The sequence below is a fragment of the Acetobacterium bakii genome, from assembly GCF_001263355.1.
Classification (GTDB): domain Bacteria; phylum Bacillota; class Clostridia; order Eubacteriales; family Eubacteriaceae; genus Acetobacterium; species Acetobacterium bakii.
In genome coordinates this window covers 17,423-75,093 of the sequence record NZ_LGYO01000034.1, presented here as the reverse complement: position 1 = coordinate 75,093, position 57,671 = coordinate 17,423, and the positions used below count along the sequence as shown (strand labels likewise).

The 57,671-nt window shown below is 42.2% G+C and carries 46 protein-coding genes and 4 riboswitches (1 of these 50 cut by a window edge); all 46 genes read left to right on the top strand.

What is annotated here, in order from left to right:
- Window positions 1-842 carry the 3' portion of a magnesium chelatase ATPase subunit I gene (locus tag AKG39_RS13740; RefSeq protein ID WP_242852622.1) on the top strand. Its footprint begins 205 nt before the window's first position, so only the last 842 of its 1,047 coding nucleotides appear in the window; its start codon lies beyond the left edge, outside the window; its stop codon occupies window positions 840-842.
- A 30-nt stretch (window positions 843-872) separates the two neighbouring features.
- Window positions 873-4,709: a cobaltochelatase subunit CobN gene (gene cobN / locus AKG39_RS13735; RefSeq protein WP_050740974.1), complete on the top strand. Its 3,837-nt coding sequence runs from the start codon at window positions 873-875 to the stop codon at window positions 4,707-4,709.
- A gap of 20 nt (window positions 4,710-4,729) precedes the next feature.
- Complete coding sequence (locus AKG39_RS13730; RefSeq protein ID WP_050740973.1) at window positions 4,730-5,803, top strand: ABC transporter substrate-binding protein; 1,074 nt, start codon at window positions 4,730-4,732, stop codon at window positions 5,801-5,803.
- Window positions 5,804-5,903: 100 nt separating this feature from the next.
- Window positions 5,904-6,989 (top strand): FecCD family ABC transporter permease, encoded by a 1,086-nt coding sequence (locus AKG39_RS13725; protein ID WP_050740972.1) that lies wholly within the window; start codon window positions 5,904-5,906, stop codon window positions 6,987-6,989.
- 1 nt (window position 6,990) lies between these two features.
- Window positions 6,991-7,761, top strand: coding sequence for an ABC transporter ATP-binding protein (locus AKG39_RS13720; protein ID WP_050740971.1), 771 nt, complete (start codon window positions 6,991-6,993; stop codon window positions 7,759-7,761).
- A 170-nt stretch (window positions 7,762-7,931) separates the two neighbouring features.
- Entirely contained in the window at window positions 7,932-8,960 is a 1,029-nt protein-coding gene (locus AKG39_RS13715) for an ABC transporter permease (protein ID WP_050740970.1), read from the top strand.
- Window positions 8,866-9,678, top strand: a complete 813-nt coding sequence (locus AKG39_RS13710; RefSeq protein ID WP_050740969.1) for an ABC transporter permease — start codon at window positions 8,866-8,868, stop codon at window positions 9,676-9,678. The genes AKG39_RS13715 and AKG39_RS13710 overlap by 95 nt, the downstream gene beginning before the upstream one ends.
- A 1-nt stretch (window position 9,679) precedes the next feature.
- Window positions 9,680-10,450 carry an ABC transporter ATP-binding protein gene (locus tag AKG39_RS13705; RefSeq protein WP_050740968.1) on the top strand — a complete coding sequence of 257 codons (771 nt, stop codon included), beginning with the start codon at window positions 9,680-9,682 and terminating at the stop codon, window positions 10,448-10,450.
- A gap of 18 nt (window positions 10,451-10,468) precedes the next feature.
- A complete protein-coding gene (locus tag AKG39_RS13700) occupies window positions 10,469-11,242 on the top strand; it encodes an ABC transporter ATP-binding protein (RefSeq protein WP_050740967.1) in 774 nt (257 codons plus the stop codon).
- 69 nt (window positions 11,243-11,311) lie between these two features.
- Window positions 11,312-12,877 (top strand): ABC transporter substrate-binding protein, encoded by a 1,566-nt coding sequence (locus tag AKG39_RS13695; RefSeq protein WP_050740966.1) that lies wholly within the window; start codon window positions 11,312-11,314, stop codon window positions 12,875-12,877.
- 305 nt (window positions 12,878-13,182) lie between these two features.
- On the top strand, window positions 13,183-13,719 hold the full coding sequence (locus AKG39_RS13690; protein WP_050740965.1) for an ECF transporter S component: 537 nt from the start codon (window positions 13,183-13,185) through the stop codon (window positions 13,717-13,719).
- A 9-nt stretch (window positions 13,720-13,728) separates the two neighbouring features.
- Window positions 13,729-14,316, top strand: a complete 588-nt coding sequence (locus AKG39_RS13685; protein ID WP_050740964.1) for a class I SAM-dependent DNA methyltransferase — start codon at window positions 13,729-13,731, stop codon at window positions 14,314-14,316.
- Between the two features lie 111 nt (window positions 14,317-14,427).
- Window positions 14,428-15,753: a 5-methylcytosine-specific restriction endonuclease subunit McrB gene (locus AKG39_RS13680; protein ID WP_050740963.1), complete on the top strand. Its 1,326-nt coding sequence runs from the start codon at window positions 14,428-14,430 to the stop codon at window positions 15,751-15,753.
- Between the two features lie 592 nt (window positions 15,754-16,345).
- Window positions 16,346-17,044 carry a CpXC domain-containing protein gene (locus tag AKG39_RS13675; protein ID WP_050740962.1) on the top strand — a complete coding sequence of 233 codons (699 nt, stop codon included), beginning with the start codon at window positions 16,346-16,348 and terminating at the stop codon, window positions 17,042-17,044.
- A gap of 97 nt (window positions 17,045-17,141) precedes the next feature.
- Window positions 17,142-18,014, top strand: a complete 873-nt coding sequence (locus AKG39_RS13670; RefSeq protein ID WP_050740961.1) for a leucine-rich repeat domain-containing protein — start codon at window positions 17,142-17,144, stop codon at window positions 18,012-18,014.
- Between the two features lie 60 nt (window positions 18,015-18,074).
- The gene (locus AKG39_RS13665) at window positions 18,075-18,926 is read left to right on the top strand and encodes a leucine-rich repeat domain-containing protein (RefSeq protein WP_050740960.1); all 852 of its coding nucleotides are present in this window, start codon (window positions 18,075-18,077) and stop codon (window positions 18,924-18,926) included.
- Between the two features lie 259 nt (window positions 18,927-19,185).
- The gene (locus AKG39_RS13660; RefSeq protein WP_050740959.1) at window positions 19,186-19,710 is read left to right on the top strand and encodes an FmdE family protein; all 525 of its coding nucleotides are present in this window, start codon (window positions 19,186-19,188) and stop codon (window positions 19,708-19,710) included.
- An 89-nt stretch (window positions 19,711-19,799) separates the two neighbouring features.
- On the top strand, window positions 19,800-20,612 hold the full coding sequence (locus AKG39_RS13655) for a class I SAM-dependent methyltransferase (RefSeq protein ID WP_050740958.1): 813 nt from the start codon (window positions 19,800-19,802) through the stop codon (window positions 20,610-20,612).
- 67 nt (window positions 20,613-20,679) lie between these two features.
- On the top strand, window positions 20,680-21,768 hold the full coding sequence (locus AKG39_RS13650) for an ABC transporter substrate-binding protein (RefSeq protein WP_050740957.1): 1,089 nt from the start codon (window positions 20,680-20,682) through the stop codon (window positions 21,766-21,768).
- A gap of 6 nt (window positions 21,769-21,774) precedes the next feature.
- Window positions 21,775-22,854 (top strand): FecCD family ABC transporter permease, encoded by a 1,080-nt coding sequence (locus AKG39_RS13645; protein WP_050740956.1) that lies wholly within the window; start codon window positions 21,775-21,777, stop codon window positions 22,852-22,854.
- Entirely contained in the window at window positions 22,841-23,596 is a 756-nt protein-coding gene (locus AKG39_RS13640; protein WP_050740955.1) for an ABC transporter ATP-binding protein, read from the top strand. Before AKG39_RS13645 ends, AKG39_RS13640 begins: the two co-directional genes overlap by 14 nt.
- 147 nt (window positions 23,597-23,743) lie before the next feature.
- Window positions 23,744-23,924: riboswitch (cobalamin riboswitch) on the top strand.
- 457 nt (window positions 23,925-24,381) lie between these two features.
- Window positions 24,382-24,576: riboswitch (cobalamin riboswitch) on the top strand.
- A gap of 125 nt (window positions 24,577-24,701) precedes the next feature.
- Window positions 24,702-25,463 (top strand): precorrin-6A reductase, encoded by a 762-nt coding sequence (gene cobK / locus AKG39_RS13635; RefSeq protein WP_050740954.1) that lies wholly within the window; start codon window positions 24,702-24,704, stop codon window positions 25,461-25,463.
- A 323-nt stretch (window positions 25,464-25,786) separates the two neighbouring features.
- Window positions 25,787-26,545: a cobalt ECF transporter T component CbiQ gene (gene cbiQ / locus AKG39_RS13630; RefSeq protein WP_479714963.1), complete on the top strand. Its 759-nt coding sequence runs from the start codon at window positions 25,787-25,789 to the stop codon at window positions 26,543-26,545.
- Between the two features lie 11 nt (window positions 26,546-26,556).
- Window positions 26,557-27,378, top strand: a complete 822-nt coding sequence (locus AKG39_RS13625) for an energy-coupling factor ABC transporter ATP-binding protein (RefSeq protein ID WP_050741017.1) — start codon at window positions 26,557-26,559, stop codon at window positions 27,376-27,378.
- A gap of 99 nt (window positions 27,379-27,477) precedes the next feature.
- Window positions 27,478-28,230, top strand: a complete 753-nt coding sequence (locus AKG39_RS13620; protein WP_050740953.1) for an energy-coupling factor ABC transporter permease — start codon at window positions 27,478-27,480, stop codon at window positions 28,228-28,230.
- On the top strand, window positions 28,230-28,544 hold the full coding sequence (locus tag AKG39_RS13615; protein WP_050740952.1) for an energy-coupling factor ABC transporter substrate-binding protein: 315 nt from the start codon (window positions 28,230-28,232) through the stop codon (window positions 28,542-28,544). The genes AKG39_RS13620 and AKG39_RS13615 overlap by 1 nt, the downstream gene beginning before the upstream one ends.
- 29 nt (window positions 28,545-28,573) lie before the next feature.
- Window positions 28,574-28,771: riboswitch (cobalamin riboswitch) on the top strand.
- 217 nt (window positions 28,772-28,988) lie between these two features.
- Window positions 28,989-30,011, top strand: coding sequence for a FecCD family ABC transporter permease (locus tag AKG39_RS13610; RefSeq protein WP_242852621.1), 1,023 nt, complete (start codon window positions 28,989-28,991; stop codon window positions 30,009-30,011).
- Between the two features lie 71 nt (window positions 30,012-30,082).
- Window positions 30,083-31,300, top strand: a complete 1,218-nt coding sequence (locus AKG39_RS13605) for an ABC transporter ATP-binding protein (RefSeq protein WP_083439566.1) — start codon at window positions 30,083-30,085, stop codon at window positions 31,298-31,300.
- Between the two features lie 33 nt (window positions 31,301-31,333).
- Complete coding sequence (locus tag AKG39_RS13600; RefSeq protein WP_050740950.1) at window positions 31,334-32,443, top strand: ABC transporter substrate-binding protein; 1,110 nt, start codon at window positions 31,334-31,336, stop codon at window positions 32,441-32,443.
- Window positions 32,443-33,513, top strand: a complete 1,071-nt coding sequence (locus AKG39_RS13595; RefSeq protein WP_242852620.1) for a FecCD family ABC transporter permease — start codon at window positions 32,443-32,445, stop codon at window positions 33,511-33,513. The genes AKG39_RS13600 and AKG39_RS13595 overlap by 1 nt, the downstream gene beginning before the upstream one ends.
- Window positions 33,510-34,730, top strand: a complete 1,221-nt coding sequence (locus AKG39_RS13590; protein ID WP_050740949.1) for an ABC transporter ATP-binding protein — start codon at window positions 33,510-33,512, stop codon at window positions 34,728-34,730. Before AKG39_RS13595 ends, AKG39_RS13590 begins: the two co-directional genes overlap by 4 nt.
- A gap of 20 nt (window positions 34,731-34,750) precedes the next feature.
- A complete protein-coding gene (locus tag AKG39_RS13585; RefSeq protein WP_050740948.1) occupies window positions 34,751-35,854 on the top strand; it encodes an adenosylcobinamide amidohydrolase in 1,104 nt (367 codons plus the stop codon).
- Entirely contained in the window at window positions 35,842-39,585 is a 3,744-nt protein-coding gene (cobN, locus tag AKG39_RS13580; protein WP_050740947.1) for a cobaltochelatase subunit CobN, read from the top strand. The genes AKG39_RS13585 and cobN (AKG39_RS13580) overlap by 13 nt, the downstream gene beginning before the upstream one ends.
- 68 nt (window positions 39,586-39,653) lie before the next feature.
- The gene (locus AKG39_RS13575) at window positions 39,654-40,493 is read left to right on the top strand and encodes an ABC transporter ATP-binding protein (RefSeq protein ID WP_050740946.1); all 840 of its coding nucleotides are present in this window, start codon (window positions 39,654-39,656) and stop codon (window positions 40,491-40,493) included.
- Window positions 40,493-41,227 (top strand): ABC transporter permease, encoded by a 735-nt coding sequence (locus tag AKG39_RS13570; RefSeq protein ID WP_050740945.1) that lies wholly within the window; start codon window positions 40,493-40,495, stop codon window positions 41,225-41,227. Before AKG39_RS13575 ends, AKG39_RS13570 begins: the two co-directional genes overlap by 1 nt.
- A gap of 15 nt (window positions 41,228-41,242) precedes the next feature.
- Window positions 41,243-42,298, top strand: coding sequence for a magnesium chelatase ATPase subunit I (locus AKG39_RS13565; protein ID WP_050740944.1), 1,056 nt, complete (start codon window positions 41,243-41,245; stop codon window positions 42,296-42,298).
- Window positions 42,285-44,354, top strand: coding sequence for a magnesium chelatase subunit D family protein (locus tag AKG39_RS13560; protein WP_083439565.1), 2,070 nt, complete (start codon window positions 42,285-42,287; stop codon window positions 44,352-44,354). Before AKG39_RS13565 ends, AKG39_RS13560 begins: the two co-directional genes overlap by 14 nt.
- A gap of 9 nt (window positions 44,355-44,363) precedes the next feature.
- A complete protein-coding gene (locus AKG39_RS13555; RefSeq protein ID WP_050740943.1) occupies window positions 44,364-47,804 on the top strand; it encodes a cobaltochelatase subunit CobN in 3,441 nt (1,146 codons plus the stop codon).
- A 107-nt stretch (window positions 47,805-47,911) separates the two neighbouring features.
- Window positions 47,912-48,541, top strand: coding sequence for a precorrin-8X methylmutase (locus tag AKG39_RS13550; protein ID WP_050740942.1), 630 nt, complete (start codon window positions 47,912-47,914; stop codon window positions 48,539-48,541).
- A 44-nt stretch (window positions 48,542-48,585) separates the two neighbouring features.
- Window positions 48,586-49,713, top strand: coding sequence for an ABC transporter substrate-binding protein (locus AKG39_RS13545; protein ID WP_050740941.1), 1,128 nt, complete (start codon window positions 48,586-48,588; stop codon window positions 49,711-49,713).
- A 116-nt stretch (window positions 49,714-49,829) separates the two neighbouring features.
- A complete protein-coding gene (cobN, locus tag AKG39_RS13540; protein ID WP_083439564.1) occupies window positions 49,830-53,645 on the top strand; it encodes a cobaltochelatase subunit CobN in 3,816 nt (1,271 codons plus the stop codon).
- 8 nt (window positions 53,646-53,653) lie between these two features.
- Window positions 53,654-54,652: a radical SAM/SPASM domain-containing protein gene (locus AKG39_RS13535; protein ID WP_050740940.1), complete on the top strand. Its 999-nt coding sequence runs from the start codon at window positions 53,654-53,656 to the stop codon at window positions 54,650-54,652.
- A 333-nt stretch (window positions 54,653-54,985) separates the two neighbouring features.
- Window positions 54,986-55,672 (top strand): DnaJ domain-containing protein, encoded by a 687-nt coding sequence (locus AKG39_RS13530; protein ID WP_050740939.1) that lies wholly within the window; start codon window positions 54,986-54,988, stop codon window positions 55,670-55,672.
- A gap of 34 nt (window positions 55,673-55,706) precedes the next feature.
- The gene (locus AKG39_RS13525; protein ID WP_050740938.1) at window positions 55,707-56,117 is read left to right on the top strand and encodes a hypothetical protein; all 411 of its coding nucleotides are present in this window, start codon (window positions 55,707-55,709) and stop codon (window positions 56,115-56,117) included.
- Window positions 56,118-56,196: 79 nt separating this feature from the next.
- Window positions 56,197-56,376, top strand: a riboswitch (cobalamin riboswitch).
- 243 nt (window positions 56,377-56,619) lie between these two features.
- Window positions 56,620-57,366, top strand: coding sequence for an energy-coupling factor ABC transporter permease (locus AKG39_RS13520; RefSeq protein WP_050740937.1), 747 nt, complete (start codon window positions 56,620-56,622; stop codon window positions 57,364-57,366).
- Complete coding sequence (locus tag AKG39_RS13515; protein ID WP_050740936.1) at window positions 57,344-57,649, top strand: energy-coupling factor ABC transporter substrate-binding protein; 306 nt, start codon at window positions 57,344-57,346, stop codon at window positions 57,647-57,649. Before AKG39_RS13520 ends, AKG39_RS13515 begins: the two co-directional genes overlap by 23 nt.
- Window positions 57,650-57,671: the final 22 nt, after the last annotated feature.

The following is a 57,671-nucleotide window of genomic DNA, read 5'->3' as shown; positions in this document are numbered from 1 at the left end:
CCTTTCACTGTAACCCCCGGGATCAGGGTTCTTTGTGCGAAAACTGTCGGACCAAAATCAATGATGGCGAAACATTATTGATTGGCAAAGATAAAATGCGAGTGGTTGACCTGCCCGTTTCGGCCACTGAAGACCGGGTGGTTGGGTCCCTGGACATCGAAGAAGCCATTCAACATGGCAAGAAGAAATTCGATTTAGGGGTACTGGCCCAGGCTAACCGGGGAATTTTATATGTGGATGAGATTAACTTACTGGATGACCACATTGTCGATTTATTATTGGATTCTGCAGCCATGGGCGTGAATACCGTGGAGCGCGAAGGCATATCCTTTTCCCATCCGGCGCAGTTTATTCTTGTCGGTACCATGAACCCCGAAGAAGGCGAATTGCGGCCCCAGCTGCTGGATCGCTTTGGCTTCAGTGTCGACATTAAAGGTATTAAAGATCCGGAAAAACGAATTGCTATTGTGAAGCGAAGAGGAGCCTTTGAAGCCGATCCCCATGGCTTTTTACATGAATATCATGATGCGGAAATGGAATTGAGTGATCGCATCGTCACGGCCCGGAACATGCTTCCCAGGGTGACCATTGATGATGAACTGCTGCTGATCAATGCCAAGATTGCCATTGCCCTGGAGGTCGACGGCCATCGCGGGGATTTGACGCTGATGAAAGGCGCACGGGCCATGGCTGCCTTTGAAGGTCATGAGCAGGTTGAAAAAGAAGATATCAGAAAAGTGGTTGAAATGGTGTTTCTCCACCGCCTGAAGTCATTGCCTTTTGAAACAACTAAAAAATTCAATATGGATAAGGTCAATGCCATTATTGATGAAACCGAATAGACTCCCAGGAAGGGAAGGAAAGGCAAGCAAATGAAAACCATTATTGCTATATTATGGCATAAATCAGCCAATCGCTTAGAAATGATCACGCCCTATATTAAAGACCGGGTAAATTTAAAAATATATTCAGCTGCACAATTAAGTGACGGCCGAGAAGATGTTGATGGCTTATACAAAGCCATGGACCAGGCCGATTTATTTCTTTTTAATGTGACCTCATCGGATTCAATCTGGAGCGAGGTTGAAGCGTATGCGGCAAAGAAAACAACACCCATCGTTTATGTGGGAGGGGAAGCCGCCAGTCATATCAAAAGCAAAGAATCGATGCGCCATTCGGCTGTCTGTAATCAGTATTACACCTATAGCGGCAAGGAAAACCTGGTTAATATGATTGATTATCTCAGCACTGAGGTTTTAGGAGAAAGCTATTCCTATAAAGAGCCCTTGTTTATTCCCTGGGAAGGTATTTTTCATCCCGATACCGAGGAAGTATTTACGAATCCCCAGGATTATTTCAAGTATCGAAAAAGATCGCCAAAGGGCGTCATCGGTGTTATTGCCTCACGGACCACCTGGTTAAACGAGGATATTGAGGTTGAAACAGAACTGATTAAGAAAATCGAAGCCCGGGGCTTCAGTGCTTTGCCCATTTACACCTATTCTTGGCCGGACGCTGAAATTGGGGCAAAAGGCGTCGAATATGCGGTGGAAAAATTCTGTTTTGATGATCAGGGCGAATCAGTGATTGATGCCATGATTCGCATGAGTGGTTTTTTTCTCCAAGCAGGAAATAGCTCTGCCAAATGCAAGCCAAGCAGTATTATGGAGCGCCTGAACTGCCCTATTGTCAAGCCTATCTGCTCCTCGCACATGACCATTGAAGAATGGCAAGAGAGTAAGGATGGCACGGTGGCAGACTTGCCCTGGAGCATTGCCCTTCCTGAGCTTGAAGGCGTCATTGAACCGATTTTTATCGGAGCCGAAGATAGAAGCACTGGGGTTGAACTGCGAAAACCGGTGAGCTCCCGGTGTGATAAACTGGTCAGCCGCTTGATTAAATGGATTGCTCTGGAGAAAAAACAGAACCAGGACAAAAAAGTTGTCTTTATTTTAAACAACAACCCTTGTACAGCAACAGAAGCTTCGGTGGGGGGCGGGGCAAACTTGGATACGCTGGAAAGTGTTGCCCGTATTTTAAAGACCATGAAAATCCAGGGGTATGACCTGGAAGACATTCCCGAGGATGGAGACGTTCTGATTAAAACCATTATGGCCCGGAAGGCCATTTCAGAATTTCGCTGGACCACGGTGAAAGAAATGGTTCACAAAGGCGGGGTTCTGGATTTTATCACCAGGGATCAATATGATGTGTGGTTTCAGGCATTAACCGACGATGCCCGGGAGAATATGGTAAAAGCCTGGGGCGAACCCTTTGGCGAAACCGAAGAAGGCCTTCCCCCGGCTATGGTTTATGAGGATAAAATGATCGTGACCGGGGTCAGTTATAAAAATGCCATTGTCTGTGTCCAACCCAAACGAGGTTGCAGCGGATCGAAGTGTGATGGAAAAGTCTGTAAGATTCTCCACGATCCCCATATTGCCCCAACCCATCAATACCTGGCAAGTTACCGGTATTTTGAGCATATCTATGAGGCAGATGTGATTATTCATGTCGGCACCCACGGCAATCTGGAATTTTTGCCCGGAAAAGCCACCGGGCTTTCAGACAGCTGCTTCCCGGATATTTGCATTGGCAACTTGCCGAATTTGTATATTTACAATGCCGATAATCCGCCGGAAGGAACGATTGCCAAAAGACGGGCGCTGGCAACCATCATCGATCATATGCAAACGGTTATGACCCAGGGAGATCTTTATGATGACCTGGAAGAATTGGACACGTTTTTGAAGCAGTACGACAAGGTTCGCGTATCAGATAAAACCCAGGCCCATTTGCTGGAACATCTGATTATTGAAGAGATTCAAAAGGCCAATCTGGAGAAAGAGATTGACCTAGCGGATTACCATAATCAATTTGATCTGGTTATCGATAAGGCCCATAAGATACTGACAACTGTTAAAACCACCCAGGTTCAGGATGGCATGCACATATTCGGCCAGCTTCCCATCGGGGATCGGCGAATTGACATGCTCAATGCCATTGTGCGGTTTGAAGGCATTGATCAGGCCTCGCTCCGGGGAACCGTATGTGAATTAATCGGGCTGGAGCTTAAAACCCTACTGACCCAGACCGAGGCTTTTTCTGAAAGGATTGGCAAAAATAACGGCGAAATTCTCTTTGATATGGATGGCATCAGCAAAAGTATCATTATCAAATTCCTAAATGATCATAGCATCACTGAAGAATTCTCATTGCCAAGACCTTATCAGATCAAAAATCCAGCGGTACTCATGGAAATCAATGCATTCAAAGAACGGATCATTGATATCAATAACAGGATTGACGAATCAAAAGAGATTGATGCCTTGCTGGCAGCCATGAACGGGAACTATGTCAAGCCCGGACCGGCAGGTATTATTACCCGAGGACGGGATGATATTCTGCCCACCGGACGAAATTTTTATACTTTGGATCCGGAAACCGTACCCACAAAAGCCGCCTGGGAAATCGGCAAGCGATTGGCCAACGCCGTTATTCAAAAGTTCTTTGATGAAGAGGGCCGTTATCCGGAAACCATGGCCATTTATTGGATGGCAGCTGATGTGATGTGGGCCGATGGTGAAGGCATGGCCCAGTTATTTTATATGCTGGGAGTAAAACCGAAATGGCTGGCAAATGGCAAGGTAAAAGGGATTGAAGTGATCCCTTTAAAAGAATTGGGACGACCGAGAATTGACATCACCGCAAAAATATCCGGTATTCTCAGGGATAATTTTCAGAACTGCGTTTTACTCCTGGATGAAGCCATTCAGACCGTTGCAAATTTAGCTGAAGAAGGTGATGAAAATTTCATTCGCAAGCACGTCCTGGAAACAACCGCCGAAAACCCGGACATCTCATGGGAATCTGCTACAACAAGAATTTTCGGGGTACAACCGGGCACCTATACTTCCGGGGTTAACCTGATGGTTTACGCCTCCGCCTGGGAAGACACAACCGATATTGCCGATTTGTTCACCTATTATAATGGTTATTCCTACAGCAAAGACAATTATGGGAAAAAGGCTTACATAGAACTTCAAAGCAGCTTAAAAACCGTTGATATTACCTATGACAAGGTGATGTCCGATGAGCATGACTTGTTGGGTTGCTGCTGTTATTTTGGCAATTACGGTGGGATGACCGCCGCCGCCAGGGAATTATCCAACAAAGACATTAAAACTTACTACGGGGATACAAGAGAAGTGACGAACGTCGAAATACGGACCTTATCCGAAGAGATTAACCGGGTGGTCCGAGGCAAACTGCTTAACCCGAAATGGATTGAAGGTCAGAAGCGCCATGGCTATAAAGGAGCAGGCGACATCAGCAAACGGGTTGGCCGGGTTTATGGCTGGGAAGCCACTACTGAAGAGGTGGACGACTGGATCTTTGATGACATCACCAAAACCTTTATTATCGATGCCGAAAACAGAGCATTTTTCAGGGAAAACAATCCTTGGGCTTTGGAAGAAATGTCACGGCGTTTACTTGAAGCATATCAAAGAGGTTTATGGAAACCAGCGGATGGAATGATTGAAGAAATCCAGGACTCTTATCTGGAACTGGAAGGATTTCTCGAAGAAAACATGGGCTCCGATGTGGGCGAATTTCAGGGTTCGGCCATTGAAATAATTAAAGCCGATGAATTTGAAGAGTATCGCAAAACGATGTCGCAGATTCATGAGAACAAAAGAAAAAAATAGAAAAGAGGAGAAAAGAAGCTATGGAAATGAATGGAAAGAAAATGTTGAAACGGTTATTGTGTTTAATTATGTTAGGGGCAATGGTCATAACCCTGGGAGCCTGTTCCACCACTGAGGCAGAAACAAAAAGTGACAGTGCCAAGGGAATCACCGTTACCGATACCATGGGCAGGGAAATAACCATTGAAAAACCACTGGAAAAAATTGTGACGTACAATTCCGGACTGAGTGAGGTATTAACATCTTTTGGTTCCGAAGCGACGATTATCGGCCGCGGCGATTCGGTGCCAAACCCAGTTCTCAACGTGGAAGTTCCCACAGTGGGAAAATGGAATGAACCTAATATTGAAGCAATTATGGAATTAAAACCGGATGCTGTTTTCACCTATGCCGCCAATATGACTGCGGACAATGAAACAATCCTAGAAAATGCCGGCATAAAATGCATTTATCTGGAATTAACCGATGTTTCAAAATCAACTGAGGAAGTCACGGCTCTGGGAAAATTATTTGGCAAAGAGGATAAGGCTGAAGCCTTTGTAAAATTCCATGATAAATACGAAGCAATCATTGAAAAGAAACTAAAGAATATTAAAGAAGAAGATCGCGCTACCATTTATTACGAAGGTTACACTGACTATAAATCTGTTAATAAAGAAGCCGGGGGACAAGCCTTAATTACTGCTGCCGGTGGAATTAATATTGCTGCGGACGAAACCGCCAAATATCCTGAGATCAGTGATGAATGGGTATTGGAAAGAAATCCTGATGCCATTGTGAAACTGGTTAGCAGCACTAAAAAAATTCTGGGGACCGATTTAACAGATCAAGGTGCTGTTACTAGTTTTTACAACACCTTGATTGCAAGACCGAGTTGGGGAAATTTACAGGCTGTAAAAGACGATAAAGTCATTCTCTTAAGTAGTGAAGTGGCCACAACGGCATTCGGCAGCATTGTTGGAGAACTATATATCGCAAAAACACTGTATCCCGAACAATTCAAAGATATTGATGTTCAGAAAGTTCATGAAGAATTGCAGAAAACCCTTTTTGGCACAGATTTAGTCGGAATTTTCGCTTATCCTTCAAAATAAGAGAGGGTTGGTTTATTATTTAAAAACTGAAATCCGGGAATGATCATTTAAAGGTGCTCAGCAAAATCAGTAAAGGTAATAGGTTCATGAAAAAATGAAGATGAGCAAAACAGAAAAAATAAAAATGGAAAAAAATATCGATCAGGCAAAACTGAACTACATGAACAAACGATCAAGAAAAATTTTGTTCATCTTACTTTTAGCCCTTGCTTTGGTTGTCACCGCAGTAATTTCCATTGCCATCGGTGCATCTTCAGTTAATTTAAAAACAGTGATCCAAGTTTTTGGCGATGTTTTTGTACATAATGAAAGCATTACCGATATGCAGCGGGATATTGTATTCAGCATTCGCGTGCCCAGGATTATCACTGCCATTCTGGTTGGCATGGCCTTGTCCAATGCGGGGTTATTAATGCAGGGGATTTTTCAAAATCCCCTGGTAAGTCCCTATACCCTGGGGGTATCAAATGGCGCCTCTTTTGGGGCATCGTTGGCGATTATCTTTGGTTCGAGCTTTGCGTTCCTGAATTTCGGAGAGTTTCTGCTGCCGGTTTTTGCATTCGCATTTTCCGTACTGACAATGATGATGGTGTACGGTGTTGCCAAAATGTCCAATAACACTTCGAGTACCCTGATACTGGCAGGGGTGGCCATCGGTTATTTGTTTTCGGCGTTGGTTTCGCTGATTAAATATGTCAGTGATGTTAAAGATCTGCCGGAACTTGTTTTCTGGACTATGGGAAGCCTTTCCGGAGTGCCCTGGGAAGGCATTGCGATTATTGCCGTTGCATTGGCAGGAAGTATTATCCTCATGATGGGCTTTGCCTGGGATCTTAATATTATGTCTGCAGGGGAAGAAACAGCAATCAGTATCGGCGTCAATTACAAAAGAATAAAAATGCTGTCTTTTGGAATTTCGACCCTATTAACGGCGGTTGCGGTTTCTTTTACCGGGGTTATTGGTTTTATTGGTTTGGTATCGCCCCATATAACGAAGATGCTCATTGGTAATGACTATCGCTATTCGGTGCCGGCATCATCACTAATCGGAGCGCTGTTACTATTAATAGCCGATACAATCGGGAGAAATATCATTGCCCCAACTCAGCTGCCGGTGGGGATTGTCACTTCAATGATCGGGGTTCCATTCTTCCTATATCTCATTGTAAGAAAGCGAGGAAAATAAAGTGGAACTGCATGTTGAAGATATGAAATTCGGATATACAAAGAAATCTTTAGTGGTGAAAGGTGTGAGCTTTTCAGCGCGATCAGGACAGTTGATTTCTTTGATTGGACCCAATGGGTCAGGAAAAACAACCATTGTTAAATGCATTAATAAAATTTTAAAACCCCAAAGCGGGACAGTATCGCTGGATGGAAAAAATGTTCAGAAAATGCAGCCATTTGAAATGGCCCAATGCATAAGCTATGTACCGCAATTTACCAACAGCTATATTAGCGGGTCAGTCATGGATATTGTGATGATGGGAAGAAGACCCTATATCAAATGGAAAATTTCCGAGGAAGACATTGAAATTGTGCTATCGATTTTACAGGAACTTGAACTTGATCATTTGGCACACGAACAATTCCAGGAATTGTCCGGTGGTCAGAAGCAGAAGATACTAATTGCAAGGGCGTTGGCGCAAAAGCCGGAGCTGTATTTATTTGATGAACCGATTAGTTTTTTGGATATTAAGAATCAGATCGATATTATGGAACTTGCCAGAAATATGGTTGTCAAAGAGAAAAAAGCGGTCATTATGGTGGTCCATGATTTAAACATGGCGATGCGTTATTCGGATCAGGTTATTCTTTTGAAATCAGGAGAGGTTGAAGCTTCGGGTTTGCCAAAGTCGGTTTTGAATAAAAAGCATATACGAACTGTTTATGGTGTTGACATAAAAATAATAGAAGATGAATTTATAACACCGATTTATGAACCATGTGTTAATTAAAACAAACCATATTTGAAATTGTGCTATTTTAAATCGACCGATTCACTTGAAGTTTTGTCTAATTAAATAAAAACAATATTGCCATGAAGGTATGAATACGAATATATGAAAAATTCATGGCATTTTTTGTCAGTAAAATCATTCAAAGTTGAAATGATAAGGGAAAACATATGATTAAGTACATAAGCAAGAAAATTTTATATGCATTTTTAGTGTTATTAGGTGTATCAATATTGACTTTTATGATGGGGCGGATTGCACCGGGAGATCCGGTGGATACGCTGCTTTCAAACTCACAAAATCCTACCTTGGAAGAACGACAAGAAGCAGAAGAATATCTGGGATTAAACCAGCCCTGGACGGTGCAGTATTTTAATTGGACGGCAGATATTATAAAGGGCGATTTTGGAAATTCATATAAAACAAATCAACCGGTTCTGCATGAATTTATGGTTCGCCTGCCGTCGACCTTGCTGTTAACATGCGGAGCAACAATTGTTATGCTGTTAATCGGTTTTCCACTTGGAATCGCGTCAGCCCTTAAAAAGGGAAAAATATTGGATGTCGGCATTTCTTTGTGCAATACAATTGCCATATCGATCCCTTCGTTTTGCCTGGGAATTTTGCTGATTCTGGTATTTGGAGTAAATCTGAAGATATTGCCTGTTATGGGAATGGGCGGTTTCAAACATCTTGTTTTGCCCTCGCTATCAATTGGCATCATAGCAGGGGCGGGATTAGCCCGACTCATACGGATTCAAATGCTGTCAGTAATTAAAATGAATCATGTCACCGCGGCAAAAGTTTTCGGCGTCAGTAACTATCGTATTGTCAAGAATCATATGCTAAAGAATGCCCTGCCGCCGATTATAACATCAATAGGATTAATGATCGGGGGATTATTGGGCGGTTCAGCGATTATTGAGACACTTTTTGCATGGCCGGGTGCGGGCGGGTTTCTGGTTGATGCAATTTATGGGCGAGATTATCCTGTGATACAAGCTTATGCACTGATAATGGCCGGTATTTACATGCTGATTAATATTCTGGTGGATTTTATCTATGGCATTTTAATACCAACGAAATGGTTAAGTGGAGATAAAAATGAAAACAAAAAAGATACAGTTGATAGTCGGGATTCTGTTGGCCTCAATCATGATCGTTCTGGCGATATTTGCACCGATTCTGGCACCGAATGACCCAAACAAAATCGATGTAATGAATAGCTTGAACCAGTCATCAAGCGAATTCCCTTTAGGCACGGATCAGCTGGGACGGTGTATTTTCTCGCGATTATTATACGGGGCAAGAACATCATTAACGGTTACAGCTATGGTTCTGGTTGTCACCATAACCATAGGCACCCTAGTCGGGACCCTATCTGGAATTTTTTCTGACCGGCTTATTGATAAACTGTTTACAGCATTGTGTGAGGTATTGCTTGCATTCCCCGGAATTCTCTTCGCGCTTGTCATTGCGGGAATGCTCGGACCGGGAGTGCTGAATATTATGATTGCCATTGCCATTGTTTCATGGGCAAAGTATGCTCGGGTGATACGTGGGCTGGTCATCGGGACAAAAAATGCAGATTATGTTAAAGCTGCCAGAGTAGCTGGAACCAATCATTTACATATGATAACCTGGCATATCCTGCCGAATATAAAAAACACCATTGGTACGTTAATCGTAACGGATATTGGATCAACGATTCTGACAATTTCAGGTTTATCTTTTATTGGATTGGGAGCTCAGGCCTCCGAGGCAGAGTGGGGAATGATGATTAATGAGGCGCGAATGTATATTATAAAATCACCGCAAATGATTTTATATCCCATTGTCACCATTATTATTGTTGTACTGGCGTTTAATCTGATTGGAGATGCACTGGCTTCAAATGAGGAACTGGAGGGTTTATAAAATGAGTTTACTGGAAGTGAAGAATCTTTCCATATCCTATAAAATTGATGATGTATCCTATGTTGCTGTTTCGGAGGTGAACTTTGTTTTGGAAGAAGGCCAGGTGCTGGGAATTGCCGGGGCGAGCGGCTCCGGTAAAAGCACAATCGCAAAGGGGATTCTTGGTATCCTGCCGGATAATGCCTTGATTGAAGGCGAAATTATTTTTCAGGGGAAAAATTTATTGGCATTTAATCGGAAAGAAATGGAAAAAATAAGAGGAAGGGAAATTTCCATGGTCTTTCAGGATCCCTCAACCGCATTAAACCCGGTGAGAATTATTAAACGCCAATTTTACGATATTCTGGCAAGGGTCGCAAAGGATAAGGCTGTTTTAGATAAAATGATAGTAAGTAAACTGGAATCTGTACACCTTGAAGATGCTTTGGAAGTGATGAACAAATACCCCCATGAACTAAGCGGCGGGATGAAACAACGGATTGTTATCGCAGCAGCCCTTTGTCTTTCGCCACGAATATTAATAGCAGACGAGCCAACATCGGCAATTGATGCGTCAATAAAGAAGCAAATCATTTTGGAATTAAAAGGATTAAAAATCAGTGAAAATCTCTCAATGATTTATATCTCTCATAATCTTGCGGAGTTAAAAAGCATTTGTGATGAAATCATTGTTATGAAAGACAGTAAAATTATCGAACAAAATGCAACAGCAGCGCTTTTTAATTGCCCTAAAGAGCCATATACCATTGAATTGATTGACGCGGTTGTTTAAGAATGGAGGGTAGTAACAATGGAAGCATTGGTTAAAATGAATAAAGTAACCAAGATATATAAAAAAACGAATCCGGGATTACGTAAAAACAGCGTGAATAATATCGCGGTGGATGACATCAGCTTTGCCATAGCTAGAGGAGAAATTTTTGGTTTGATTGGCGAAAGTGGTTGCGGAAAAACAACACTGGTAAATCTTATGCTCGGTTTAATCAAACCGGATAGAGGTGAAATTGTTATTGATACGGTTGACATCACCAAACTGAAATCAAACCGAGAGTTTTTACCGATAAGAAAACGTATGCAGGCGGTATTTCAGAATAGCAGTTCTTCACTTAATCCCCAAATGACGTTGAAGAAAATAATTACAGAACCGCTAAAAAACTTTCATCTTCCGGAACAGGGTGTCGCTGAAGAATTATTGGAAGACGTCGGTCTGTCCGCATCCTGGATCTTACGCAAACCGGCTCAATTAAGTGGCGGACAGCGTCAACGGGTTTCCATCGCCCGGGCTCTGGCATTAAAACCGGATTTTATTATATTGGATGAGGCCACATCGAATCTCGATGTTATTACATCGAAGCAGATTATTGATTTATTAAAAAAACTGAATGATAAATACAAGATGATGATGCTGTTTATTTCTCATGATATTGGAGTTGTGGATGATTTTTGCCATCGAAAGGCAATCATGAAAAACGGGGAAATTCTGGAAATTGTAAAACAATTCGGGCCGCCGGAAAACCATCATCCATACACCCAAAAGTTGCTGCAGGCAAGATTACATATCTAAGAAAGTAGTTCTTAAATTGGGCCGGGAATGGGTCTTAATTTCAGATAGATCATTTTGAAGGAGGAAGAAATGAAGAGAAAAGTATTAAGTGTGGTTATTGTGGTGTTGTCGGTTTTGCTGCTGTTTACAGGGTGCTCCGCATCTGCCAAAACAGGATCCGATGAGCCCAAGGATTTAATTATCGGCGCGGGGCGAACATTCTGGTTGGGTGAGGGTTCAAACGTCTATGTACATGGGAGCAGTAATGTCTGGGAGTCTTTAGTCCGTTTTGATAACGAAATGAATCCGATAATGTGTCTGGCTGAATCCATGTCACCATCAGATGACGGATTGACATGGACAATCAAGTTGAAGAAGGATATTAAATTTCATGATGGCAGCACATTAAATTCAGAGGTGGCAATTTTAAATCTGGACCGATTGTATCATTTCAACACGGTTAAGAAAGCTTATGATCCAGCTTATGAGTCGGTGGGAGAGTTTGGGAAAATTACGAATATGAGTGTCGTGGATGATCATACATTTACGGTTACCCATGCAGAACCAATACCGGATTTTATTGAACGTCTGGTTTATGAAAATGGAGCAATGTTTGCACCGAGTTCATTTAATGAAAATAAAGCAATTGTATTTCCTTATGGGACAGGTCCGTATAAATACAAAGAATACAACGAACAAACTCAAGTTCTTTATTTAGAAAAATTTGCGGACTATCATTTGGGCGAACCAAAATTGGATACCGTGGAATTTAAAAATATAGCGGATCCCACAACTCGACTTGCCGCCTTGCAAAGCGGAGAAATTGATGTCATATCCGATGTTGGCGGAATTTTGCCTCAACAGGCAGCACAAATCGAAAGCGATTCAAATTTAGTGTTAGAAGAGCAATTGGTGAGTACCGTACATTATTACTTTATGAATACAAGCGAAGGCAAGGTATTTAGTAATGAGAAGCTGCGGGATGCATTAAGCTTAAGCATCGATCGAAATACCATTGTCAATAAAATTCTGCTTGGCTATGGTAAACCTTCAATGAGCGTATTAAGCTCAGCAACAAAAGACTGGACCGTTGACTGTAAATATGAATTTAATATTGAAGAAGCAAAAAAATTAAAAACAGAGGCAGTTGGTGGTGAAATTCCAACCCCAATCATTCTGTTGAATTCATCCCTACTTGGCAGGTGGCCTTATCAGGACATCGCCATTGCGATTCAGGCGCAGCTAAAAGAGGTTGGGATTGATGCTACGATCGAAACAGTGGATTCGGCAACCTGGTCTCAGCGGTTAAAAGAAGGGACTTATGATATTGCACCGCAACCATTCACGGTGTCTTCCGGAGAACCGAATTTCTTCTTTGTCCGAAATGCCCTCAGCACCGGCTCCAATAATGTTTCCAGAAATTATGGGATCAATGATGCTGACCTTGATGGATTAATTCAAAAAGTTGCAATAGAGCCAAACGAGAAAAAAAGGAAGGACTATTACAGCCAAATTCAAAAACTGGTCAGTGATAAAAATTACATTATTCCAATTTGGGATGATATAACCTTGTATGCCACAAATAAAAAGGTGAAGAATTATGCATTAGATGTAACGTTCAGACCTGACTTATATGTTGTCGATATTCAGGAATAATTTGGAGAAAATACTATTTAGTATAAGTACTGATTTTTTATAATTAAAAAACCAACCAATTAAAAAAGTCGCTGACCTGCTTTATAAATCTGGTCAGTGACTTTTTCAGTGGGACACGGGGACATTATTATAAATGGCTCATAAGAAGGATGAGACCTTATTTTCTTTCTTGACAAAGGCTTTAAATGCAGATATAATGTGTTCAGTTAAATATGATTAAATAATAAGCCAGTGAGGCATTTACTCGTTGAAATGAGTTGTGTTTGCTGACTTTTTTTGTTTAAAAATTTGTTGGAGGTATTGTTATGAATCATTCTCACATTAAAAATCTTGTTGGTACAGGTCTCTGTATGGCCCTGGGGTTATTGCTGCCACAGTTCTTTCATGCAATCGGAGCAGGATCTGTGTTTTTACCGATGCATATTCCGGTTATTCTATGCGGCCTTTGTTTTGGCTGGCAATATGGTTTGGTCTGTGGTGTTGTGACACCGCTGATGTCCTCAGTTTTAACCGGGATGCCGCCGATCTTTCCGGTGGGTTTAACCATGATGTTTGAACTGGCGGCCTATGGAGCTTTAGCGGGTCTGCTGTACCGAAAAATCAATTTGAATGTTTATGTTGCATTAATCGTTTCAATGCTTGGAGGCCGCATTGTTTCAGGTATTGCATCAACTATTTTTTATGGTGTGGCGGGAAAAGAATACGGTTTTCAAATCTTTCTAGCAGGTGCTTTTGTGACAGCATTGCCTGGTATTATTTTGCAAATTATCATTATTCCACTGATGGTCATTGCTTTGGAAAAAAGCCGAGTTATCGCGCAACCGGTAAGATTAAGTGCATAGGAGAACAAAATGAAGCATTCACATTCCACCAAAGAATATTTTGACAGTATTGCGAGCAAATGGGATACCATGTGTCATCACAATCCAGAAAAAATAACGGCGATTCTGACCCTGGCGAATATAAAAAGCAACAGTCGTATTCTGGACATTGCCACCGGAACAGGTATACTGGTCCCTCATTTGCTGAAGCACGAGCCAGATGAAATTGTTGCCATCGACTTATCAGAACTGATGATTGCCCAAGCGCGGAAAAATCATATCGACCCCAGGGTTCGATTTCAATCAGCCAATTTTTATGAGTTTGAACAGACCGGTTTTGACTTTGCCATTGCTTACAGCGCATATCCTCACTTTTCTGATAAAGAGGCGTTTGCCCGGAAGCTTTCTGACAGTCTGAATCCCAATGGTCGTTTTATGATTGCCCATAGCGAAAGCAAGGAAACCATTAACGGGAGGCATTCCGGAGATGAAGTGCGTAAAGTCTCTTCGTCACTCAAGGAAGCGGCAACCGAATCCAGTTATTTTAAAGCGGCCTTCGACATTGACATTCTTGTTGATACGGATGAACTTTATATTATTTCTGGAATAAAGAGATAAATGAATAAACGGATGAATCAAAAACCAGCAGCAATGAAAGTTGAGGTTGGTTTTTTTAGTGCTGAATAATCAAGATACAAGAGAATTTGAAAGCTGGGGAGGCGAGAAATAATGGCGAATATAAACTACTGGTTTGTTGGTGCAAATTATAATTATGGCGATCAGACATCGCGGTTTTTAGAAGAAAGTATTTGGGAAAATGGCTATTCGTATAAATATGATGACCTGGTCAAATCAATACAACCTGGGGATCGAATTGCTATTAAAAGAAAAAGTAATCGAAAAAAGAACCTACCCTTTGATTCCCATGGCAAACTTGTATCCGTCATGAAAGTTAAAGCCACTGGCATTGTTACAGGAAATGATGGCGATGGTAAAACGATCCATGTTCAATGGATAAAAGATGAGGAACCCAGAGAATGGTATTTTTTCACCCATATTAAGAACATTTGGAAGGTTGAACGCGATACAGACAATTGGATGAACAATGCACTCATTGAATTTGCCTTTTATGGTAAACCACAGGATATTAATCGATTTAAAAATGATCCGGATTGGAAAGAACGTTATACGGCAAAGCAAAAGATTTCGTATAAGAGTGAGATTATTGCTGCATTAACAGCGTTGGGAGGGGAAGCTCAATTAGAATGCATACAAGAAGAAATCCAGAAGAGAAACAAATTAAAGGCCATTCATAACGATCCGGACTGGTACGCATTGGTGAGAGGCACCCTGCAATGGCATAGCAGCGATTCCAGGTCTTTTAGACAGGAGGAGGATCTGTTCTACAGAAAATCATTTTCCAGTGGCATTTGGGGTCTTCGGGAAAACACGCATGGAAAAATTAAAGAGTTGTATTCAAAGGCGCAGTTTCTTTCCGATATTTATATGAGTGCTTCAAAATATGATGAAATCGTGGTGCTGCTAAAAAGAAAGCGAGCGATAATAATAAAAAGTATACCTGGGAGAGATGAAAATTTTCTTGGGAAAAAGCTGGCATTTTCACTTTTGAAAGAAAAAGATGAAAGCAAAGTTTTGATGATCCAGTGTGATCAGATCATGGCTTCGGAAGACTTTATACTCGGTTATCAGCAAACGGAAGAAGGAAAATTCAATTTAAAGACTAGCGCATTTGTCGATTTTTGCAAAAGCGCCATTGAAGACAGCGACCATGAATATTATCTTGTTATTGATGAAATCAATTGTGGTAATTTAAGTAAAATTATTGCTGAACTATTGCTTTTGATTGAAGGAATGAAACGCGGCACCTTTTATAAAAAAAGAAATTTGGATTTTGATAAGGATTTCTTTATTCCAGAAAATCTATATATTATCAGTACAATAAATACAACAAAGACTTCTTTTTTGTTTATCGAAAACACTTTGCGACGAAGGTTTGACTTTGTTGAAATTGAACCAGACAGTTTAATTGTCTAGCAGATGGATGAGGGATTCAAATCGGATTCCTCCCAAAAGACATCAGGTTACGATTATTTATTAGCTTTTTTGTTTCAGTTGTTGTTTTTAGTGTTACACTTTATTTTTAGATCAAATAATATTGATAAAAGATATTGCGATTCCAAATTTTTGATGATATAATTTGTAGCATATTAATTACATTTAGGAAAAATTTTCATTTAAAAACAATTAATCGATTCAATAGAATCAAAACAAAGCTTTTCTGGTAATTAAAAAAGCGTTCGTTGACAATTTAGCTAAATTATAAAGACTGCCGGGAATCAGGGGCTTCAGATTAAATGATTCTATTAGGCTTGGTAAACAGAAGAAGCGACCTTGTCGTTGTTTACCTAAGAGGAATGTGGGTGAAACTCCCGAACAGATGCGCTACCGTAATTGCTTGAAAAGGCATAAGTCGGGAACTTATTTTTTATAGACCGACATAGTCCTTCGCAAATGAGGATTCATGTCAAGCAAAGTTCTACAGCATATTCTGGAACTTCTGTTAAAAGTCATTTTTTGACTTTGATAGGGGTTCTTTTTTTATTTTTGAAATAAGGAGGAGAAATAAATGGGGATACTTAAAGTGATAAAGCAACGATGCCAAAACTGCAATGAATACTTTGTTGCAACTGGATGTGCAGTTTGTAATGGGACATTGGATATTGATTTAAAAGAAAAATTTCAAAACAGCAGTATGTTTGACTTCAAATGTCCACATTGCGGACACACGTTTAGAAGTATTTATTCAATGCAATACAGAGATGCAGAAAAAGAATACATGATCTTACTGGACTGTGGAGATATTGATAAAGAGAAAATTATAAAAGAAGTATTGACCGATTTTCCCAATTATCGAATCCGGGTTGTTTCGGATCCCATTGCTATGTTGGAAAAAATACATATTTTTGGAGCGGATCTCAATGATAAAATTATCACATATTTGGATCATTGCATTTTTCAGGATATTACGAATGGACGGGCTTATAAAAAGTTGCCCCTGGTAATTACTAAAATATTTTTTGATTCGTGTGATTTAAAATCGGGATTAATTAATTTTGAGGCTATAAGTGATTCAACAAAGCCAATTTTTGTTTCGGAGTCGTTTAAGAAATACGAATATTTTTTGCAGCATCCTATTTATTATGAACAATTTAAAGAACTCGATGGAGAGTATAATATCGATGATAATTGGGCAGAGAAAATTTCGACACTGCGAAAGCAGTTTAGGGAAAATCGAAACAGGGTAACTAAGCGTGTTTGCTGCTGACATTGCTTATGGTAGCAATAAATACTAAAGCATATTAGAAGCGTGCTTTTAGATGTGGTGTAAAGTATGGATGATATGAAAATGGAGAAAAGGCAAAATGGAAAATTATAGCAAGACGGTTGGAAAACCTCAAACACTGGTGTGGCACGCTAATCAGAATACGGAGCAGAAACAAATCTTCGGTTCTATTGAAGCAAAAAAGATCAAAAGCAAACAAATTGAGGTAAAGGCGCCATTTAATAAAATTGGATTCGGAGCATTTAGAAACATCACAAAGGTTAAGCGGATTATTCTGGCGGATACCGTGGACTACATTGGTAATGAGGCCTTCCGAGGCTGTACTATGCTGAATACCATCGAAATGCCCAACCGATTGTGGAGAATTGGTAAAGGTGCGTTTTATGAATGCTTGCGATTGAAATTTTTGGAGATTCCCTTTAAAGTGAAGCGTGTGGAAGAGAAAACTTTTAAAAAGTGTCGGTCATTAAATAACATTATATTGCATAATGGCATCGAATATATTGGCGACAGTGCATTTTTAGAATGTGAAGCGCTGGATAAAATTCAAGTACCGGAAAAAGTGGAAGAAATTAATTTCAGGGTATTTTATGGCTGTAAGAATCTTATCGAAGTAAAATTGCCCAGAGGATTAAAAAAAGTTGGACGTGAAGCATTTTGCAACTGTGGATTTTCAACAATTGAATTAAATGAGAATTTGGAGGTGATTGATGAAAGCGCCTTTTTAAAGTGTAAAAACTTGACTGAAATTGAAATTCCAAGAAGCGTAAAGCGCATCGAAAAATGGGCTTTTCATGGGTGTCCAAAGCTTGTAAAAGTAGTGTTTAGTCATGATCCCGAATATTTAGGCGATTGGATTTTCAATCGGAATAATGTTATCGTGCATTGTAAACAAGGATCACGGGTTGATCAGTACTGTCAAGAATTTGAATACGGATCAAAGTATGTATAAATTGAATTGAAATGATTTGACGCCTTATATTTTTCAAGTTAGGAAGTAGGATGAGGGCTAATGGAAAGTAGAATAGAATACCTTGGCGACCAAAAGGCAAGGATAAAGACGCTTGATAAAAGAAATGTTAAACCTTATGTTCAGGGTAAAATGAAAATTAAAGAGGATTATCAGGTAATCGGACCAGGAGCCTTTGAAAACAAGACAAGCCTTAAAAAATTAATTTTGCCTGAAGGGTTAATAAAGATCGATAAAAGCGCGTTCAAAGGGTGTGCCTCGCTCCGAATGCTTGGGATGCCAAGTACTGTGAAAGAGATAGGAGAAGCCGTTTGTATGGGGTGCACCAATCTTTTAATGATTAAAATTCCAAGCGGATTAAAGGAAATTCCATCAAGGGCTTTTAAAAACTGTTTGTCTCTGCGTCAAATTGAGATGTCAAAAGACAGTCAACTGAAAACAATTGGTGAAAGTGCTTTTGAAAGTTGTGAACATTTAGAATCAATTATCCTTTCGTCCATGATTAAGCGAATCGAGAAACGAGCTTTTTATCGCTCAAAAAGCCTTAGGCATTTTCAATTTCCGGAAAATCTTAAATATATTGGCAAAGAAGCATTCTACTTTTCTGGTTTAGAAGGAAAACTTGTTATTCCGGATTGTGTGAGTGAAATAGGCGAAGGGGCATTTTATCGATGTAAAAATCTTACTGAAGTTGATATCCCCAGCAGTGTTAAACACATGGGGAAATGGGTTTTTCACGGTTGTGCCAAACTTAAATATATCAACATTTTTCACGATCTGGATAGCGTAGGTGATTGGATTATAAATAAAAATGATACTATTATACGATGCCAAAAAGGCTCGATGATTGATGATTATTGTCGCGAATATGAATTTAGAACAGAGTATGTATGAAGAGCCGGAAACAGACTGTCGCTATAATACCAACATATGAAACCGATTATTTTAGTTGACAGAGAGAAATAATTATGAGAGAATAAAATTAATTAAATACATGTATATACAATCAACATATAACCTTGTATGAAACAAGGCTTGCATTTTGAAAATGTTATGAAAATGTATGAAACTATTATCTAATCAATAACCTTGTGTCTGAAGACTCACTTTTGTGGGTCTTTTATTTTTTGTAAAATTAAAGGAGAAAAATGAAATGAATGAACAATTATGGAAAAAGTCGGTAGAATTCCACGGACATCATTGTCCCGGTTTGGCCATTGGTGTACGCGCTTCCCAGGAAGCCATTAAGGCACTTAATATTGAATTTTCTGAGGATGAAGATGTTGTTTGCATCACTGAAAATGATGCCTGCGGAGTGGATGGGGTTCAGGTGATTCTGGGATGCAGCGCTGGTAAGGGTAACCTGATTTTTAGAAATCGAGGAAAACAGGCTTTTTCATTCTTCAACCGAAAAACAGGGGAAAGTCTGCGGTTGGTTTTAAAAGCCCTGCCGGAAATGGAACGGGATGAAATGGAAGCTTATATTCTTCACGAACCCGATGCCAATAATGTTTTTGACTTCAAAAAACCGAATTATGAGCTTCCAGAAAGAGCACGGATTTTTCAGAGTGTTATCTGTGAGGTATGCGGAGAAAAAACCGCTGAGCACATGATCCGGCTTGAAAATGGAAAAAAATGCTGTGTGGATTGTTCAAGTCCCTATACCCGAGGATTCTAAACATTTACTCAAAAGGTTTTAACGAAAGAAATGCGTGAAGGAACACTCAAAAATTTTAAGATTTAAAAATTTGGGGAGGAAAAAATAGGTTGAAATTAGAAGAAATTAAAAAGAAATGGAATTACCAGGAAAGAGATGTTGATGCAAGTGTGGAGATGTGGGATTCCATGGCCGAGCAATTCGGAGACTTTGAAATCCCTACAATAGAAGACAGCTTTTTAATGCAGTTGATTGCGGAAAAAAACCTGATCAATAAAGATGGTTCTGTCCTCGATGTGGGCTGTGGCGCAGGTAAATTTTCATTTGCACTTGCAGATGAGTGCAAGCACGTAACCGGACTTGATCTTTCACCTAAAATGATTGAAAAAGCAACTGAAAAGAAAACTGAACTGGAAAAAGAAAATGTCGATTTTTTTGTAAATGACTGGCATGCTTCGGATCTTGAGAGCCTGGGATACAAAGGTAAATTTGATTTAGTTATTGCAAATATGACTCCGGCAGTCAGAAATACCCAGACCTTTTTAAAGCTGAACGAAGCCAGCAGAGGTTACTGTGTTTTAACAAAGCCGATCAAACGGGTTGATCCGGTATCTGATGCCATCCGGGAAATGCTGGGCATTGGTGAGAAAAAAGAGACTGCAGATATGGAAGTCCTATATGCATTGGAAATTTTATGGCTGCAGGGCATGCTGCCGGAAATACATTATGAGGAGCAAGTCTGGGATATGAAAAAACCCATTGAGGCTGCTTATAAGCTCTATGCCAATCGGATGAAATCATACCGCGAATTAACCCCGGAAGAAGAAAATAAAATCAGAGACTATTTAGTTTCAATTTCTGTGGATGGGCTTGTCGAAGAGAAGGTTGATACGACCATTACCACCATTTGCTGGAAGGCATAAAAAGCAGTTCAGAACGAGATGTTTTGAAAAAGTAAAATTTAATATGTGTGAAAAACAGGAGAATGAAATGAAAAAAGTATTAGCGGTATTGTTGAGTTTAATGATGGTGGTAACTTTCGCAGCATGCAGCAACACCCAGGCAAAAAGCAGTGAAAGTGCAACGACCACAAAAGTAATTACAGATAGTCTGGGGCGACAGGTGGAAGTGCCCACCCAAATCGACAGTGTGGGTTCGCTTGGCGTGATGCGCCTGTTAACCTATATGGATGCGGAAAGCCTGGTAACCGGAGCAACGGACATGGATAATGTTCAGGAATTAACCCGTCCCTATACCCTGGTGAATCCGAATTTTGCAGCATTAAAACAAATTGGTCAGGGTGGCGCCGGGGGAATTGTACCTTTTGACGAAGAGATTACCAAGCTGGCTCCAGATGTTATTTTTGTTGTTTCCGATTATGCCCAGGCAGACGAATTATCCGCAAAAACAGGGATTCCAGTAGTAGCAATTGCCAATCCTGGTCTATTTGACGGGAAAATGAGTGCCTCTATGGATATTATCGGAGAAGTTCTTGGAAAACAAGACCGGGCAAAAGAAGTGAACGCATTTATGGATGCCGCTCAAAAGGACTTAAATGATCGGACAAAAGACATTGCGCAAGCAAGCAAACCCACTGTTTATAATGGCGCATTGAATTTTAAAGGAAAACACGGATTTGATGGAACCAGTGCAAAATATGGCCCATTTGTGGCAATTAACGCCAACAATGTCGTTGATCAAACTGGTCAGAGCGGCGCCTTTATTATTGATTTAGAACAAGTGCTGGCCTGGAATCCGGATATTATTTTTCTGAATCCGGAAAATATGGATCTTGTAAATGAACAAAATGTACAGAATCCGGATTATTTTACGGCATTTAAAGCTGTGAACAGCGGTAAAGTGTATTCACAATTAGCGTACAATAATAATTATACCAACATCGAAATTGCTTTGGCCGATGCGTATTATGCAGGGACAATTATTTATCCGGAAAAATTTAAAGATATCAACATAGAAAAGAAAACCAATGAAATTTTTAAATTTTTACTTGGTGAAGAACTTTATTCAAAATATGTGGCAGTCGGGCAAGGCTTTGGGCCATTGACCATTGGCAAATAAAAAACTATGAATAAAAAAAAGACAGCTTGCGGAGGAAATTATGATCAATATGTACGCCGTAAAGCTTTAATCATAGTTGCTCTGGTGGTGATGACGTTTATGACAGCTATTTTTGCCATATGTGCGGGTTCAGCTGATATTCCTGTCAGCGAAGTCTTAAAGGCGTTATTTGGATTAGGGGCAGCAAAAAATGTTATGGTAACAGTAAATATCCGACTGCCCCGGATTTTAATGGCCATTGTTTCTGGGTTCGGTTTAGCATCGGCAGGCTGCGTTATGCAGGGTGTTCTTAAAAATCCGCTGGCATCGGCATCAACGTTGGGTATTTCCCAGGGGGCTTCATTTGGGGCTGCCATTGCCATTGTCTTTTTAGGAGGAGGCACCATCATGGGGAATAATGCTGATGCAGTGACGATTAATAACCCCTATTTAACAAGCTTTTGCGCGTTTGCCGCATCGATGCTGGTAACCCTTATTATTCTGGGTTTGTCAAAGGCACGCAAAGCCTCACCGGAAACAATGATTCTGGCTGGTGTTGCCCTCAGCTCTCTATTTGCCGGAGCGACGGCATTGCTGCAGTATCTTTCGACTGATGTAGAAATGGCGGCCATCGTTTTTTGGACCTTTGGTGATTTGGGACGGGCCAGTATGAAAAGTATTGGTGTGGCTGCCCTTGTTGCCGGGGGGTCATTTATTTACTTTATGTTCAATCGTTGGAATTATAATGCGTTGGAATGTGGAGAACATACCGCAACAGGACTCGGTGTTAATGTTTCCCGGGTGCGTCTGGTGGGAATGACCTTTGCTTCACTGACGGCCGCAACCATTGTTTCTTTTGTGGGGATCATTAATTTTGTTGGTTTGATAGCACCTCATATCATGCGCCGCTTCGTCGGAAATGATTATCGATTTTTATTACCTGCTTCAGCCCTAATGGGCGCGATGGTGCTGTTAATCAGTGATACCTTTGCCAGATTGATTCTTTCACCGGTTATACTGCCTATTGGTGCCATTACCTCATTTCTGGGCGCCCCGTTATTCTTGTATCTCATATTTAAAGGAGTTGGTCGTAATGCTGAAAATTGATGCTTTGGAATTTGGTTATCGGGCAGGCGGAAAAATTCTGGACGATATTAAATTTGATGTTTCAAATGGAGAATGCGTTGCTATTTTAGGTAATAATGGTGCAGGAAAAAGCACTATGTTAAAGTGCCTGAATAAGATTATTTCACCTCAGAGGGGAAGGGTTGTTATTGACGACGTTGATATTCTTAAACTGAATCGCCTGGAAATAGCCAAGAATACAGCCTATGTTGCCCAAAAGAACGAAGGAAATCAGATTACGGTTTTTGATGCCATTTTATTGGGAAGAAAGCCATATATAAAATTGGCTCCCAAAAAAGAAGATTTCGATATTGTGGAAAACATCATCGCCAGTTTGAATTTAGAAACACTATCATTAAGATACATTGACGAATTAAGCGGCGGGGAATTACAAAAGGTAATGATTGCAAGAGCCCTGGCCCAGGAACCAAAAGTATTGCTTCTTGATGAACCGACCAGTTCCCTTGATCTAAAAAATCAATTGGAAGTATTAAAACTGATCCAGAATATCACCAAAGAAAAACAAATTGCGGTGGTGATTGTAATTCATGATTTAAATATGGCATTACGCTACTGTGATCGTTTTCTTTTCTTAAAAGACAATGCCATTTACTGTTATGGAGACGTTGATGTGATGACATCCGAGAATATTGGAGCAGTTTATCAGGTTTCAGTGGCGGTTGAAAAATATAAAAATCAACGCATTGTGATTCCTCTTGCCTGAAGGACGGCAAATTATCAAAAGAGGAGAGCGGGTATAAAATACAAGCGAATTATTTTATACCCCAATGGTTAAAGAGTAAACAGGTTTAGAAAAATTTGATAAGAAATAAAATACAATTGTCATTGACAACAAAAAAATATTGGAGTATAATGACGTTAATTAAATAATGAACTTGTCCTATATTCAAGGGAAAAAGGTGTAAATCCTTTGCTGTAATCGCAGCTGTAATGCATGATGACTGTCTCGAGACCACTGTTAAGAAATTAATGGGAAGGGAGACAGAAAATTGATTGTTGAGCCAGAAGACCTGTATGTAGTGAATTCTTAAAACCTCCGATTTAGAGGATTGTAAGAGCATTATATTTTTGATTTAAATATGATTCTGTTATCCTTCTCCTTTGGAGAAGGATTTTTTTTTCAAAACTCCTAACCAGCGGAATCTCTTTGAATACCCAGGACATTCTCCAAGTCAGTTATTTAATATGCCTCACCGGGGATGGTGTGTGACTTCCCCGGGTTTAAATTGCTTTCATTAATTTACATTTTTGATAGAAATTATTCCTCCGCTTTGATTTTTCTGGCCAAAAATTAGAGCACAGCGAAAAGAAGCGTATCTGAATTCGATACGCTTCTTTTCATATAAACAATTAGCACATCATTCGCAATATGAAAATTTACGGCGCCATTTTTTTTCTTGATCCCTGAATGGTAAAATAGTATGCAGTATTACAAAAATTGTAGTGACAATAAAATACATCTATGATATATTAATAAAAATAATAAGTGAATAAATAAGTAAAATAGGTGTCGGCTGTAATCCAAGAATTATAAGCTGGTGAAAAGGAAAGTTGGGTGTGAATCCCACGCGGTCCCGCCGCTGTAAGAGAAGAGTTCCTCTAAGAATGCCACCATTAAGTTGGGAAGGCAGGAGGTAATGTTGATGCTCGAGCCAGAAGACCTGCCTGTTTTAATAACGTTTACTCTACGAGAGATAGAGGAGGTTTATTAAAGCATGCATGTTTTGTAATGTTGCCTCATTGTCTTGTAAGAAGACAGTGAGGTATTTTTTGTGCAGAAAATTAGAATGGTCAAACATGGAGGAAGCATGGCAAAAGTACTGGTTATAGCAGGGACAACAGATGCGAAGGAAGTGATTGAAAAACTGCTTAAAATGAATTATGAAACAGCCGTCACCGTTACCACCCGGATGGGATGTGGGATGCTTGACGAATTTAAAGATCTTGATATTTATCAGGGGAAGATGAATAAAGAGCATATTACCAATTTACTGCAAAAGATAAAACCAAGATGTTTAATTGATGCTTCCAATCCTTTTTCAGGAGAGATTACACGAAATGCAATGAATGTCTGTAAAATTCAGGAAATTCCGTATATCCGATTTGAAAGAGAAAAGATGAATTATGATGATCCGAACATTGTGAAAGTTAAAAACTATCGGGAGGCCTGCGAGGAATTGCTGACCTGCGAAGGAAATATTTTATTAACTCTGGGAAGCAACAAAATTGAAGCATTCACCAAAATACCGGATTTTGAAAAGCGCGTGTTTCTAAGAGTGCTTCCGGATTGGAAGGTTTTGTGTAAATGCGAAAATCTGGGTTTTAATCCGAAAAATATTATTGCCATTAAAGGTCCTTATAACGAGTCATTGAACGTTGAACTTTTTAAATATTGCCAGGCTGCTGTTTTGGTAACTAAGGAAAGCGGCAATATGGGTGGGGTTGTGGATAAAATAAATGCAGCCACAAAACTGGGAATGAAAATTATCCTCGTTGACCGACTCGAAGAGGCGTGCACAAACAAATCCAGTTCCGTTGAAGATATTATAAAATTTGTCAGTGGGCTATAAAAATATTGGACACTTATATCAGCGGATCCCGATTGTATCATGTTTAAACGAAAGGGGGATAGGTAAAACATGAATTTTATGGACATTCAAGTTAAGTATGACACGTCCTAGCAATTTAAATTTATCGTATTATGAGCAGCAACGCAAATTAAAATCTGCATATGAGAGAAACTGCTGGAAGGCGAGGTGAAAGTTCTGTGGAAAATATATGGAATAAATGGACGACGATCATTCGTCCCAAAAGTAAAAACCAGACTGGACACAGCTGTGATAAGACCCATCGTCACCATCGTGCTGGACATAAACACGGCCAGGGTTCTGCTATTGATTTTTATGCTTATATCTCTAACATCAGGCACTGGAATCCTGCTTTCAAGGTTACTTTCTCGGTGACGATCCTGCTTCTCTGTATTATATTGAACAGCCCTTATGTCTCAGTGGCAGTGATTCTGGCGATGGCTTATCTTACCGTGGTAAAAGGCGGCATACCATTACATGAATATTTATCGATACTCATGATTCCGATGGTATTCATTCTTTTGAGTACGATTACCATCGGGGTTGATTTTTCAAACCAATCCCTGGGTCAATATAACCTGTATCTTGGTTTTGGTTATCTGTATACTTCCCAGGCAAAGTTGATGGCGATGGTGTTTCTAATGCTTAAGGTTTTCGGAGCCATCAGTGCCATGGAAATGATGACCCTGTCAACACCTTCCACAGAGATTATCAGCGTACTTCGAAAAGCCCACGTGCCAAAGCTGATCATTGAACTAATGAATCTCATTTACCGCTATATTTTCATTTTGCTGGATGTTTATGCTAAAATGAAAAATTCTGCAGATTCTCGTCAGGGTTACTGTGATTTTAAAACTTCCTGTTATACCTTTGGCAGCGTTGCCAGCAACATGCTGGTTGTTTCATTGAAAAAGGCAAATGCCTATTATAGTGCCATGGAAGCCAGATGCTATGACGGGGATCTGCTGTTTTTAGAGGAAGATAAAAAAGTAAGCAAGGTACAGATTATCTTTGGGGCAGCCTTCATCGTTTTTCTGATTTTGCTCTGGATCGTTACAATATGAAAGGGATGATTATGCCAAAACCAATATTAAAAGTTCGCGATCTATACTATAGTTATGGAAATGGGGATGCTGCACTTGACGGCGTTAGCGTGGATATCTATGCAGGTGAAAAAATCGCCGTCATCGGTTCCAATGGCTCAGGTAAATCCACATTCTTTCTGAATGCCAACGGCGTACTCAAAGCCGACCATGGAGAAATTAGCTATCAGGACACGCTTATTAACAAAAAGAACGTGAAAGAGCTGCGAAAAAACATCGGTATTGTCTTTCAGGATGCCGACAATCAGATCATTGCTTCCACCGTGATGGCGGAAGTAAGTTTCGGACCGATGAACTTAAAATTGCCCAAAAAAGAAGTCATCGAGCGGGTGGAAGAAGCACTGGCTTATATGAATATATCGGATTTTAAAAATCGCCCTCCCCACTATTTAAGCGGGGGTGAAAAAAAACGCGTGACCATCGCCGATATCATTGCCATGAAATCAGACATTATCATCTTTGATGAACCGACTGCGGCCCTGGATCCCTTGAATGCCCAGATGCTTGAAGACGTTTTGGCCAAGCTAGGATCAGAGGGGAAAACCATGCTGATTTCCACCCATGATGTAGATTTTGCCTACCGATGGGCAGAACGAGCCATTGTCTTCGCCCAGGGGAAAATTGTTGCTGACGGAACACCATTGGAGATTTTTAGAAACAAGGCAATTTTAGAACAGGCAAATCTGAAACGGCCGGCGATGCTGGATGTATATGAGATGCTGGTTGAAAAAGAAGTGCTGAAAGACACCAATGACTTTCCTACCAGTCCTCAGGCATTAAGAGAACTGTTATGAAAAGCAATGCTTTAAAGGTTATTATTTAAAATTTATAAATACCGATGAATTAAATCAAAATATTTAATAACAGTCGATTGAAAACAAAGAGGAGAAAAAATGAACGTAAAAGAAAAAAGATTTATTGCTGTTGTGGCAGTGATTGCATTAATATTCGGATTCACTCCGGTGGCAAATGCAATGCATATTATGGAAGGTTATCTTCCCGTCGGTTTCAGTATCGCCTGGGGCGTGATCTGTATTCCGTTTTTAGTGGCCGGTTATATGTCCATTAGGAAGACGCTTAAAGAAAATCCTAAAACCATTACCCTGCTGGCAATGGCCGGGGCTTATATTTTCGTTGTCTCATCCTTGAAAATCCCCTCAGTAACAGGGAGTTGTTCACACATGACCGGGACAGGATTGGGTGCCATTTTGTTCGGACCCGCTGCAGTCAGCATTCTTGGTATTATTGTATTACTGTTTCAGGCTATCCTGCTTGCTCATGGAGGATTGACCACTCTAGGCGCCAATACCTTCTCCATGGCGATTGCCGGCCCATTTGTAGCATATGGTATTTACATGTTAGGCCTGAAGGTGAAAATCAAAAAGCATGTGGTTGTATTCCTGGCTGCTGCAATTGGTGATTTATTCACCTATTGTGTCACGGCCTTTCAGCTGGCATTGGCATATCCATCCGAGAGTGGCGGGGTTGCAGCATCCGCGGTCAAATTTCTGGCCGTGTTCGCTCCCACCCAAGTTCCGCTGGCGATTATTGAAGGAATTCTGACCGTGGTGATTATCATCGGACTTGAAACCTATGCCCAGCCTGAATTGAAAGATCTTGGATATCTTACCGGAGGTGTAAACTAATGACAAGCACAAAGAAAACTGTAATTGGTCTATTGCTTATTATTGTATTGATTGCCGCAGTTCCTTTATTCGTTTTACAGGGGGCAGAATTTGGCGGTTCTGATGACGCTGGCAGTGTTGCTATTTCTGAGATTACCGGAACAGAATATGTACCCTGGTTTACACCGGTTCTGGAAACAGCTATTAATGGCGAAATACCAGGCGAAGTGGAAAGTTTATTCTTCTGTATTCAAACCGGTATTGGCGTTGGCATCATCGCTTTCGTGATGGGCAGATTTGTTGAACGCAAGAAAAAAGAAGATAGTAAAAAATAATCCGGAATACTTTTTAAAAGAGTAATTAATTAAATATAAACAAAACAGGTGTCGGTTGCAATCCACTGTATTGCAGGCCGATTAAAAGGGAAGAGGGGTGAAAATCCCCCGCGGTCCCGCCGCTGTAAGAGAAGAGTTCCTCCAGGAATGCCACTGTAGAAATATGGGAAGGTAGGAGGTAATGATGACGCTTGAGCCAGAAGACCTGCCTGTTTTGACAGCTAACACTCTGCGAGAGATGGAGGAGGTTTTTTTGACTATGCATTTTTTGCGACCTCATTGTCTTATTTAAGGACGATGAGGTTTTTTTGTACAAAAAATAGGAACGATAAGGTAAGTTGAAGGGATTGGTAGGATCGCGATTAAAATAAACGGTCATTTAGGTCTGGTATTATCGGGTACGGATAAGGGAGTTGTATGGAGAGTATAAAAAAAACATTATATTTGAATAAAAGCAAATTGGGGAAAATAGCACGGTATCAGTGTATCTACATTGTATTAATTATCGCTTTACTGGCAGCGGTAATAGTCAGTGTCAACTCAGGGACTGTCGATTTATCAGTTTCAGAGATATTTAAAATCATTGTACTAAAAGCCCAGGAAGGCTCTGTGGAAAGTAATGTGATCTGGAAGATTCGGCTGCCCCGACTGATTGCTGCCGGAGTTTTAGGAGGGGCCCTTTCCGTCGCCGGGTTTTTACTCCAAACCTTTTTCAGAAACCCCATTGCAGGCCCTTATGTGCTGGGAATTTCTTCGGGGGCTAAAATGTTTGTGGCCTTTACCATGATCGTTCTTATGAATTATGTTAATGTATTGCCGCCGGGGGTTATAATGCTGGCAGCCTTTATCGGATCGCTTATTTCGATGGGGTTTGTGATCCTGGCAGCAAGAAAAGTAAAGGATATGGCCATGTTGCTGGTAGTAGGGGTCATGATTGGTTATATCTGTGCAGCATTCACTGATTTGTTTGTCAATTTTGCTCAGGAAAGAGATATTGCAAACCTGACAAACTGGTCTATGGGAAGTTTTTCCGGAATCGGCTGGGCAGACATCCGATTGATAACGATAGTTGTTTTTATCTCCCTGGCAGCGGTTATGATGCTCTCAAAACCCATTGGCGCTTACCAACTCGGTGAGGGTTACGCCAAAAGCATGGGAATTAACATAAGAGTGTTTCGAATTCTGATTGTTCTCTTTTCCAGTCTTTTATCAGCAACGGTAACAGCCTTTGCCGGACCCATTGCCTTTGTGGGAATCGCCATTCCTCAGGTCACTAAAATGCTGATGAACACATCAAAGCCCATCATTATCATTCCAACAACCTTTTTAACGGGAGCAGTCTTCTGTGTTTTCTGCGATTTGCTGGCGCGAACCATGTTTGCCCCAATAGAATTGTCAATTGGAACGGTAACCGCCTTTTTCGGAGCACCTTTTGTGATCTGGCTTTTACTTAGCCGTAAAAAGTAAATCGATAACAATATCTAAATACCCATTAATTATGAAAGGAACTGGGGTGGATTTTATGCCCCGAACTTAATATGTATTTTCAAACAGATAATTTATCAGTTGGTTACTGCGGTAAGGCATTAATTAAAAACATTAATATCGGGGTTGAAAAAGGAAAAATTTTATGTTTATTGGGTCCCAATGGTTCGGGGAAATCTACCATCTTGAAAAGTATATCAAGACATTTAAAAAAAATAGCAGGGACGGTTTTTATTGCCAAAGAAGATATGAATAATCTGAACAGTGTGGAGGTTGCAAAACGCTTGTCAGTGGTGTTAACCGAAAAAGTAGCACCGGAATTAATGACCTGTGAAGAAGTGGTAGCAACTGGCCGTTATCCCTATACCAATCATTTTGGAAAACTGACCGATGAAGATCATCGAATTATTGAAGAATCCATGGCAGCAGTCAGCGTATTGGATTTGATGGATAATGAATTTAGTCATTTGAGCGACGGTCAAAAACAACGGGTCCTGTTAGCCCGGGCCATCTGTCAGCAGCCGGAAATCATTATTTTGGATGAACCAACTTCCTATCTTGATATCCGACATAAAATTGAATTATTGGGCATTCTTAGAAAAATGGCAGTAAATCAAAAAGTAACCGTCATTCTATCCCTTCATGAAGTCGATCTGGCAGCAAAACTTGCAGACACCATTATATTGGTAAAGGATAACAGTGTATACGGTTCTGGCTGTCCGGAAGATGTATTAAGTGATACGGTCATCAAAAAACTCTATGGCATTGAAGCCGGAAGCTTCAACATGCTGATGGGAAGTGTGGAATTGCCAAAAACCTGCCAGACAGAACCAAAGGTGTTCGTTTTTGGAGGAGATGGATACGGGACACGATGTTACCGGGCCCTTCATAAAAGAGGCATATCTTTTTGCACCGGGGTTTTGTACCACAATGACGTGGACTATCAGGTGGCGATGAGTCTTGCCAGACAAACAATTTTTGAAAAAAGCTTTCGTCCCATCAGTGATGTGATTTATGAACAAGCCTGTAAAGCGATGCTGAACTGTAAGGTCATCATCGATACCGGATTTGATCTGGATGGCGTGACCAATCGGAATCGACAGCTTTTGGAACTTGCTTACAATACCAATAAACCAATTTTGAGTTTGCGTAAACAGCCTCAAAAAACAAAAGCTAATATTCAATATTTTAATGATATTGGATCCATGATCAGTTGCGAAAAATTAATGCTTGAATCAGGAGAAAAGATCAGTATCAGCATGTGCAGTTAATTTGAAAACAATAAAAAAGGAGAGAATTTGAGAATGAAAAATAATTTATTGAAGAAATTAGGTATTGGTATGTTGGCATTAATGCTGACAGTATCGGTAATAGGATGTACGGATAATGGAAAAGTGACCGGTGACAATGGCAATGAAATGCTGAAACTGGATTATTCGACGGCATTTAGTGTTGAATATCTGGAGGATGGTATCAAAAAAATGACCGATGCCGACGGTCGAACCATTATGATGGTTCCAGACGGTGAAAAGGTGCCTGACGAATATAAGGATGCCGACGTGATTATCGATGGTGAACTGGATAGTGTTATGCTGGCTTCAGCGACCCAGGGGTGCATGATGAGAGCAGTGGATGCCGTCGATCTCATTAAAGCGGTGACGACCAAACAGGAATCATGGACTATTTCTGAAATTGCGGACGCCATGAAGGCGGGAACAATCAGCTTTGTTGGGGATAATAAAGCACCGGACTATGAAATGATCAAATCTTTAAATCCCGGGCTGGTATTTGTTTATTCCGGCGATTACGGTTTACAGGACATAATGGCAAAATTTGATGAGCTGGGAATTAAATATGCAGTATGCAACGAATACACCGAAGATGATCCAAGAGGAAGAATGGAATGGGTTAAATTCTATGCCGCTTTCTTTGACAAAGAGGATCAGGCCAACACCTTTTTTAATCAGGCGGTGACAAATATTGAGACCACTATCAAAGATGCCAACGAAAAAACTGAAAAGCCCAAGGTGGCCTGGGCCATGGTATCCAGTGGAAAGGTTTATATTGCCGATAATGATTCCTATGTGGGGAAAATGATCGAAATGAGCGGCGGAGATTATGTATTTAAGGACATGGCGGCAGGAAGTGGCAGCATTACCCTGGAAGAATTTTATGCAACCGCCAAGGATGCGGATATACTCATTTATTCATCCTTGGAACAATACGCACCAACTCTGGACGCGGTTGTATCCCAAGCTCCTATTCTGGCGAATTTGAAGGCTGTTCAGGATGGTCAGGTATGGTGCCTAGGCAAAGATTTTTATCAGTCAATCGATAAAACCGATGAAGTGATCAGCGACCTGTTCGCAATCTTCCATGGCGATGGCACAACCACACATTTTAAAAAGTACTAATGCTAAAAGAAATTAAAACTGATAGTTTTAATAATCAAATGACGGAAGAATTAGAAAAACTAAACAGACGATCCATGCTGTTGATGGGCTTATTGGTATTGGGGGTGATCCTTACCTTTGGAATTTGCGTAGGCTTAGGCTCATTAAAAATAGGGTTGGATGAATTGATTAAAATTATCTTTCGTTTTGGTGATTATGACCCGGTTTTGAGTGAAATTGTCTGGGATATTCGCTTTCCGCGAACAATTGGAGCATTGCTGGGGGGCGCTGCGTTGGCCGTCGCCGGGATCATGCTCCAGGTTTTCTTCAGAAATCCTATTGTCGAACCCTTTGTATTAGGTATTTCATCAGGCGCTGTGCTCTGCGTCGCGCTGGTAATGCTGGGTGGGCTTAGCCTGGGTTTAGGGGCGGTGTCATCTTTGGGATTATTTCTGGCAGCATTACTGGGTTCGTCGGTTGTTATGATCGTTGTGCTGGTGTTTGCTACCCGGGTAAAAGATGTGGTGTCCCTATTGGTGATCGGGTTGATGATGGGTTATATCTGCAGTGCGGTAACCAGCATTTTACAATCCTTTGCAGAAAAGGAAGCGCTACAAGGCTTTGTCGTGTGGACATTGGGAAGTTTTTCAGGATTTACCTGGGCCAGTGTCCGGATTATTGTAGTTTTATGTATTCCCATATTCGGTTCACTGATTTTTTTAGTCAAACCATTAAATGCTTTTTCCATGGGCGAGGAGTATGCAATGAGTATGGGTGTCAATATTAAAGGATTTCGAATTTTTCTGGTGGCGATTACCAGCATTCTAGCCGCAGTGGTTACAGCTTTCGCCGGCCCGGTGGGCTTTATCGGTCTGGCGATCCCCCATCTGGCAAGGCTCTTATTTAAAACGGCAGATAATCGCATACTGGTGCCGGGTTCAATTTTAATGGGCGGTATTGTAACGGCGTTTTGTGATTTGATTTCAAGAACCATTCTGGCTCCGGTTGAACTGCCGATCAGTGCGGTAACAGCCTTTATTGGTGCCCCCATTGTAATTTATTTAATAATGAAAAGAAGGACTAGTTTATGATTGCCTTAAAAACAGAAAAACTGAAAGTCGGTTATGGTAAAAAAGTGGTCGTTGATTCAGTCGACATTTCTGGCTTCCGAGGCCAGGTGCTCTGTCTGCTGGGCCCCAATGGTGCCGGGAAAAGCACGATTTTAAGAACATTATCCGGTCTGTTGGATCCAATTGACGGGGTTGTTTATGTCAATCAGGAAAAACTACCGGATAAAAAGAAAAAAGATCTGGCCAAAGAATTGTCGGTGGTCTTAACAACAAAATTCTCGGCTGGAATGATGAAGGTCTACGATGTGGTGTCCATGGGACGTTATCCCTACACCAGTCGTCTGGGAAAATTGACCAGTCATGATCATCAACTCATTCAGGAAGCCCTGATTACCGTGAATGCCGATTATTTGGCAACCCGCAATTTTGAGGAGCTCAGTGACGGCGAAAAGCAAAAGGTTATGGTCGCAAGAGCGCTGGTCCAGGAGCCGGAGGTGATGATTCTTGATGAACCAACCAGTCATTTGGATATCAGGCATCAATTGGAATTAATCGATATTCTCAAAAACCTGAGCAAGGAAAAGAATATTACCGTGATTTTGTCTCTTCATGAAATTGATCTGGCCTTAAAAAGCTGTGAGAAGGTTCTGCTCGTTCGCGATAATCACATTGTCGGTTATGGTGCGCCGGAGGATATGGTGAATGAAGAAACCATCAGTCAACTCTATGGGATAAAAAATGCGGGTTATAACAACCTTCTCGGTTCCATCGAAATTGAAAACAGTGGCGAACCATCAGTCTTTGTCGTCGCCGGAAATGGAACTGGAATTCCGATTTATCGGTTGTTGTCCAAACATAACATTGGCGCGATGACCGGTATCATTCACGAAAATGATGTGGATTACGAGGTGGCACGAACCATGGGACTTACCATAAAAAGTGAGTTTGCCTTTGAAGCGATCGATGATGTGAATTATCTGGGGGCAAAAAAAATGATTGACAGAATTCACACGGTTATTGATTCCGGATTTCCGGTTCGGAAAATGAATGAGAAGAATCTGGACCTAATTAGATATGCTATTTCAAAAGGCAAGAAAGTGATCTCCTTTCGTCAGAAAGACGAGATTTGTAAATACTTTGGGGATAAACAGATTCTTGAATGTCATGAATCATGCGACTTTTTAAAACATTTAGATACGGAAGAAATGCCAACGGTTAAACTGGGGAACATTTTATAATGATATTGGAGGAGAAAGGTATGCAGATTTTTACACTACCAACGGGTGAAGGTGTTTATTACTATCAAAAGAGCATCGTTATACCATTTAGCGGAAAAAGAAAGGTTCTATCAACGGCGCACCGAAATGGTGGGTATTCTGAAGAACTGAAAGCGGTATTTAATCATGATGCCAAACCAGGTGCCGGCATGGCGTGTACCCTGCGGGCCGATACCTACCAGGAACATATGAAGATCATCACCGAAGAACTCGGTCTGGATCCCGACTACACTGCAGGTATCACAACGGCGGCGTCAATGGAAAATGTCGCCATTAAAACAGTTGAATATCAGAATTTAAGTGTTACTGCCATTGTAACCGGGGGGATTGAAGTCAATGGGGGCCGGGTGGGTGACCCCACAGGCTGGCACGAAATTGATGGAAAAAACCATGAAATCAAACCGGGAACCATTAATATTATGCTTTATATTGATGGCAATATGCCCCCGGAAACGCTTACCCGGGCACTGGTCACCTGCACCGAGGCAAAAACAGCCGCTATTCAGGAACTGATGCTGGGAAGTATGTATTCCAGAGGACTGGCCACCGGGTCAGGAACCGATGGGTCGATATTGATCTGTAATGGGGAATCCCCGGACTATTACCAGTTTGCCGGTAAACACAGTAAATTAGGAGAACTCATTGGTTTAGCCGTTAAACCGGCAGTTAAAGAAGCACTCTTTTTACAGACCGGGGCCAGCCCCCAATTGCAGTTTAGTATTTTAAGAAGATTGCAGCGGTTCGGAGTGACTATGGAAAAAATCTGGGAATCTTTTCACGAGAACAATGCGCTTTACAAACCGGAGTTTGTCTGCCGTTTGGAAAAATTGGATAAAGAGCCCGAACTGGTGGTGTTGACTTCCTTGTATGCCCACCTTATGGATCAGTTGGATTGGGATCTGATCACCATGGAACAAACAGCTTATGAAGCGGATCATTTATTAAAGCGCATGAACCCGAAGATCCAAGCGGTTATGGTTTCAGACTTAGTAGAAAAGACAAAAGACGAATTCATTGAAGCAATGACCCAGAAGATGGTGGGTTGCTTAGTCGGTTTATTGGAGGAGCGAGCATGTATCGGATAACATTTATTCATTCACCCATGGATCACGTTTACGATATCAAAGAAGCAGCAACCCATACGGCCGATACTAAAATCGAAGTAAACTTTTTAAACAGCAGTCAACTGGATAACTCCGCCGAGGAATTGAGCCTGGCCATGAAAGCGCTGGAAAGCGCAGATTTTATTTTTATCTTTATTCATGCCGGACTCACCCAATTTAAGAGCTTTGCATCCCTTATGGAGCGGTTTGAAAACAAGAAACGCTTTTTTATCTGGTCCGGTTGTGATGAAGAAAACGTCATTGCTTTAAAAAAATCCGGTATTTCTCCCTGGGAATATGGAGAGATCCAAAAATACGCTCTGGATACCAATACTGAAAACTGTATCAATCTGATGAAATACCTGGGGGCCTATTATGGCAAGCTTCCAATAGACTATGGCGAACCGCGTCATTCCGTCTGGGAAGGGATCTACTATCCGGGTAAAGAACTGAGCATTGAAACGGCCTTGGAACAAGCTAGAACCAGCGGCAAACCGGTAGTAGGCATTCTGATTTATACCCGGCTGGTGCAGGAAAAAAATCTGGAGCATATCGATGCCTTAATTAAGGCAGTTGAAAATCAGAGGGCACATCCGCTGGCAGTTTTTTCCTCTTCGGTTCCCAACCCGGTCATTGGCTGTCGGGGCTTTCAATGGGTGGTGGATCATATTTTTACTACCAATGGAAAAAACAATGTCGATGTGATCATTAACACCATGAGCCATTCCCAGAGTATTTTGTCTGATCCCGGAGATGGCACCAAAACAGTGGAAAAGAGCATTTACCAGTCCATTGATGTGCCGGTGATCAAAGCCCTGACTACCTTCCAGAGCTACGAAAACTGGCTTGAGAATTTGCGGGGAATCGATGCCATGTCCTTTCCGGGAAGTGTTTACTATCCGGAGTTCGACGGTCAGATCATGTCCTTTACTGTCGCCTACTCGGTTTTTGTCAAAGATGAAATCGGCGAGAAAACAAATAATCGACCGATTCCAGACCGCATTTGCAATGTCTGCGAGCTGGCACTCAATTGGGCGAAGCTGCGGCTAAAAGCGAATGCCGATAAGAAGGTCGCTATCATCTTTCATAATATGCCGCCCCGTAATGATATGATCGGCTGTGCTTTTGGTCTGGATTCGCCCCAAAGCGTTTTTGATATGGTTAAAGCGCTTGCGGCAGAGGGGATCGAAATAGAATACGACTTTGACAGTGGCGACGCAATTATTCAAAAGATCATTAATGCCGTCAGCAACGATACTCGCTGGTTATCGGCCGAACAGGCCATCAAGCGAAGTGTGGCAGTGATTGATAAAAATGACTACCTGCCCTGGTTTAATCAACTGGAAAGTAAAGCCCAGGAAGAGCTGGTCCGAGATTGGGGCGATCCTCCCGGGGAAAATATGGTTTATCAGGATCAGATGCCGGTACCGGGAATTCTCAATGGTAATATTTTTATCGGGCTTCAGCCGGCCCGGGGCTATGAGGACAAGGCGGAAGAAGTCTATCACAGCACTGATATTGTTCCGCCGCACCAGTATATTGCCTTTTATAAATGGTTGAAAAACAGCTTTAAGGCCGATGTGGTCATTCATGTGGGTACCCATGGCACGCTGGAATGGTTGCCGGGTAAAGAAATTGGTCTGTCGGCAGGCTGCTATCCGGATATTGCTATTTCAAACCTGCCTAATCTCTATCCTTACAGTATTACTGTGGAAGGGGAAGGTATTCAGGCCAAGCGGAGGTCTTATGCAGTCATCCTGGATCATCTGATTCCGTCCATGGTTCAGAGCGGCAGTTATGACGAGATGGAAGAGCTGGATGATTTAATCAAACAATATTATCGGGCTAAAAGTACCGATCAGGGAAAGGTTGAATTTATTCAGAAAAGCATTGAAACCATTGTGATTGAACAAAATTATCTTATGGACTTAAATATCAGCCGGGAAACTATGGAGGCAGATTTTTCAGTTTTTGCAGAAAAGCTTCATACCTGGGTGGAAGGTATTAAGAATACCCTGATTAAAGATGGACTCCATATTTTTGGAAAAGTTCCGGAAGAGGAAAGACTCTATCAGTTGGTTTGTGCCTTGTTGCGGTTATCAAATGGAAAGATCCCTTCATTAACCCAGGCAACTGCCAAAGCGATGGGGATGGATTATGAATTTCTGAAAAATGACCCCCAGCATACGGATGCAAAAGGGTTTACCAACTTGATGAGATTTAATGAGATTGAAGCCTTAAGCCGGGATCTGGTCAGAGACTACTTACGAAAGAATGCCGAATCAGACCTTATTGACTACCTCAAAAGCCATTTTAAAGCTGCTGAACCGGCGGATCTGATTGATTTAAAGACGGTCTTCGAATTTATGAAAAACACCCTGATGCCAAAACTTAAGTCGACCACTGATGAAATGTCCCATCTGGTTAAGGGGGTTAATGGTGAGTTTGTTCCTCCCGGGGGATCGGGGTCCCCAACCCGGGGCAGAGTGAGCATTCTCCCCACCGGTCGCAACTTTTATGCCATTGATCCGGCAGCGGTGCCCACCCGGGCAGCCTGGGAGGTTGGTAAACAACTGGGCCAAAAAATGATCGACCGTTATCTGGAAGACGAGAAGTGTTATCCGGAAACCATGGTGATTGTGGTCTATGCCGGAGAAACCATGAAGACCTCCGGTGATGACATTGCCGAAGTTTACTATCTGTTGGGAGTTAAGCCCAAATGGCTGGAAAATTCAGACCGGGTGATTGGGCTGGAAGTGATTCCGGTAGAGGAACTGGGACGGCCCAGGGTCGATGTGACCCTGCGGATTTCCGGGCTGTTCCGGGATACCTTTCCCAATCTGATCGAATCGGTGGAAGAGGCGGTTAACCTGGTTGCTAGTCTGGATGAAAGCGATGATATGAATTATATCAAACGAAATTTTCAAAATGAGGTTCGGGAGTTGATTCAAAACGGGGCCAGCATAGAAACTGCTCAGGAAGAAGCCGGGATGCGGATCTTCAGCGATCCCCCGGGAACCTATGGGGCCGGGGTGACCCAGTTGATTAACAGTAAGAACTGGGAAGATTACAGCGATCTGGGTAATATCTATACCTTTTGGGGCGGCCATGCCTACGGAAAAAAGGTTCATGGCAAACGGGTTACCGAGGTCTTTGCCAGACGATTGGCTAAGGCACAGATTACCATTAAGAACGAATCCTCCATGGAAATCGATATGCTGGAAAGCGATGATTTCTATAATTATCATGGCGGCCTGATAGCGGCTGTCCGCACCGCATCAGGTCAGAAACCGCAGTCTTATTGCGGGGACAGCAGTGATCCCTCCCGGGTTCAATTAAACAATGTTAAAGAACAGACTGCCAAAATCATGCGCTCCCGGATCCTAAATCCCAAGTGGTTTGATGGCATGAAAGAACATGGTTACAAAGGGGCCCAGGAAATTTCGGGAATGGTGGATTTTGTCTTTGGCTGGGATGCCACAGCGGATATTGTGGAAGATTGGATGTATGAAAAAATTACTGAAAATTTTCTCTTTAATGATGAACGGCGGGAATGGATAAAGAGTGTCAATCCCTGGGCTATCCAAAATATGACCGAGCGTCTTTTGGAGGCAGCGCAAAGAGGGATGTGGGAGGCAAATGATGAAAGTCTGGAGAAACTTCGGTCGTTCTATATGGAAATCGAAGGGGATATCGAAACCTTCAGCGAGTAAAGGAGGTGAGTAAGAGAAAAAAATAATGTTGGTTTGGGGTTGTAAAGTATTAGGAGGAAAGGAAAAAAATGCTGGAAATAATTGATTTGACAAAAAAATATAAAAAATTGACGGCGGTGGATGCGCTTAATCTGACCATCAAAGATGGTGAATTCTTTGGTCTGTTGGGCCCAAATGGAGCAGGCAAAACTACAACGGTAAGAATGATCAGTACTCTCACGCCAAAAACAAGCGGAGATATTGTGATCGGGGGAGAAAGTATTGATCGGAATCTGACATCGATTAAGGCGAAGATTGGGGTGGTACCGCAGCAGAATAATCTGGAAAATGAAATGTCGGCCTGGGAGAATTTGGAAGTACACGGCATGCTGTACAAAATGCCAAAAGAAAAACGACGACAAAAAATTGATGAAATGCTTGAATTCACCGAATTGACAGACCGAAAAGATGACCTGACCAAGAATTTTTCCGGTGGGATGAAGCGCAAACTTATGATCGCCAGAGCGCTTCTTCATGAACCGGAACTATTGCTTCTGGATGAACCGACGGTGGGGTTAGATGCATCAGCCCGTCGAAAAATGTGGGATTTGTTAAAGCGTTTGAAATCAAACGGATTAACCGTATTGCTGACAACGCATTATATTGAAGAAGCGGAAGTGCTATGTGATCGGGTCGGGCTGATTGATAAGGGAAAACTGCTGCGATTGGATACCCCGAATAATTTAATTGAAGAGGTCGGTAAGATAACGGTGGAATACTTTGCAGATGGAAAAACCCATGAAGAATTTTTTCCGACGCGAGAAAAAGCCAATGAATACGCCGGATCCCTGGAAGGAGACGTTCGGATACGTCCATCAAACCTTGAGGATGTATTCTTGAAATTCACAAACAGAAGGGTGGAATCATAATGAGTGGATTATATGGTATTCTCTGGCAGGAATTTGCTGTCTTTAAACGGAAATTTGTGGCCACAAGCATCAGCTTTTTAATTTCACCGATTCTCTATCTGGTGGCATTTGGTTGGGGACTGGGCAGCGGTGTTGAGATTGATGGGGGGTCTTATATGGCGTTTATTATCCCCGGGATTATTGGGATGAGTACCATGATGACCAGTTTTAATAACACCGCGAGTACCATTAATATTTCAAGAATTTTCTACAAAACCTTTGAAGACTATATGATTTCCCCGATCAATATGACAGTATACACCTTGGGTAAAATAATAGCGGGTGCATTCTATGGGATTTATTCGGCATTCCTGATTATTGTGCTGGTTTCAGTTTTTACAACAGATCTGATCATCACGCCCTACTTTATTCTCATTGCCCTTTTAAATTGTTTTGTTTTTTCAGCGCTGGGCTTTTTGATTGGTCTGCTGGTTAATTCACATTCAGATATGGCAAAATTCACCAGCTTTGTGATTACGCCGATGTCATTTTTATGCGGCACTTTTTTTCCCATCGATAAGATGCCGGAAATTCTAAGATGGTTTATCTACCTGCTGCCTTTGACCCATACCAATATCGCCCTGCGGCTAACCGGAGAAACAGCGGGTCAAATGGTTCTCCATGCAGGGGTGCTGGTCGCTTATTTAATTGTACTATTTGTATTGGGAGCACGTCATTGCAAAAAAGTTGAATAGAAAAAGAGGGAAACAATGAAAAATAAAAATATTATCTATCCATTTACCGGAATTGTGGGTCAGGAAAAGATGAAAAAGGCTTTGGTTCTTAATATCATCAATCCCCTTCTTGGTGGGGTTTTGATCAGAGGGGAAAAGGGCACCGCCAAATCGACGGCAGTCCGGGCCCTGGCTGATTTATTGCCGACCCGAAGCCAGGTGGAAGGCTGTGCTTTTGGCTGTGATCCCCGGGAACCGGCCAACATGTGCAGTGAGTGTCTGGAAAAACACGAAAATCAGAAGACTTTTGTGGAGGCTTTTGGACGGATGAAGGTGGTGGATCTGCCGGTCAGTGCCACCGAAGATCGAGTGGTGGGAACCCTGGATATTGAATACGCCATCAAAAAGGGTGAAAAGAAATTTGAACCGGGAATTCTGGCGCAGGCTAATCGGAATATTCTCTATGTCGATGAGGTAAATCTACTGGATGATCATATTGTTGATGTGCTGCTGGATTCGGCTGCCATGGGCGTGAACACCATCGAACGGGAAGGCGTTTCCTTTTATCATCCCTCTCGCTTTATTTTGGTGGGCACCATGAACCCGGAAGAGGGGGATTTAAGACCCCAGCTGCTGGACCGGTTTGGGATGGTAGTAGATGTGATCGGCGAACGCAATCCTGAACAGCGAATTCATGTCATCAAAAACAGACTGGCCTATGAAAAGGATAAGGAAGCATTTGCCGGTCAGTTTGTTGACGACCAGCAGGATCTGCGAGAGCGGATTCTAAAAGCCAAGAAACTATTGGAAAAGGTCAGCTATAGCGACGAGATGCTGGAGATGGCAGTGAAAATCAGCATTGAATTGAACGTGGATGGCCATCGGGCCGATATTGCCATGATCAAAACCGCGATGACCATTGCCGCCTTTAAAGGTCAGACCGAGGTCGCTCCGGCAGATATGCTGGAAGCGGCGGAGCTGGTATTGCCCCACCGGTTGCGCCGGACGCCATTTGAAGAAGGAATCTTTAATTTTGATAAGGTTGAGCAAATTATCAATGACGTCGGGAGTGCTCATAATGCAGTCGTATAATCAGCCATGGGGCAGTGATTCCGGGAGATGCCCGCTGACTGTGAAAGGATATCAGTTAAATAAAGAAAAGTCGGAGAACAAAAGTCAGGATAAGCGCAATAAAACAATTGCCTATCGATTTCCCTTTGCAGCCGTCATTGGCCAGGAAAGGGTTAAAAAAGCCCTGATCCTCAATCTCATTAATCCTCAAATCGGGGGGGTGCTGCTTGCCGGCGAAAAGGGAACCGCCAAGTCCACGCTGGTACGCAATCTCAGTCAGATTGCTCCGAACATGGAAGTGGTGGATTTACCCTTAAATGCCACCGAAGATCGGGTTATTGGCAGCATTGATATTGAAAAGACCATTGCTCAGGGCAAACGATCATTTGGCAGCGGGATACTGAAAAGAGCCCATGGGAATATCTTATATATTGACGAGGTAAACCTGCTCAGTGAGCACATCGTTAACAGCATTCTGGAAGTGGCCGCATCGGGCGTAAATCACATCGAACGGGAAGGGATCTCCTTCGAGCATCCCTCCCGGTTTGTGCTCATCGGCACGATGAATCCGGAAGAAGGTTTTTTGCGATCCCAATTCCTGGATCGGTTTGGTATTTATGTGGCGGTTGAAGGGTCGAAAAGCTTAGTGGAGCGAAAAGAGGTTGTTAAGCGGCGATTGGCTTTTGAGCAAAATCCGGCTGGGTTTGCTAAAACCTGGGAACGTGATACGGAGATTCAAAAAAATCAAATAGTGGAAGCAAGAAAGAATCTGGAAACCGTAAAAATATCCGAAACAGTTTTTAAACTGACGGCCGATATTGTCAATGAGGCCTATTGCGCCGGCAATCGGGCTGAACTGGTGATGATTGAAACCGCCAGAGCGCTGGCCGCACTGGCGGGACGCCAGAATATCAATATTGATGATATCAAAGAAGCCGCCGAATTTGTACTGCCCCATCGAAAACGGGAAAAGCCCAATGAACCCCGGGAACCGGAGCAGGATGATCAAAACGATGAAGAGTTTGAGGAACAACCGGAAGAAAACCAGGATGATGCTCAGAACGAGACGGATGATGAAAACGATGAGAATGCGTCCGAAAGCCCCGAGGATCAAACGCAGCCAGAGGATACACAAGCTCAGGAAACAGATGAAACCGAAGCCGATGAGCCGGAGAATGAAGAATCAGAGTCGTCGGAACAGCCGGATCTTAATGAGATCATGGATCGGATTGATGCTGTCGGGCGAACCTTTATGGTTAAAAATCTGGATATCAAAGCCATTGACCGAAAAAAAAGAAAGGGTGAAGGCAAACGGATCAAGACGAAAACCGATACCAAAAAGGGTCAATATATCAAAAGTGCCATGCCCCGGAATACGATCAGTGACCTGGCCTTTGATGCCACCTTACGGGCGGCGGCACCCTATCAGCGGGTTCGGGAAAGTAACGGACTGGCACTGATCATTAAAACAGAAGATTTGCGGGAAAAACTCCGGGAAAAACGAACCGGCAGCACCATCGTTTTTGTGGTGGATGCCAGCGGTTCCATGGGCGCAAAAAAACGGATGGAAACAGTTAAGGGGGCAGTGGTTTCTCTGCTTACCGATGCTTACCAGAAACGGGATCGGGTTGGTCTGGTTTCGTTTCGAAAAAAGGAAGCGGAGGTACTCCTGAATATTACACGAAGTGTTGACATGGCCCAAAAATGTTTGAAAGATCTGCCCACAGGAGGTAAAACGCCGCTAGCTGCCGGTCTCCTGAAAGCTTATGAAGTGATCAAAAATGAACAGCGCAAAAACGACGATATTTTGCCCATTATGGTGCTGGTTTCCGATGGCCGAACCAATGCTGCCTTAATGGAGGGGGATCCGTTTACGGAAGCTATGGAGATGGGGAAACGGATTGCCGGGGAGGGCATCCAGACCATTGTGGTGGATACCGAGGTGGATTTTATTAAACTGGGTCTGGCAAAGAAACTGGCTGCAGCCATGTGTGCCCGTTACTATCGGATTGAAGATCTGGAGGCGGATGTATTGGCCGAAGCGGTTCGGGATCTTTCCAAAGAGTCATCATTCTAGGGGGAAGCAGTGAGTAATTTTGTGAACAGACAGATGGTTAAAAAACAAACCGAAAGAATAAGAAAAGCGGTTGAGCAGGCAGATAAAATAATGCTTAATGGGCCTGACAAGCCCACTGAACTTGGATTGGACGGGATCTTTCATCCGGACAGCGAAGCTGTTTTTTCGAGCTTGGAAGCCTATGAAAATTGGTATGGGCGTTTAAATCACGCTGAAATGACAGTGGGAATTTTAACCCATTATGATAATTGGAACAAGAAAAAAACCGCGGTGGAGGAAGCACTGGTTGAGGAACTGGAAAATCAGGGGATCCGGGTGATTCCGGTTTTTAGTTATTCGTCAGCGGATGAAAACAGTGGAGTAAAAGGGTTTAAAACAATTATCAGCGATTATTTTTCCAGCGATGGAAAGCTCAGGATTGATGGGCTTATTAATTTTCAAATGCAGGCAGCAACAGGAAATAGTCAATCCGGAGATTTGTTTTCCCAAAGTGTGGCTGTTTTTAAAGCGATGAATATCCCGGTTTTTCGGCCGGTTGTCAGTCGCCTTCAGAATCAGGAGCAATGGCAAGCTAATTTAACTGGTCTTTCCGCTGAAATATCATGGGCTTTTACAACCAGTGAAATGTTGGGAATGATCGAACCCATTATTATCGGAACCCGAAAAGAGACCGATGATATGCTGAAGTTGACGCCTATTCCAGAACGGATTAAGCGATTTGTTGCCAGAATGATCCGGCGGATCGAATTAAAAAAGGTAGCATCAGCTGACAAAAAAATAGTGCTGATGCTTCACTGTTCACCCTGTGCCGGCGTAGAAGCGACGCTGGGATCAGGGGCCGGGCTGGATGTTTTTGAGAGTGTTGTGCGGATGATGAAATCCATGAAAAGCGAAGGCTGTAAGGTACCGGGTATTCCCACTGATGGACTGGCACTAAAAAAAATGATGCTGGATAAAAAAGCGTATCAGGATTTTCGCTGGACGACGGTGGAGAATATTGTCAAGGCTGGCGGTGACATTTACCGGATGCCGTTAGAAGGCAAGGGGGGCTATCATCAATTTTATCAGAGTCTGGATCCGATGCTTAGAGAGCAGATGGAAAATGCCTGGGGTATACCGCCTGGCGAAGGGATGGTTCACGACAACCAGATCATCATTACGGGGTTGAATTTTGGTAATGTGTGGGTGATGATCCAGCCAAAGCGGGGCTGCTATGGTCCGAAATGCACGGGCGAAGTCTGCAAGATCCTTCACGATCCATCCTGTCCGCCACCGCACCAGTATCTGGCAACCTATCGTTATATAGATCGGGTCTTAAAGGCTCATGCCGTGGTTCACGTGGGAACTGCAGGCAGTCTGGAGCATTTGCCGGGAAAAACCAATGCTCTGTCAGAATTTTGTTGGCCGGATGTGGTCATCGGTAATCTGCCTAATTTCTATTGCTATAATGCCGGTATCGGAGTGGAAGGAATGGGTACAAAGCGCCGTAATTACGCAGTTGTGCTTGATTATCTTCCCAGTTGTCTCAATACTGATTATACCAGGATTGATTTTATCAATCAGTTGGGCAGCTTTTTAGAGGCGGTCGACGTCAAGAGTCAGCAGGTTGAACTGATGCAACTCAGTATTGAAACCAGAATCAATCAGACACCGGAATACCTGAAAATTGTTCAAAAAGAAGCGACTTTTATTGAAGGTATCCAAAAACTCAAAAGTATATTGACACAATCTATTGTTCAGTCCTTTGAACAGGAAAATCACATTTGGGGAGAGATCCCCAAATTAATCCATCAGGTATCCTATATCAAAGAATCAATTGATGGAACGAGCTTGTATGCTTCACTGGTGAAAAAGGATTGTGCCGATGACTATACCTACCATTCGGAAATGCTGCAACTGATTTCAAAGACGCTTAATCAAACGGAGGAAGAAAAGCCGCAATCAAATTCAATTTTTGGTTTGGAAGCTGCGGTGCTGGACAATGATATTCATAACAACCGCCGCAGTCTGTTAACCGTTGAAAATGAAGCAAGTGCATTAACCAAAGCCTTAAGGGGGGATTATATGGAACCCGGGCTGTCTGGCTCACCCCGGGATGGACTCAATCGGATCATGCCAACCGGCCGAAATTTCTATTTAATGGATACCCAAAAAATTCCGACCAAATCGGCATACGCGGTTGGTTTGGAAATGGCAGACCAGTTAATCGGGCAGCATGAAAAAGACACCGGACTATTTCCGGAAAAAGTTGCCATGAACATGATCTCCACAGATATCTCCATGACCAATGGGGAACAGCTTTCCCAGGTTTTGGCATTATTGGGGGTAAGACCGGTCTGGAACGAATCGGGGATTGTTATGGATGTTGAAGCCCGGCCGCTGGAAGAACTGGGACGGCCCAGAATTGATGTTATTATAAGAATTTCCGGCGTTTTAAGAGATTCATATCCAGATCTGATTGCCATGATGGATCAGGCGGTGCAAATGGCAGCTCGCCTGAAAGAGCCGGAAACTCAAAATTTTGTCCGCCGGAACACCCGAAAAACTGTCAAGGAACTGATTTCACAGGGAGAACTTTCCCAGTCAGAGGCATTCAGACGTGCCACTATGCGTATTTTTGGTGACAAACCGGGAACCTACGGCTCTGGGGTGGATCTGGCTCTGAAAGCCAGCGCCTGGGAGTCGGAAGGTGAGCTGGCCAAAGTGTTTACCTCTTTTTCAGGATACGCCTATGGTGACGGTTTAAACGGAACAGTTTCCCATAAAGAATTTGTGGAAAACATCAAATCAGCCGAGGTTGTTTTTGAAACTTCAGTCAGCAACCGGTATGACCTGCTCACATCCGGCTATTCAGCGTCGGTGATCGGCGGTTTCAACATGGTGAAAAATCAGTTTTATCAGAAAGAACTCAAACAATACCATGGCACCTCCAACCATAAAGAAAAGGTGGTCATTACAACAATCGAAGATGAACTCAAACGAATTATGGAAGGCACTTTTTTTAATCCCCTCTGGAATCGCTCGGTGATGGATAAAGGCTATAGCGGTGCCGCCGAGATTATGCGAAAGGCTCAAACGATTTTTAGCTGGAAGTGCACCACTAAAAATATTGATGACACCGCCATTGATGAAATTGTTCAAACCTACCTCGGAGATCCGGAAATGGTCAGTTGGCTCAGGGAAGAAAATAACTTTGCCATTGAAGAGATGTCAAGACGATTTCTTGAGCTCCATCAGCGAAAAAAATGGAATCCCAGCCCGGAAGCATTGGAAATTTTAACAAATATTTATATGAAGATTGAGGGCGATATGGAAGAGATGATGGAAGAATCCCAGGGCGATTATCAGGGCGGCTCCATCGAAATCGTGCGTCATCAGGATGTGGCAGCCTGGAATAAAACCATCCAGGGAATGGATGCCTTGTTTGACTCGGAGAAAAAGATGTCATAAGAATCTGGGAATAAAAATAAAGGGTCGTCTCTTTGTGGTATAAGTTCAGCAGAGTTAGTGGTACCTTTGCTGTTATCAATAAAAATAGAAAGAGAAAGAGAGAAATCATGGAATTTATTAACAATCCGAGAGAAATTGAAGAACGCAGTTTTGAAATTATTACAGAAGAATTGGGTGACAGGGTCTTTCCGGAAAACATTGCCTCCATTGTCAAACGAATTATTCACACTACCGCAGATTTTGAATATGCGGACCTGTTGGAATTTTCTAACGATGGTTATGAAAGCGGAATGGAAGCCCTTAAACAGGGAAAGAAGATTTATGCCGATACCCGGATGATTCAGGTGGGCGTCAATAAAAAAGCCCTGGCTGATCATGGCATTGAAATAGTCAATTATAGTCATGATCCAGATGTGGCGAAAGAAGCAAAACTGAGGGGGGTTACTCGCTCCACGGTGGCTATGGAAAAAGCTTTGAAAGACAAAACGGTGGGAATTTATGCCATTGGCAATGCACCCACGGCTCTGTATACGCTGATTGAAAAAGTTAAGGCCGGAGAGGCAAAACCAGACTTGATTATTGGGGCACCGATCGGATTTGTCGGGGCGGCCCAAGCAAAGATAGAACTGGACGGGATTGATAGTCCCAGTATTCGTATCAATGGCAGAAAAGGCGGCAGTCCGGTGGTTGCTGCTATTATTAATGCCATGCTTTATCAGCTGGGCAGAGAATGGTAACAACAGAATAAAAAAATATATTTTAGAGAAAAGAGGAGTTTATCATGAAAAAAAGAGCAGTTTTGGCATTGGCAATTATGTTGTCAGCGGTGTTTGTATTGGCGGGGTGTTCGTCTGCGGCGGGAGCCGGCAGCACGAAAAAGGGTGAGATGGAAGTTCAATATGCGCAGAAAATGAATATTGAATATTTGGATGATGGGATTGTTCTAGTAACGGATGGAAAGGATCGTCAGACTCTGATTGTGCCTGAAGGAAAAGAAGCACCTGATGGTTATGAAGAGGCTCAGGTGATTAGCGGTGCGGCAGAGCATATCTTCCTGGGATCCACAACCCATAGTTCCTACATTCGTGTTTTAGGCGATGATATGTTTGACAAGGTTGCAGGGGTATCGACCTATGATGTGGGAAAAGGTCAAATCGAACAGATCGATTCAAGAATGCAGGCTGGCACCATTAAATTTTTCGGGAAAAATGCTGCTCTGGATTTCGAAGCCATGATGGCCGCAGGGGTTGATCTGGCATTCATCTCCTATTCGGATTATGACACCAATGCGAAAAAATTAGAAGAATTGGGAATTCCTTATATTGTCGATTCATCAGGTCTGGAAACAACGGTATTGGGCCGAATGGAATATACTAAATTATTTGCCGCGTTTATGGGAAATGCCGAAGCAGCCAATGAGCAGATTGATAATGCGGCCAAGAATCTGAAAGAAATCAAAAAAGCAGTAGAAGGTCTGGATCAACCCAAGGTTGTGGGAGGCATGATTTATGATGGCCAGGTATCTGTGCGAACAGGGGGATCTTACTTTGGCGATATGTATAATATCGTTGGTGCCGATTATCTGTACAAAGATCTGGATACTGCTGAACCGGGGAGTTCTAAAGTTACCTTTGAAGATTTCTATGCCAAAGGCAGCACCGCGGATATTGTATTCAATGAACCGATGGGGAAAAAAACCTATGCGAATGTCGGGGAAATTTATACTACATCACCGCTGCTTTTGGAAATGCCGGCAGTCAAAACCGGTAATGTATGGTCCTTCCAGCCAGACTGGTTTCAATCGGTTGACAAGCTGGATCAGATCGTAGCAGACTATGCAGCCATTGTCCATCCGGATGCATTTAAAGACCACGAAATCAAATATATGGTGAAGGTACCTGTTCAATAAAAAGTATTTTTGACAGGCGATAAGCAGAAGCGGCTCAATGGGAACACTCCCATTGAGCTGGTCTGTTACAGCCTGAATACAGATGCACATTCAGAGGAGTTATTAACTGTGATCTGATGAGTACAGATGAGTTGACTGTTCTGAATATGCATTTACATTATAGTATGAAGAAAATAAAATTGGAGGAACGGATGTTAAAATTGGCATTTTGCAGTGCAAACGGAACCGAGTTGGCTATTCTGAGCAAGGCCGTAAAAAAGATCAGTGAAAAATATGAAATAGATGTATGGGCCCGGGAGAATAAAATTTTAAAAGATCCGGAGGCGTTGAGAGCGTTTATTGATTTTGCCGGAAGGGCAGATTATCTGATAATCAGTCTCCACGGCGGCAAAGAAAAAAGCTTGAGCTTTGACGAAATCATAGTGGCAATGCCGGCAACGGTAAAAATATATATCCACTTTACCAGTCCTTTAGATGCCATGGATTCGCTGGAATATTCAAATATTGAAAGAGGAGATTATATTTTACTGAACCAATACATGACTTATAGCGGCCTAAAAAATTACCGCAACTGTTTATTATCTCTATTGGAGCAAACCAATAGAGATAGTTGTGATTATGATCCTCCCGAACCATTGCCATGGGAGGGAATCTATCATCCGGATTTTGAAGCAGTTCCCGATTTAGACACCTATTGCCAGCATAAAATTATTCCGGGAAGAACAAGTGTAGGAATCTGGTTTCATCGGGAACACTGGTCAAACGGAGATACCAGCTATGTGGATGCCTTTATCCGGGAATTTGAAACCCGGAGCATCAATGTTATTCCGGTTTTCAGAAAAACCCGAAAAGAAGAAGATCTGGGAAATATGGGGTTAAAGGAGGTATTGGATCATTTTTTTAAACATGAGGGAGAACCCATTGTGGATGTGATTCTCAATCTCATGAGCTTTTCGGCTTCCATGATGACTTACAAAAATGATGCCAGAGACCAGACCATGGATGAGGTGCTGGCAAAGTTTGGCGTGCCCGTTTTAAAAGGGATCATTGCTTTTGCAGACAGGGATTATTGGGAAACATCCACCCAGGGATTGTCCCCGGTGGATGTAATTGTCAATGCAGCCATGCCGGAAATGGATGGCAACATCATTACTCTGGCTGCAGCATTTACGGATTCAGCCACTCTGGATCCCTTAACCGGGGCGCGGATTGTCCTTCATGTACCCGATGCAAAAGGGATTAGCCGAATTGCGGATTTGGCAGAGAATTGGGGAAAACTCAAACATATCGCCAATTCGGATAAGCGGGTTGCCATTTTATTTCATAACTACCCCCCGAGAAACGATACTATTGGCAGTGCCTTCGGCCTGGACTCCAAGGACAGTGTCTGCAACATGCTCAATGTTCTAAAAGACAGCGGTTATTCCCTTGATTACTTACCAGAAAACGGCGGGGCGATTATCGATGAGATTCTGTCAAAAACCACCAATGATCTGAGGTGGCTTTCTTCTGCGGAAATCCATCACCGGGCAGCGGATGTTATCCCCCAATTGACCTATGAGGGATGGTTTAAGGAACTTCCAGAAAAAGTTCAGGGGGAAATGTGTGAATTCTGGGATCAGCCTCCGGGAGAGTTTTTTAGTCATCAGGGAGAACTGGCGGTGCCTGGTGTTATCAATGGTAATTTATTCATAGGGATTCAGCCTTCCCGGGGAAATACCCTTAATCCAGAAAGTGTTTATCACAGTCCGGATCTGCCCATGCCCCATAGCTATTTTGGTTATTACGAGTGGATTCGACATACCTTTAAAGCCGATGCCATTATCCATGTGGGGATGCATGGTACATTGGAATGGTTACCAGGTAAAGCATTGGGTTTAACAGAGTCCTGCTATCCCCAAATCGCCATTGGCGATCTGCCCCATTTATACATTTATATCATCAATAATCCAGGTGAGGGAACCCAGGCCAAACGGCGGAGCAATTGCTGTATCATTGATCATTTGATTCCGGCCATGACTCGGGCGGAACTATATGAAGATACCGCCGAACTGGAAACTCAATTGCAGGATTACTATAAATGTAAGGCAATGAATCCGGAGAAGCTGGGTTATTTGAGAAAAATAATCTGGGAAAAGGTGTTGGAGATCAACCTGAATAAGGACTTGAATTTAGGAACGATTCAGCCGGAAAATTTCGATGGGATGTTGGAGCAGCTCCATGATTACCTGGGCGAATTAAAAGAAACCCAGATCAAAACTGGACTTCACACCTTGGGGGAAGCCCCGGAAGGCGTTAAATTGATTGAACTGTTGATTGCCATGACCTTGCTGCCAAACGGTGAGACCGCATCCTTAAGGAGGACGGTGGCTTCGATTCTGGGCTATGATCTGGACGAGCTGCTGGATAACCGGGGGAGACTCAATCCCGACGGGAAAACCAATGTAGATATTCTGGAAGAAATATATTTCAAAACCTACGCATTTATGGAAAATCTATGGAAGACGGATTTCGATGAAAATCAGATTATAAAAATCTGCATGGAAACGCTCAGTATTGTGAATGCTGAGCTTATAGAAATTGCTGCCTACCTCTGCACCTCACTGGTGCCTCGGATTCAGGCTTGTCGGGATGAACTCGCAGCTGTAAAAAATGGACTGGAAGGTAAATTCATCAAACCGGGCCCCACCGGCAGTCCCACCCGAGGTATGGCTCACATTCTGCCCACGGGCAGAAATTTTTATTCCATCGATCCCCAGACGGTTCCTTCGCCAACCGCATGGGAAGCAGGGAAAAAACTTGCGGAGAATATGCTGGATAAATATAAAAAAGAAAATGGAACATATCCGGAAAACGTCGGAATGGTCGTATTTGGAACCTCCACTATGCGAACCAATGGTGAAGATGAGGCCGAAATACTATATCTGCTTGGGGTAAAACCGGTCTGGCAAAAACAGAATGCCTATGTCAAAGATCTGGAGATTATTCCCCTGGAGAAACTGGGGCGGCCCCGGATCGATGTGACCACCCGGATCAGCGGTCTGTTTCGGGATACCTTTCCCAATCTGGTGGATCTGATCGATCGGGCGGTGCTTGCTGTCATTGATTTGGATGAACCCGATGAGATGAACTTCATCGCTAAGCATGTCAAACAGGAACTGGCTGAGTTATTGGAGAAAGGCATTGATTTTGATCAGGCCCGGGAGGAAAGCAGCTATCGAATCTTCGGCTGTAAGCCTGGCGCCTATGGCGCAGGAGTCTGCAACATCATCGGTACCCAACAATGGGAAACTGATGGGGATCTGGCAGATATTTATCTCACCTGGGGAGGCTATGCCTATAGCCAGAGCAGCTACGGTAAAAAGGCCCCAGAGCTTTTCAAAAAAAGACTGTCAGTGATGGATGCGGCAGTGATGAATCTGGATTCCCGGGAATTTGAAATGATCGACAGTGACGATTTTTATTCCTTCCACGGCGGCATGATTGCCTCGGTTCGAGCCTTTAAGGGATCAGACCCCATGGGATTAATTGGGGATAGCACCAATCCGGAACGCATCAAAACCCGGACTATCAGTGAAGAAACTCGATTTGAACTGAGATCCCGGGTGTTTAATCCCAAGTGGATCAACAGTATGAAAGAGCATGGCTATAAAGGGGCTGGCGATATCTCCCAGATTGTTGATCATATTTTTGGCTGGGACGCTACTGCCCGGGTGATGGATGATATACTTTACGAAGAATTGGCCCGGAAATTTGTATTGGATCAGGATTTTTCCGACTGGTTAAGGGATGTCAATCCCTGGGCCCTCCAGAATATTTCCGAGCGTCTGCTGGAAGCCGTTCAGCGGGATCTGTGGCATGCAGATCATGAAATGGTCAGCCGGCTTCAAAACATTTATCTGGAGATGGAAGGAGCGGCAGAGGAGTGTTAGGAGAAAGAGTGTTAATTGTACTTTGGACAACCGGCCAGTGTAATCTGGCCTGTAAATATTGCTATGCTGGTTCAACTCATTCAAGAGAGGATATGGATTTTGAGACGGCGGCCCAGTCACTGGATCTTTTTTCCGATCATACTATGAAAATTCAGTTCGCCGGTGGAGAGCCGCTTCTGAACTACCCATTGATCTGTCAGGTAGTTGATTATGTAAAATCGAAAAAATATGATGCCAGCTTCCAAATGCAGACCAATGGCACTTGTATTACCCCGGAAATTGCCGCCGGCCTGAAAAAAATGAAGATTGCTTTGGGTGTCAGCCTTGATGGTCCACCGGCGGTGAATGAGTTTTCCCGGGGAAAAACCAGGGAAGTCATTGCCGGGATTCATTGTCTGGCAGATGAAGGGATCACAATAAATTTAAACAGCGTGGTGACCAGTCATAGTGTTGCAAAACTTCCTGAGCTGGTCAGTTTTGCATACTATCTGGGTAATGTGCGAGGAATTGGTCTTGATCTGCTGCGGGATACGGGACGCGCAAAAGACCATCGAGAAATCATCAAAAAAGCCACACCAGAGCAATTAAAGAAAGCTCTGAGCGGTATGGTTGAGACAGCTCAGGAATTATATAAACTTACCGGAAAAAAGATCATCATCCGGGAGATTGATGAAGCCAGACATCGGTTAAAGCTGACTGCCTGCAGCAAAGAATACTGTTATGCATCCTGCGGTCGATCCTATGTTGTGCTGCCCAGTGGTGATGTCTATCCCTGTGGATCACTGATTGATAATCCGGCATATTTTATGGGAAATGTAAAAACCCGATCCCTCAAAAGCATTGCCATTGAAAAAGCAGAACCGGCAGCTTGTAAAACCTGTGACTTTTTTGCAATCTGTCCTGGAGGATGTCCTTCCCGATTGCTGATCAATGGGGAAAACAGGGAGCATGAGTCTTTGGATTGTGTGCTGAAAAAAACCGCATTTGAAATTGTCAGGAATAGCTGACAAAGGTAATTAGGGTTAAAGCGTTGCAGAAAATTAAGAGAAAAAATGTCATCAGCCCAGAGGGTAGTTGTAAAACTGGCTTAATTTAGCAATTTTATAGTTGACTATTATTTTAAAAAGATGAAACCAAAAGGGTAGGGGTTATTTAAATAACCGCTGCCTTTTTAAATTTAGCTTCATAAAATTCACCAATATTGGAATTGTTCAATATTTCAATCTTATAAAATAAATTTCATTGGCTTTGAGACTGATTCCACATAATTGTTTAAACAAAATATAATAATAAACAGTTACAATTAAAATATTAACAATTTTCAAAGAGATGGAGACACAATGAATTTGGACCCATATAAAGTATTGGGAGTTCCTCAGGATGTCAGTGATGAGGAAATCAAAAAAGCATATAAAAACCTGGCGAAAAAATATCATCCGGATTTGAATCCTGGTAATCGGGAATCAGCAGCAAAAATGAGTGAGGTCAATGCCGCCTACGATTTGATAAAGAGTGGCAAGGCAAATTACGCCTATCAAAATGCCTACGGTACCGGCGCAAATCAGAGAAGACAGACTTATGATCCGTTTAACGGTTATGGAAATTCCCGACAATCAGATTCATTTGAAGGTTTTGATCCTTTTGAATGGATTTTTGGATCATCTGCCAATCAGAATCGGAAAAGTAGTTTTGACACAGTGATAAGCTATATCAATATGGGCAGGTATGCTGAAGCATTAAGTGTTTTGAATCATATTTCAGACAGAAGTGCGAAGTGGTATTACTATAGTGCAATAGCCAACTACGGCATTGGCAATCAGGTGAGTGCGATTAATCACGCCCGAGTGGCGGTTGAAATGGAACCGGATAATGATGATTATCAAAGCCTACTGAGTCAAATAGAAAGGGGTAAAGCTGGATCTGGAAATCGTCCAGCGGCTTTTTCCCCAATTGGTACTATTTTTAAATTGTTTCTTGGGTTTTATGCGTTTCAATTTTTGTTTTCATTTTTGAGATTAATATTTTAGATCATGTGTTTTAAATAAATTAGGAGAAAGCTAAATGAAACGTTTTAAAGAAAAGTTAGTGGAATTTATGTCCGGCCGTTATGGCATGGATCAGCTTTATTATGCCATGCTGTTATTGGCGCTGGGGATAATGATGGTTAATATGAAGGTTGATAATCTCATACTTATGATTTTATCAGATGGCATTATTCTCCTTATGATTCTCAGAAGTTTTTCCAGAAACATCAGCAAGCGGGCAAGAGAAAATGGAAAATTCCTGAAAATTTGGAATCCGGTAAAAAGAAATGTGCGAATATTCATTCGCAGAATTAAGGAAATCAGGGTATACCGTTATCGTAAATGCCCCAATTGTAAAAAGACATTGCAGCTTCCGATTAAACGGGGAAAAAATACGGTAAAATGTCCCAAGTGCCAGGAAAAATTTAACGTGCGGGTTATTCTTTAAATATTTGCCGTGATCAAAGCAATCAAAAAACCGCTGGACTTTTAAATCAACCGTGTTATAATAAAGGCACAATTAAATAGAAATGTAAAATTCATTTAGGATGAACAAATTCATTGAGGGAATCTGGTTAGAATCCAGAACGATCCGGTCACTGTAATTAGTTATGTCTCCTTAATATGTCACTGGGCACATTATGTCTGGGAAGGCAAGGGGAATATAAGCTATAAGTCAGGAAACCTACTAAATTGAAGTACTAGAGTATCCTTCCAGGGAAAAGGGAAATTAGTAATATTAACAAAAGTTGGTTCTGAAACGTCTTAATAGTGGGAACCAATGGATAAGTATAATAGCAAAACCTCTTTTTCTGTAGCAATATGGAAGGAGAGGTTTTTTTTCGCAATGACACTCACAAAGTGGCTGGCCGGGAGCCGGGGAAAACCTGCAAAATATACTGGGATGAGATTTGTTTTATGGGATGATATAAAAATATTCGGAGGAAAAAATGAAAAAATTCAAAAAAAGCCTGACAATGGTTGGGATATTAGTATTTCTGGTAGTCCTTGCAGCCCAGCCTGTGAATGCCATGCATATTATGGAAGGATTTCTTCCCATTGGCTGGGCAGTTTTCTGGTGGGTAATGGCACTGCCTTTCATTGGTTTTGGACTTTACCAGGTGGGGAAAATATTCAAAGATAAACCCGAACAAAAGGTATTGTTGGCCATTGCAACAGCTTTCACATTTGCACTGTCGGCTTTTAAACTGCCATCGGTTACCGGCAGTTCTTCCCATATGACCGGAATTGGTCTGGGCGCCATTGTCCTCGGCCCATTTGCCACCGTGGTGGTGGGAACCATTGCCCTTTTATTTCAGGCGTTGTTGCTTGCCCACGGCGGACTGACAACCCTGGGAGCCAATGCATTTTCAATGGCCATTGTCGGATCGTTTGTGGCATATGGAATTTACAAGGGGCTTTCTAAACTCAATGTTCCCAAACCGATAACTATTTTTTTAGCCGCCTGTATTGGCGACCTCATGACCTATGTCACAACATCGGTTCAGTTGGCGCTGGCTTTTCCGGATCCGGTTGGCGGTTTTGTAGCTTCACTCATTAAGTTTTTAAGTATTTTTGCCATCACCCAGGTGCCGCTGGCAATTATCGAAGGCATTTTAACCGTTTTGGTTGTCAATGCCATTTATCAATATAAAGAAAAGGGGCTTATATCCAATGAAACTCTCAGCGATAACTAAAATTGTACTTGTTTTGATTATTGGAGCACTGATTATTATTCCGCAAATTGCCTTGCCTGATGCTGAATTTTCAGGAGCAGACGATCAGGGCGGCGCAGCGATCACATCAATCGACCCGAGCTATGTTCCCTGGTTTGAAAGTTTGTTTGACCCCGGCGATATGGAAGAAAATCTTTTCCGTTTCCAACAGGCATTGGGCGTCTTTGGTTTGATCGGATGTTTTGGCTATTTATATAAAAAATCCAGGAAAAATGAACAAGTCGATAATCAGCTTAGTAAATAACATTAGGTAATTGCGAAACTCA

Excerpts from the sequence above, each read along its gene's own strand:
- AKG39_RS13575 (WP_050740946.1), top strand. The coding sequence starts at position 39,654 with ATGCTGGAAATAATTGATTTGACAAAAAAATATAAAAAATTGACGGCG.
- AKG39_RS13640 (WP_050740955.1), top strand. The coding sequence starts at position 22,841 with ATGCTGAAAATTGATGCTTTGGAATTTGGTTATCGGGCAGGCGGAAAA.
- AKG39_RS13700 (WP_050740967.1), top strand. The coding sequence starts at position 10,469 with ATGGAAGCATTGGTTAAAATGAATAAAGTAACCAAGATATATAAAAAA.
- AKG39_RS13620 (WP_050740953.1), top strand. The coding sequence starts at position 27,478 with ATGAACGTAAAAGAAAAAAGATTTATTGCTGTTGTGGCAGTGATTGCA.
- AKG39_RS13680 (WP_050740963.1), top strand. The coding sequence starts at position 14,428 with ATGGCGAATATAAACTACTGGTTTGTTGGTGCAAATTATAATTATGGC.
- AKG39_RS13550 (WP_050740942.1), top strand. The coding sequence starts at position 47,912 with ATGGAATTTATTAACAATCCGAGAGAAATTGAAGAACGCAGTTTTGAA.
- AKG39_RS13600 (WP_050740950.1), top strand. The coding sequence starts at position 31,334 with ATGAAAAATAATTTATTGAAGAAATTAGGTATTGGTATGTTGGCATTA.
- AKG39_RS13565 (WP_050740944.1), top strand. The coding sequence starts at position 41,243 with ATGAAAAATAAAAATATTATCTATCCATTTACCGGAATTGTGGGTCAG.
- AKG39_RS13705 (WP_050740968.1), top strand. The coding sequence starts at position 9,680 with ATGAGTTTACTGGAAGTGAAGAATCTTTCCATATCCTATAAAATTGAT.
- AKG39_RS13515 (WP_050740936.1), top strand. The coding sequence starts at position 57,344 with ATGAAACTCTCAGCGATAACTAAAATTGTACTTGTTTTGATTATTGGA.
- cobN (WP_050740974.1), top strand. The coding sequence starts at position 873 with ATGAAAACCATTATTGCTATATTATGGCATAAATCAGCCAATCGCTTA.
- AKG39_RS13530 (WP_050740939.1), top strand. The coding sequence starts at position 54,986 with ATGAATTTGGACCCATATAAAGTATTGGGAGTTCCTCAGGATGTCAGT.
- AKG39_RS13615 (WP_050740952.1), top strand. The coding sequence starts at position 28,230 with ATGACAAGCACAAAGAAAACTGTAATTGGTCTATTGCTTATTATTGTA.
- AKG39_RS13715 (WP_050740970.1), top strand. The coding sequence starts at position 7,932 with ATGATTAAGTACATAAGCAAGAAAATTTTATATGCATTTTTAGTGTTA.
- AKG39_RS13685 (WP_050740964.1), top strand. The coding sequence starts at position 13,729 with ATGAAGCATTCACATTCCACCAAAGAATATTTTGACAGTATTGCGAGC.
- AKG39_RS13650 (WP_050740957.1), top strand. The coding sequence starts at position 20,680 with ATGAAAAAAGTATTAGCGGTATTGTTGAGTTTAATGATGGTGGTAACT.
- AKG39_RS13725 (WP_050740972.1), top strand. The coding sequence starts at position 5,904 with ATGAGCAAAACAGAAAAAATAAAAATGGAAAAAAATATCGATCAGGCA.
- AKG39_RS13520 (WP_050740937.1), top strand. The coding sequence starts at position 56,620 with ATGAAAAAATTCAAAAAAAGCCTGACAATGGTTGGGATATTAGTATTT.
- AKG39_RS13730 (WP_050740973.1), top strand. The coding sequence starts at position 4,730 with ATGGAAATGAATGGAAAGAAAATGTTGAAACGGTTATTGTGTTTAATT.
- AKG39_RS13710 (WP_050740969.1), top strand. The coding sequence starts at position 8,866 with ATGAAAACAAAAAAGATACAGTTGATAGTCGGGATTCTGTTGGCCTCA.
- cobK (WP_050740954.1), top strand. The coding sequence starts at position 24,702 with ATGGCAAAAGTACTGGTTATAGCAGGGACAACAGATGCGAAGGAAGTG.
- AKG39_RS13570 (WP_050740945.1), top strand. The coding sequence starts at position 40,493 with ATGAGTGGATTATATGGTATTCTCTGGCAGGAATTTGCTGTCTTTAAA.
- AKG39_RS13695 (WP_050740966.1), top strand. The coding sequence starts at position 11,312 with ATGAAGAGAAAAGTATTAAGTGTGGTTATTGTGGTGTTGTCGGTTTTG.
- AKG39_RS13625 (WP_050741017.1), top strand. The coding sequence starts at position 26,557 with ATGCCAAAACCAATATTAAAAGTTCGCGATCTATACTATAGTTATGGA.
- AKG39_RS13525 (WP_050740938.1), top strand. The coding sequence starts at position 55,707 with ATGAAACGTTTTAAAGAAAAGTTAGTGGAATTTATGTCCGGCCGTTAT.
- AKG39_RS13585 (WP_050740948.1), top strand. The coding sequence starts at position 34,751 with ATGCAGATTTTTACACTACCAACGGGTGAAGGTGTTTATTACTATCAA.
- AKG39_RS13560 (WP_083439565.1), top strand. The coding sequence starts at position 42,285 with ATGCAGTCGTATAATCAGCCATGGGGCAGTGATTCCGGGAGATGCCCG.
- AKG39_RS13660 (WP_050740959.1), top strand. The coding sequence starts at position 19,186 with ATGAATGAACAATTATGGAAAAAGTCGGTAGAATTCCACGGACATCAT.
- cobN (WP_083439564.1), top strand. The coding sequence starts at position 49,830 with ATGAGTACAGATGAGTTGACTGTTCTGAATATGCATTTACATTATAGT.
- AKG39_RS13645 (WP_050740956.1), top strand. The coding sequence starts at position 21,775 with ATGAATAAAAAAAAGACAGCTTGCGGAGGAAATTATGATCAATATGTA.
- AKG39_RS13545 (WP_050740941.1), top strand. The coding sequence starts at position 48,586 with ATGAAAAAAAGAGCAGTTTTGGCATTGGCAATTATGTTGTCAGCGGTG.
- AKG39_RS13675 (WP_050740962.1), top strand. The coding sequence starts at position 16,346 with ATGGGGATACTTAAAGTGATAAAGCAACGATGCCAAAACTGCAATGAA.
- AKG39_RS13605 (WP_083439566.1), top strand. The coding sequence starts at position 30,083 with ATGTATTTTCAAACAGATAATTTATCAGTTGGTTACTGCGGTAAGGCA.
- AKG39_RS13590 (WP_050740949.1), top strand. The coding sequence starts at position 33,510 with ATGATTGCCTTAAAAACAGAAAAACTGAAAGTCGGTTATGGTAAAAAA.
- AKG39_RS13690 (WP_050740965.1), top strand. The coding sequence starts at position 13,183 with ATGAATCATTCTCACATTAAAAATCTTGTTGGTACAGGTCTCTGTATG.
- cobN (WP_050740947.1), top strand. The coding sequence starts at position 35,842 with ATGTATCGGATAACATTTATTCATTCACCCATGGATCACGTTTACGAT.
- AKG39_RS13670 (WP_050740961.1), top strand. The coding sequence starts at position 17,142 with ATGGAAAATTATAGCAAGACGGTTGGAAAACCTCAAACACTGGTGTGG.
- AKG39_RS13665 (WP_050740960.1), top strand. The coding sequence starts at position 18,075 with ATGGAAAGTAGAATAGAATACCTTGGCGACCAAAAGGCAAGGATAAAG.
- AKG39_RS13595 (WP_242852620.1), top strand. The coding sequence starts at position 32,443 with ATGCTAAAAGAAATTAAAACTGATAGTTTTAATAATCAAATGACGGAA.